Origin of the sequence: Paenibacillus sp. MABNR03 (assembly GCF_050455445.1) — a bacterium.
In the GTDB taxonomy this organism is placed as follows: Bacteria; Bacillota; Bacilli; order Paenibacillales; family Paenibacillaceae; genus Paenibacillus; species Paenibacillus xylanilyticus.
This window is the reverse complement of sequence record NZ_JBCIYR010000005.1, coordinates 114,147-171,817: the sequence shown is the minus strand read 5'-3', so window position 1 is coordinate 171,817 and position 57,671 is coordinate 114,147. Positions and strand designations below refer to the sequence as shown.

The 57,671-nt window shown below is 50.4% G+C and carries 44 protein-coding genes (1 of these 44 only partly in view); 34 read left to right on the top strand and 10 right to left on the bottom strand.

Translation table 11 applies throughout. From position 1 onward, the window contains the following. Window positions 1-219 precede the first annotated feature (219 nt). From AAIH57_RS23705 to dnaI, 4 genes are all read left to right on the top strand, one after another. Window positions 220-1,539, top strand: a complete 1,320-nt coding sequence (locus AAIH57_RS23705) for a glycoside hydrolase family 125 protein (protein WP_430023220.1) — start codon at window positions 220-222, stop codon at window positions 1,537-1,539. Then, window positions 1,536-4,709, top strand: a complete 3,174-nt coding sequence (locus AAIH57_RS23700; RefSeq protein ID WP_430023219.1) for a beta-galactosidase — start codon at window positions 1,536-1,538, stop codon at window positions 4,707-4,709. The genes AAIH57_RS23705 and AAIH57_RS23700 overlap by 4 nt, the downstream gene beginning before the upstream one ends. Window positions 4,710-4,713: 4 nt before the next feature. Further along, entirely contained in the window at window positions 4,714-7,524 is a 2,811-nt protein-coding gene (locus tag AAIH57_RS23695; RefSeq protein WP_430023218.1) for an alpha-mannosidase, read from the top strand. Window positions 7,525-7,753: 229 nt separating this feature from the next. Beyond that, entirely contained in the window at window positions 7,754-8,704 is a 951-nt protein-coding gene (dnaI, locus tag AAIH57_RS23690) for a primosomal protein DnaI (RefSeq protein ID WP_175399257.1), read from the top strand. A 92-nt stretch (window positions 8,705-8,796) separates the two neighbouring features. Here dnaI and AAIH57_RS23685 read toward each other — a convergent pair whose 3' ends face one another. Beyond that, window positions 8,797-8,952, bottom strand: a complete 156-nt coding sequence (locus tag AAIH57_RS23685; protein ID WP_175399258.1) for a YqzM family protein — start codon at window positions 8,950-8,952, stop codon at window positions 8,797-8,799. A 266-nt stretch (window positions 8,953-9,218) separates the two neighbouring features. Here AAIH57_RS23685 and trxA point away from each other — a divergent pair, with 266 nt between their 5' ends. Together trxA and uvrC are read left to right on the top strand one after the other, a co-directional pair. Beyond that, window positions 9,219-9,536 (top strand): thioredoxin, encoded by a 318-nt coding sequence (gene trxA, locus AAIH57_RS23680; RefSeq protein WP_095292059.1) that lies wholly within the window; start codon window positions 9,219-9,221, stop codon window positions 9,534-9,536. A 281-nt stretch (window positions 9,537-9,817) separates the two neighbouring features. Further along, complete coding sequence (gene uvrC, locus AAIH57_RS23675; protein WP_430023217.1) at window positions 9,818-11,914, top strand: excinuclease ABC subunit UvrC; 2,097 nt, start codon at window positions 9,818-9,820, stop codon at window positions 11,912-11,914. Here the strand turns inward: uvrC and AAIH57_RS23670 are convergent. Further along, a complete protein-coding gene (locus tag AAIH57_RS23670) occupies window positions 11,883-13,580 on the bottom strand; it encodes a CPBP family intramembrane glutamic endopeptidase (protein ID WP_430023216.1) in 1,698 nt (565 codons plus the stop codon). The two genes, uvrC and AAIH57_RS23670, sit on opposite strands and share 32 nt — an antisense overlap. A gap of 485 nt (window positions 13,581-14,065) precedes the next feature. Between AAIH57_RS23670 and AAIH57_RS23665 the strand changes: the two genes are divergently transcribed. Both AAIH57_RS23665 and AAIH57_RS23660 read left to right on the top strand, forming a co-directional pair. Continuing rightward, the gene (locus AAIH57_RS23665; RefSeq protein WP_217506625.1) at window positions 14,066-15,385 is read left to right on the top strand and encodes a TrkH family potassium uptake protein; all 1,320 of its coding nucleotides are present in this window, start codon (window positions 14,066-14,068) and stop codon (window positions 15,383-15,385) included. 16 nt (window positions 15,386-15,401) lie between these two features. Continuing rightward, window positions 15,402-16,073 (top strand): potassium channel family protein, encoded by a 672-nt coding sequence (locus AAIH57_RS23660; protein ID WP_175399262.1) that lies wholly within the window; start codon window positions 15,402-15,404, stop codon window positions 16,071-16,073. Between the two features lie 62 nt (window positions 16,074-16,135). On the opposite strand, the gene AAIH57_RS23655 is transcribed toward AAIH57_RS23660, so the two are convergent. Further along, window positions 16,136-17,059 (bottom strand): LysR family transcriptional regulator, encoded by a 924-nt coding sequence (locus AAIH57_RS23655; protein WP_175399263.1) that lies wholly within the window; start codon window positions 17,057-17,059, stop codon window positions 16,136-16,138. A 294-nt stretch (window positions 17,060-17,353) separates the two neighbouring features. Between AAIH57_RS23655 and AAIH57_RS23650 the strand changes: the two genes are divergently transcribed. The 6 genes from AAIH57_RS23650 (at window position 17,354) to AAIH57_RS23625 (ending at window position 23,598) form a co-directional block, all read left to right on the top strand. Further along, window positions 17,354-18,022, top strand: a complete 669-nt coding sequence (locus AAIH57_RS23650) for a succinate dehydrogenase cytochrome b558 subunit (RefSeq protein WP_175399264.1) — start codon at window positions 17,354-17,356, stop codon at window positions 18,020-18,022. A 41-nt stretch (window positions 18,023-18,063) separates the two neighbouring features. After that, entirely contained in the window at window positions 18,064-19,806 is a 1,743-nt protein-coding gene (sdhA, locus tag AAIH57_RS23645; protein WP_175399265.1) for a succinate dehydrogenase flavoprotein subunit, read from the top strand. A gap of 368 nt (window positions 19,807-20,174) precedes the next feature. Further along, window positions 20,175-20,939 carry a succinate dehydrogenase iron-sulfur subunit gene (gene sdhB / locus AAIH57_RS23640; RefSeq protein WP_175399266.1) on the top strand — a complete coding sequence of 255 codons (765 nt, stop codon included), beginning with the start codon at window positions 20,175-20,177 and terminating at the stop codon, window positions 20,937-20,939. Between the two features lie 176 nt (window positions 20,940-21,115). Next, a complete protein-coding gene (locus AAIH57_RS23635) occupies window positions 21,116-22,063 on the top strand; it encodes a metallophosphoesterase (RefSeq protein ID WP_175399267.1) in 948 nt (315 codons plus the stop codon). Between the two features lie 46 nt (window positions 22,064-22,109). Continuing rightward, window positions 22,110-22,856 (top strand): metallophosphoesterase family protein, encoded by a 747-nt coding sequence (locus AAIH57_RS23630; RefSeq protein WP_430023215.1) that lies wholly within the window; start codon window positions 22,110-22,112, stop codon window positions 22,854-22,856. Between the two features lie 130 nt (window positions 22,857-22,986). Next, window positions 22,987-23,598 (top strand): GNAT family N-acetyltransferase, encoded by a 612-nt coding sequence (locus AAIH57_RS23625; RefSeq protein ID WP_175399269.1) that lies wholly within the window; start codon window positions 22,987-22,989, stop codon window positions 23,596-23,598. A gap of 265 nt (window positions 23,599-23,863) precedes the next feature. Here the strand turns inward: AAIH57_RS23625 and AAIH57_RS23620 are convergent, their stop codons facing one another. Both AAIH57_RS23620 and AAIH57_RS23615 read right to left on the bottom strand, forming a co-directional pair. Further along, window positions 23,864-24,673 (bottom strand): histidinol-phosphatase, encoded by an 810-nt coding sequence (locus tag AAIH57_RS23620; RefSeq protein ID WP_430023214.1) that lies wholly within the window; start codon window positions 24,671-24,673, stop codon window positions 23,864-23,866. A 31-nt stretch (window positions 24,674-24,704) separates the two neighbouring features. Beyond that, window positions 24,705-25,607 carry a LysR family transcriptional regulator gene (locus AAIH57_RS23615; RefSeq protein WP_175399271.1) on the bottom strand — a complete coding sequence of 301 codons (903 nt, stop codon included), beginning with the start codon at window positions 25,605-25,607 and terminating at the stop codon, window positions 24,705-24,707. 460 nt (window positions 25,608-26,067) lie between these two features. Between AAIH57_RS23615 and AAIH57_RS23610 the strand changes: the two genes are divergently transcribed. The 5 genes from AAIH57_RS23610 (at window position 26,068) to AAIH57_RS23590 (ending at window position 30,941) form a co-directional block, all read left to right on the top strand. Then, entirely contained in the window at window positions 26,068-26,526 is a 459-nt protein-coding gene (locus AAIH57_RS23610) for a chemotaxis protein CheX (RefSeq protein WP_095292039.1), read from the top strand. A 54-nt stretch (window positions 26,527-26,580) separates the two neighbouring features. Beyond that, window positions 26,581-27,354, top strand: coding sequence for an SDR family NAD(P)-dependent oxidoreductase (locus AAIH57_RS23605; protein ID WP_430023213.1), 774 nt, complete (start codon window positions 26,581-26,583; stop codon window positions 27,352-27,354). A gap of 213 nt (window positions 27,355-27,567) precedes the next feature. Then, on the top strand, window positions 27,568-28,941 hold the full coding sequence (locus AAIH57_RS23600) for a DEAD/DEAH box helicase (RefSeq protein ID WP_413036781.1): 1,374 nt from the start codon (window positions 27,568-27,570) through the stop codon (window positions 28,939-28,941). Between the two features lie 27 nt (window positions 28,942-28,968). Next, window positions 28,969-29,721: an ABC transporter ATP-binding protein gene (locus AAIH57_RS23595; protein ID WP_175399274.1), complete on the top strand. Its 753-nt coding sequence runs from the start codon at window positions 28,969-28,971 to the stop codon at window positions 29,719-29,721. A gap of 2 nt (window positions 29,722-29,723) precedes the next feature. Next, on the top strand, window positions 29,724-30,941 hold the full coding sequence (locus AAIH57_RS23590) for an ABC transporter permease (RefSeq protein ID WP_430023212.1): 1,218 nt from the start codon (window positions 29,724-29,726) through the stop codon (window positions 30,939-30,941). Between the two features lie 171 nt (window positions 30,942-31,112). Here AAIH57_RS23590 and AAIH57_RS23585 read toward each other — a convergent pair whose 3' ends face one another. The 3 genes from AAIH57_RS23585 to AAIH57_RS23575 form a co-directional block, all read right to left on the bottom strand. Beyond that, window positions 31,113-31,238, bottom strand: coding sequence for a YjcZ family sporulation protein (locus tag AAIH57_RS23585; protein WP_206759599.1), 126 nt, complete (start codon window positions 31,236-31,238; stop codon window positions 31,113-31,115). Window positions 31,239-31,508: 270 nt separating this feature from the next. Next, a complete protein-coding gene (locus tag AAIH57_RS23580) occupies window positions 31,509-32,807 on the bottom strand; it encodes an aminotransferase class I/II-fold pyridoxal phosphate-dependent enzyme (RefSeq protein ID WP_430023211.1) in 1,299 nt (432 codons plus the stop codon). A gap of 177 nt (window positions 32,808-32,984) precedes the next feature. Then, window positions 32,985-33,602 (bottom strand): pyridoxamine 5'-phosphate oxidase family protein, encoded by a 618-nt coding sequence (locus tag AAIH57_RS23575; protein ID WP_175399277.1) that lies wholly within the window; start codon window positions 33,600-33,602, stop codon window positions 32,985-32,987. 213 nt (window positions 33,603-33,815) lie between these two features. Between AAIH57_RS23575 and AAIH57_RS23570 the strand changes: the two genes are divergently transcribed. Further along, complete coding sequence (locus AAIH57_RS23570; RefSeq protein ID WP_430023210.1) at window positions 33,816-35,267, top strand: PLP-dependent aminotransferase family protein; 1,452 nt, start codon at window positions 33,816-33,818, stop codon at window positions 35,265-35,267. Window positions 35,268-35,474: 207 nt separating this feature from the next. Then, window positions 35,475-36,260, top strand: a complete 786-nt coding sequence (locus AAIH57_RS23565) for a helix-turn-helix domain-containing protein (protein ID WP_175399279.1) — start codon at window positions 35,475-35,477, stop codon at window positions 36,258-36,260. 393 nt (window positions 36,261-36,653) lie between these two features. Here AAIH57_RS23565 and asd read toward each other — a convergent pair whose 3' ends face one another. After that, window positions 36,654-37,445 carry an archaetidylserine decarboxylase gene (gene asd, locus AAIH57_RS23560; RefSeq protein WP_430023209.1) on the bottom strand — a complete coding sequence of 264 codons (792 nt, stop codon included), beginning with the start codon at window positions 37,443-37,445 and terminating at the stop codon, window positions 36,654-36,656. An 85-nt stretch (window positions 37,446-37,530) separates the two neighbouring features. Then, window positions 37,531-38,661: a YheC/YheD family protein gene (locus AAIH57_RS23555; protein WP_175399281.1), complete on the bottom strand. Its 1,131-nt coding sequence runs from the start codon at window positions 38,659-38,661 to the stop codon at window positions 37,531-37,533. Window positions 38,662-39,096: 435 nt separating this feature from the next. Here AAIH57_RS23555 and AAIH57_RS23550 point away from each other — a divergent pair, with 435 nt between their 5' ends. The 13 genes from AAIH57_RS23550 to AAIH57_RS23490 form a co-directional block, all read left to right on the top strand. Then, window positions 39,097-44,319, top strand: a complete 5,223-nt coding sequence (locus AAIH57_RS23550) for a WIAG-tail domain (protein ID WP_430023208.1) — start codon at window positions 39,097-39,099, stop codon at window positions 44,317-44,319. Window positions 44,320-44,645: 326 nt separating this feature from the next. After that, window positions 44,646-45,533 carry a glycosyltransferase family 2 protein gene (locus AAIH57_RS23545; protein ID WP_430023207.1) on the top strand — a complete coding sequence of 296 codons (888 nt, stop codon included), beginning with the start codon at window positions 44,646-44,648 and terminating at the stop codon, window positions 45,531-45,533. A 127-nt stretch (window positions 45,534-45,660) separates the two neighbouring features. After that, window positions 45,661-46,749: a glycosyltransferase family A protein gene (locus AAIH57_RS23540; protein WP_430023206.1), complete on the top strand. Its 1,089-nt coding sequence runs from the start codon at window positions 45,661-45,663 to the stop codon at window positions 46,747-46,749. Further along, window positions 46,746-47,519, top strand: coding sequence for a glycosyltransferase family 2 protein (locus AAIH57_RS23535; RefSeq protein WP_430023205.1), 774 nt, complete (start codon window positions 46,746-46,748; stop codon window positions 47,517-47,519). The genes AAIH57_RS23540 and AAIH57_RS23535 overlap by 4 nt, the downstream gene beginning before the upstream one ends. Continuing rightward, window positions 47,516-48,247 (top strand): sugar phosphate nucleotidyltransferase, encoded by a 732-nt coding sequence (locus AAIH57_RS23530; protein WP_430023204.1) that lies wholly within the window; start codon window positions 47,516-47,518, stop codon window positions 48,245-48,247. The genes AAIH57_RS23535 and AAIH57_RS23530 overlap by 4 nt, the downstream gene beginning before the upstream one ends. 766 nt (window positions 48,248-49,013) lie before the next feature. Beyond that, complete coding sequence (locus AAIH57_RS23525; protein WP_430023203.1) at window positions 49,014-49,661, top strand: GT-D fold domain-containing glycosyltransferase; 648 nt, start codon at window positions 49,014-49,016, stop codon at window positions 49,659-49,661. 63 nt (window positions 49,662-49,724) lie between these two features. Beyond that, a complete protein-coding gene (locus AAIH57_RS23520; protein ID WP_430023202.1) occupies window positions 49,725-51,278 on the top strand; it encodes a glycosyltransferase family 2 protein in 1,554 nt (517 codons plus the stop codon). A gap of 195 nt (window positions 51,279-51,473) precedes the next feature. Beyond that, window positions 51,474-52,421, top strand: coding sequence for an aminoglycoside phosphotransferase family protein (locus AAIH57_RS23515; RefSeq protein ID WP_430023201.1), 948 nt, complete (start codon window positions 51,474-51,476; stop codon window positions 52,419-52,421). A gap of 196 nt (window positions 52,422-52,617) precedes the next feature. Continuing rightward, the gene (locus tag AAIH57_RS23510; protein WP_175395061.1) at window positions 52,618-52,896 is read left to right on the top strand and encodes a glutaredoxin family protein; all 279 of its coding nucleotides are present in this window, start codon (window positions 52,618-52,620) and stop codon (window positions 52,894-52,896) included. A 296-nt stretch (window positions 52,897-53,192) separates the two neighbouring features. Beyond that, window positions 53,193-54,530 (top strand): LLM class flavin-dependent oxidoreductase, encoded by a 1,338-nt coding sequence (locus AAIH57_RS23505; RefSeq protein WP_175395060.1) that lies wholly within the window; start codon window positions 53,193-53,195, stop codon window positions 54,528-54,530. Window positions 54,531-54,664: 134 nt separating this feature from the next. Then, the gene (locus AAIH57_RS23500) at window positions 54,665-56,305 is read left to right on the top strand and encodes an ABC transporter substrate-binding protein (RefSeq protein ID WP_430023199.1); all 1,641 of its coding nucleotides are present in this window, start codon (window positions 54,665-54,667) and stop codon (window positions 56,303-56,305) included. A gap of 42 nt (window positions 56,306-56,347) precedes the next feature. Next, window positions 56,348-57,280, top strand: a complete 933-nt coding sequence (locus AAIH57_RS23495; protein ID WP_430023198.1) for an ABC transporter permease — start codon at window positions 56,348-56,350, stop codon at window positions 57,278-57,280. A gap of 47 nt (window positions 57,281-57,327) precedes the next feature. Beyond that, window positions 57,328-57,671, top strand: the start of a protein-coding gene (locus tag AAIH57_RS23490) for an ABC transporter permease (protein WP_175395057.1). Its footprint extends 574 nt past the window's final position; the window shows 344 of its 918 coding nt (coding positions 1-344); the start codon lies at window positions 57,328-57,330; the stop codon falls past the right edge of the window.

The following is a 57,671-nucleotide window of genomic DNA, read 5'->3' as shown; positions in this document are numbered from 1 at the left end:
GTAAACGTATTTACACGATAACGGAGAGGCAGAAAGGATCCGAAGAAGCGAAGCGTTCGCCTTTATTCCTGGATTTTCCCTTTGAAGAAGGGAATCCAAAAAATCTGGGGATAACAGCGATCGGAGGATATTTCTGACCGCGCAGTGGTCCAGTGTAAAATTGATGTTTTTTCCTAAATAGCTACACTATTCAATACGTTTAAGGAGTTGCACTCATCCATGGAACAATTCAGATTACCCAAAATACCCATGCCGCCCGTTGCATTGCCGCAATCCATTCAGGCAGTGATCGCAGAAGCGGAACAGAAGCTGGCTCACAGACCGAAGCTGCTTCAGCTGTTCAAGAACTGTTTTCCCAATACAATCGAAACGACGACGAAGCTGATGGAGGATGGCACGACTTTTGTTATCACCGGGGATATTCCGGCTTCCTGGCTGCGCGATTCCGTGGAACAGGTTGTACATTACATTCCGTTTGCGAAGGAAGATGAGGACCTGCAGCGGATCATCGGCGGGCTGATCAAGCGCCATATCCAGTATGTTCATATTGATCCGTATGCCAATGCCTTCAATGAGACAGCCAATGACTGGCATTGGAACACCACGGATGAGACCGACATGTCGCCATGGGTGTGGGAACGCAAATTCGAGATTGATTCGCTCTGCTTTGTTATACGGTTGGCCTATTTATATTGGAAGGAAACCGAGCTGACCGACATTTTCGATTCAAGCTTCAAGGCAGCGATGCGCAAAATCGTGGACCTGTTCAAAGTGGAACAGCATCACATGGAACAATCTCCATATCGCTTCACGCGGAATAACGGCATTCCGACAGACTCTCTCCGTAATCACGGGAAGGGCATGCCGGTCAACTATACGGGCATGATCTGGTCCGGCTTCCGTTCCAGCGACGATGCATGCGATTTTCACTACAACATTCCAGGCAACATGTTTGCGGTTGTAGCTTTGCGCCAGATGCAGGAGTTCGCCGAGTGGGTGTTCCGGGATATGGCGCTGCTGCAGGAGCTTAAGGATCTGGAGCAGGACGTGGATCACGGCATTCAGCTGTACGGTATTTATCGTCATCCGGAATTCGGGCCCATCTATGCGTACGAGACGGATGGTTTCGGCAATTACTGTCTCATGGACGATGCCGGTACACCAGGACTGATGTCCATTCCGTACCTGGGTTACGTAACAGCAGATGATACGATCTACCAAAATACCCGCCGTTTTGCTCTGAGCAAAGAGAACCCGTTCTATTACGAGGGCAAGGTTGCGAAGGGGATCGGCAGCCCGCATACACCGCCGGATTATATCTGGCATATGGGTTTATCCATGCAGGGACTGACGGCACAGTCTGCCGAGGAGAAGCTGGAGATCATTCGCATGCTCGAAGCGACGGATGCGGATACAGGTTATATGCATGAAGGCTTTCACGCCGATGATCCGACGATTTTTACAAGAAAATGGTTTGCATGGTCCAACAGCCTGTTCTCCCAGTTGGTCTATAAATCCATGAAGGATGGCCTGTTATGAGCCGTGCACATGTGAATGACCAAAAGCTGATTGTTTTCTCCGATCCGGATTTTCCGGTGGAAGGCCAATTGCCATCCCGTCAGGCTCTGGATGCATGGCAAGGTGCTGAAGAGATTGTCGTTGCAGGTGCAGGCGAACTGGCTGAGGTGTTGAAAGCAGTTGCAGGCAAGGGCTGTCTGGTGAATCTGCATGCACCCTATTTCCCCAAATCCGCCTGGACGGAAATTGCAGCCTATCTGCATCAGGGAGGAAGCCTGATCAGTGTGGGTGGAGCTCCCTTCAAGCGTCCTGTCCGGGATGAGGATGGAGCTTGGGTTGTGGAGTCAGAGCAGACCGCGTATCACCAGGAACTTTATATTCATGAGACGCTGAACGTATCTTCAGCGAACGTACAAACCTACACGTCCTCTGTGCAGATCCCGCTGCTTGCTGGCAAAGAGGGACTGTTCGAGATTGCAGACACGTGGAATCTGGTCCCGCATACCACCAAATCCAGTGACCTTCCTCACCAGATGGGGTCGGCCGGGCCAATGAGCACGCAGATCTATCCGCTGCTTTGCGGAGTGAGCAAGGATGGACGCAGCATCGCTGCTCCGGTCGTCCTGTGGGAGAACTCCCGCAGTACGTTTGCCGGTTCACGATGGATGTTTGTGCATCTGCCGCTGACTGCTTCGTTCTGGGAGGAGAACGGTGCTGCCGAGCTTGTGAAGTGGGCACAATTCTGTGCCAAAGGGGTAACCGAACTGTCCCTGAAACCGAACTATGCCTCTTACGAACCAGGTGAACGGGCTGTGCTTACTCTTCAGGGCCAGATTCTACAGCGGGCAGGACACAGACGCACAGCGTCCGAGCGGTGGACATTTGACCTGACCGTTGAACGGGAGGATCGCACAAGTGGCACAGCTGAGAAGGTATGGAGCCATCGGCTGGAGATGGAACTTTCCGGAGAGCAGCAGTTTGCACGCCTCCCACTCCCGGTTTCAGTAGAGAGTGGGCTGTACCGGATCGTATGCCGTGCGGTAGCACCTGACGGAGAAGTCAGGATCTTGCGCCAAGGTTTCTGGGGTCAGGATACTGCATTGCTGGCAGAAGGGGAAGTCATTACCCACAGCAGAGACTATTTCGTAAAAGATGGACGACCCCTGCCTGTTGTGGGCATGACGTACATGACCTCCGATGTTGCCCGGAAATTTCTATTTCTACCGAATGCCGACGTATGGGATCGGGACATGGCACAGATGGCGAAAGCCGGGATTAACTGGATTCGGACCGGAATTTGGACGGCTTATCGTAATATGATGCAGGTGGATGGCCACATGGCAGAGGATGTGCTGCGTGCCATTGATGCATTCCTGTTAACGGCGAAACGCCACGGCCTGCAGGTAACGTTCACTTTCTTCTCCTTTACACCGGAAACGTGGGAAGGAACAAATCCATATTTGGACCCGCAAAGTGTCGATGCACAGAAGCGTTTCATCCGCAGCATCGTCAGTCGGCATACGCAAACCACGCATGTGGATTGGGATCTGATCAACGAGCCATCCATGTTCGACCCGGTGCGCATCTTCTCAGCTGGCCCGCGTTCGGCCAGGGATTCGCATGAACAGCAGGCTTTTATCAATTGGCTTCAGCAGCGGCATAAAACAATTGAAGCACTGCAGGAGGCATGGAACATGTCACCGAAGCAGCTTCCGAACTTTGCGGCCGCTGTCATCCCGGAGCCGGAAGAGATTAATTTTGATGTACAGGACATGCACAAGGCCAAAAAAGGAACCCGCTGGCTCGATTATTGTCTCTTTTCCATGGAGATGCACAATGTCTGGGCAAGAGAGCTCGTAGGAACAATCAAGGATCTGGTACCAGATCATTTGGTCACTGTGGGGCAGGACGAAGCCCTTGGTGCACAGCGTCCTTCACCGTTCTTCTATGAACGCGAAGTAGATTACACAACCGTACATTCCTGGTGGCTGAACGATGATCTGGTTTGGGACGGCATTTTCACCAAAACACCACACAAACCAAATCTCATCCAGGAAACGGGCATCATGTATGTGGAAACCCCGGATGGCCGGGCCAAACGCACGGAAGAAGAACTGCGCGGCATTCTGGAACGCAAATATGCCTATGCATTCTCAACTGGCGGTGCAGGAGCAGTGCAATGGATCTGGAATACCAACTTCTACATGGATAATGCCAATGAGTCTCATATCGGGGCGCTTCGTGCAGATGGTACAGAAAAGCCGGAGGCCGATGTGTCTTATGATTTTGGCCGGTTCATGCACAAGGTTCGTGACCTCTTCGAAGATCGTGAGCTGGAGGAAATTGCGGTGGTATTCCCATACTCCAATGACTTCTCCAACCGTTCCCTGGCCTATGATGCAACAACCAAGCTTACTCGTGTGATGTCCTATGATCTGAAACTGCCGTTCCGTGCCGTATCGGAATATCATCTGGAGGCGCTTGAGCAGCAGCCGCCGAAGCTGATTATCGTACCGAGTCCACACAATATGGATGACGACGCACTAAGCCAACTGCTCGCGTTCACGGAGAAGGAAGGAGCAACCCTGCTCATCACTGGACCACTGGGGCTGGACGCATACTGGAAGGCAAGTGACCGGGCAGATCATATCGTGGGTAAACGCAGTCTGGGTAACGTGCAGCGAGAAGAGCTGCTGAACATTAATGGAGTGAATCACCGTGTGACCTATGGACGGCGCCGTATTGCCGAAGTGGCGAAGGAGTCCTTGCTTCATGGGGATAATACTACACCAGATGAAGTAACCGTTCTGCCATGGGGAAAAGGGAAGTTAATATGGACCCCACTGCCGCTGGAGTTAAACGGACGGGATGAGCCACTTGCGGAATTATATCGTTATGCGACTGGAATTGCGGGTATTCAAAAGGAGCTGGAATGGAATGCCGGCGGTGACATTGCAGGAATCTACGGACGGAAGCTGAGTTTTCCAAAAGGACATTTGTATGTGTTTGTATCAGAGTCTGCCCTAACTCATGAGGTAAACGTCAGAGACCGTCGTACAGGTACCTCATATGCGTTCCGATTGGAGAGAAATCGTTCTGTGCTTTTCACCACAGATGCTTCAGGAAATCTGCAGACCGTGTATCGTCCGGATGAGGTTGAGATTGTACAACAAGCTGGAGAGGTGGGATAACGCAATGACCGAACAACAGAATAAAGCTGCTACCAAAACCAAAAGAGCCCATATCATTTCACATACCCACTGGGACCGGGAATGGTATTTGCCATATGAGAAGCACCATATGCGGCTGGTTCAACTGGTGGATTCACTATTAGATCAGCTCGATCAGGGATCGGATTACAAAAGCTTTTATTTAGATGGGCAAACGATCATCATCGATGATTATCTTCAGGTTCGTCCGGAGCAGAAGGAGCGGCTGGAGAAGCATATCCGCAATGGACGGATTGTGATTGGGCCATGGTATATTTTGCAGGATGCGTTTCTGACAAGTGGCGAAGCCAATGTCCGCAACATGCAGGTTGGACATAAGGATGCCAAGCGTTACGGTACACCCTCGAAGATCGGTTATTTTCCGGATACCTTTGGTCTGGTCGGACAGACTCCGCAGTTGATGCTGCAATCCGGCATTGATAACGTCTTTTTTGGACGAGGCGTGAAACCTACAGGCTTCAATAATACGGTTTCGGATGCGGGATATGAATCCAGCTTCTCGGAGCTGATGTGGGAAGGACCGGATGGATCGAAAGTGCTTGGTGTATTGTTTGCCAATTGGTATTCCAACGGTAACGAAATTCCGGTAGACGAGGCATCAGCTCGCAAGTTTTGGGAAACCAAGCTGGCAGACGCCGAGAAATATGCCTCGACCAATGAGCTGCTCTATATGAACGGTTGCGACCATCAGCCCATTCAACGCGATCTGCCGGAAGCGATTCGGATGGCTGAGCAGTTACATCCCGACATCGAGTTCGTTCACTCCAACTTTCCGGATTACCTGACTGCACTGAAAGAATCGGCTGAGCATGAGTTGTCCACCGTCAAAGGAGAGCTGCGCAGCCAGCGTACCGATGGCTGGGGAACCTTGGTGAATACGGCCTCGGCTCGTGTTTATTTGAAACAGATGAACCAATGGGGTCAAGCGATGCTGGAAAAAGTGGCTGAGCCGCTGGCCTCCTACGCGTATATGCTGGGGCATGCTTATCCGCATGATCAGCTGACGTATGCCTGGAAAACGCTGATGCAAAATCATCCGCATGACAGCATCTGTGGCTGCAGTGTGGATGAGGTTCACCGCGAGATGGTCACACGATTCGAGAAGAGCCGTCATGTCGCTGAAGCAATGATTGAAGAGAGCACAAGCCAGATTGCTGCCTCGGTGGATACCTCGATCTTTGCAAGTTATGGCGAGGATGCACGTCCACTGATCACCTTCAATACGACAGGTTGGGAGCGCAGTGGTGTTGTTCAGATAGAGTTGGATGCGGCTCGCTTATACTTCCGTGATGGTTTTTCACTGGAAGATATGGCTGCCCAAATGAACAAGCTTGACCTGTCTGGTCACATTCTGGTTGATGAAAAAGGGGCACATGTTCCGTGTACAGTAGAAGATCTGGGGTTGCAGTTTGGTTATGATTTGCCGGATGACCGATTCCGCCAGCCGTACAGCTGCCGCCGGGTCAGAATTACATTTGAAGCCGAAAATGTGCCTGCACTTGGCTTGAAATCATATGCCTGGGTTCGAAGTGAACTGCCGCAAGCCGAGAATGTTAAGGGAGACCTCAATCCGATGGGCTCAACATTGTTGCGTGGCGAACGGGGCATGGAAAATGAATATGTTGCCGTAAAGATCGCAGACAATGGTTCCTTTACACTGACGGATAAACGAACAGGCCGGACTTACAAGGATCTTGGCGTGTATGAGAATGTTGGCGATATTGGTAACGAGTACATGTTCAAGCAACCGGAGAACGAAGTGGCCCTGACGACGAGTGAGCTGCAAGCTGAAATCCAGATCCTTGAAGATACGCCGTACCGTGCTGCCTACGAAATCGTCCATCATTGGGAAATTCCGGTGTCAGCGGATGAGATGCTGGATCGTGAACAGCGGGAACTGATCTATTATCCGCATCGCAAGGCACAGCGGTCCAAACAAACCGTAACGCTTCGCATTCGCACGCTCTTGTCGTTAAGCCGCAGCGGAAAAGGAGTTCGTTTGGAAACCACGTTCAACAATCAGGCGAAGGATCATCGTGTGCGCGCTCTGTTCCCGACAGATTTGGAGACTGCTGTTCATCATGTGGATTCCATGTTCGAAATTGCTGCTCGTGATAATGTACCCGCACCAGAGTGGCAAAATCCAAGCAATACGCAGCATCAGCAAAGTTTTGTGGATGTGAGCGAAGAACAGGCTGGGTTAGTCGTTGCCAATCTGGGTCTGAATGAATATGAAGTCCTTCAGGATGGACGCAATACGATTGCCGTAACGCTGCTGCGCGCTGTGGGGGAACTCGGAGACTGGGGATTGTTCCCGACACCGGAAGCACAATGTCTGGGAGAGCATTCGTTCCAGATTGAGATCATTCCACATGATGGAAATGGCGCATCGTCAGGTGCATACATCGAGGCTTACCAGTTCCAGGTGCCGTGGACTTTGGTCCAAACCGATGTTCATTCAGGCATGCTGTCATCAGCTCATACACCATTTGCGTGGCAAGGAGAATGTATGGCATTCTCCTCACTGAAAGTAAATGAGGAATCAGGAGATCTGATGATGCGCTGGTACAACATGGTGCCGAGCATAACCCTGCTGCAACTTTCAACTGCTGAATTGAATACACAGCAATACGACGAGGCATACAAGAGCAACATTTTGGAGGAAAAGGGCGAGAAATTGGCTTCGTCCGATCATTCTGCTGGACCAGTTGGCGGCAAAGAATGGTCCATCCAGGCAGGCCCTTGCGAGATAGTTACCTTAGGTCTGCACCGTTAAGCCTCGACCCTAGGGGGGCGTCATGGTCATTATGTGATTTCACCGCGATGCGCTGCTTCATGAAGGAAGATCGTTTTTTCCAGCCGGAACATGTTGAGTTATGCCTCGAGTTTCTATAGAATGAACAATAGAATTGCAATCGATCGAAGGATACTCTGCCATCATCATGGTTATTGGTAAAATTCAGGTGGTTCATTCTATATCGAATACATTAAGGGGGCTTGAAGCCATGGAATCCTTGGGAGGACTGCTTCAGCAGCTGAATCCTTCCTTTCGTGAGCAGTCGCGGCGAATAGCGGCGGAATTGATGGAAGATCCGTACGTACGCGAATTCCGCGCAGGTCATCCGGAATTGAAAGATGCACAACTCATGACCGATCTGAGCAAGCTGTATCAGTATGCCCGAGATTCGAAGAACTGTGCGAATTGTCCGGGCCTGGACAACTGTCCTAACGATTTCCAGGGTCACTTTTGCAAACTGGAAGTAGAGCATTTTAACGGTAAACCCGAAATTATAGATAAAAAAGCTCCGTGTTCCAAGCACATTGCAAGGCAAAATGAGCATGTGATCAAGAAGAGAATCCGCAGCTTCTATGTGGACGAGCGTGCACTTAGTGCCGGATATAACGATGTGGAAATTATGGGCAAGGATCGGATGCGTGCTCCGGCAGTGAATCAGGTTCTGCGTTATATTAACGAGACCAAGGAAAATGGGTTGTCTCCGCAAGGACTTTTTCTTGAAGGATCATTTGGAACAGGCAAGACGTTTCTAATGTGTTATCTGCTGCACGAATTGGCCGTCGCGGGTTATACGGGTGTCATTATCTATATGCCTGATTTTGTGGAAGATTTGAAATCCATGATCACTGAAGGGCAGAAACTGAAGGAAACGACAGATATTCTCAAAAGCTGTGACCTGCTTATCTTCGATGATATTGGCGCAGAGAATCTGAATCCTTGGGTTCGGGATCATGTGATGGGCTCCATTTTGAACTACCGCATGAATCGCAAACCGACGTTCTATACGTCCAACTATAATCTGGATGGGCTTGAGAAGCATCTCAGCTTTACGAGCAGGGATGGCGAGGAGACGAACAAGGGTCAGCGTTTGATGGACCGCATTCGTCCATTTGTCGACGTGGTCTCTGTTCGGGGCGAGAATCAGCGTGGGAAGCGCTAATCTGTATTATGCACAAGTAGTCCACAAAAAAGCCTGGCTTTTCGCGGTAATCGCGGAAACCGGGCTTTTTTGGTCCTGCGCGGGCCTGAATCCTATTCGGTCAGGAATTTGAAGATGACCATACCGAAAAAGATCACGGTCATCAGGCCACCCATGCCGGCAACACCCGCAATAAGATCAAACAGATCGTTACGGGGCTCCTCGTTCACATGTTCACGCGGGTCGTTGATCCGCACATTTGCGTCCATGTTTATTGCCTCCTTATGAGGATCGACAGCTCGCCCTTCCAGGGAGCTGAAGCCCGGAGTAATTTTAGTATACTTGGAAAAGAAAGCGTTTGTAAAGATTTTGCAGCAATCGTGTCAAGTTTGCCAATTGTGAAGATTTGATGGTGGAGAGATGAACATTGACGCATGTATTTCACAACTTTAGATGACCTGTGTTATACTGGAAGTGTCGTTCACGACGTTACAGGTTAAAATAAACCGTAAGTATATATAAGGAGGACAATTTCATGGCTATTGTTAACGTATCCGATCAATCCTTTAACGCTGAAGTCGAAGGAGAAGGAACGGTTCTTGTTGATTTCTGGGCGCCTTGGTGCGGTCCTTGCAAAATGCTCGCTCCAATCCTGGAAGAGCTGTCCACCGAAGTTGGCGATGCAGTGAAAATTGCCAAAGTCAATGTTGACGAAAATCCGGAATCCGCTTCCCGCTTCGGCGTAATGAGCATTCCGACATTGATCTTCTTCAAAGACGGTCAACCCGTTGATAAAGTGGTTGGTTTGAATTCGAAAGAAGCACTCAAAGGAATCATTGAGAAGCACCAATAATTCACTAGGCTAACAGATACGCCTCCGGTTATGCGCCGGGGGCGTTTTGCGTCGAATATCTTTTTATAGGACAATATAAAGTAAGCATTATTTACACTTATAATGTAGAGTACAGAACCGATTCGAAGAAGCGAAGCGCTCGCATTTATCCCCGGATTTCCCCATGCAAATGGGATCAAAGAAATCCGGGGATAACGGCGATCGGAGGACGGTACTGTAATCGGAATGGCTGAGTGTAACCGTTGATTATACTTTTTTCGGAAGGGAGGACCCACCGAATTATGGATGAATTCATAAATGTCCTGCAAGAGCAGGAGCAGGCACTGGAGCAGATTCGGCATAAGCTGGCACTGCTGCCCGACATGCCAGGCTGTTATTTGATGAAAAACAGCGAAGGGACCATTATCTATGTAGGTAAGGCCAAAGTGCTGAAAAACCGCGTACGCTCTTATTTTATCGGCAGTCATAACGGAAAGACGCAGCGTCTGGTATCCGAAATCCGTGATTTCGAATACATTGTGACCGGCAGCAATATGGAAGCACTCATACTGGAGTGTAACCTGATCAAAAAACACATGCCGCGTTATAACGTCTTGCTCAAGGATGACAAAACCTTTCCCTATCTTAAAATTACGAATGAAAAGCATCCCCGGCTCGAAGTGACCCGGCGCGTGCTGAAAGATAAAGCCAAGTACTTCGGACCTTATCCGAATTCATACGCGGCACACCAAACCAAAAAGCTGCTCGACCGCATGTATCCGCTGCGCAAATGCGGCGTGATGCCAAAGGAAGTGTGCCTCTATTATCACATGGGACAGTGTCTTGCCCCTTGTGTGAAGGAAGTGGAGAAGGAGCAGTACGACCAGATTTCACAAGAGATTGGTTCATTTCTGAGCGGTGGTCACGAAGAGATTAAGAAAGATTTGCAGCGAAAGATGCAAGAGGCTGCGGAGGACCTTTATTTTGAACGTGCCAAGGAATTGCGCGATCAGGTGATCGCCATCGATGCGATGATGGAAAAACAGAAAATTACGATGGCGGATGCCAGAGACCGTGATGTGTTTGGTTTCGCCATTGATAAAGGCTGGATGTGTGTCCAGATTCTATATATGCGTCAAGGAAAAATGATCGAGCGCCATGTCTCGACATTCCCGTTTTATGGCGAAGCGTACAGTGACTTCATGTCCTACGTGACACAGTATTATAGCGATAACCCGGCATTGCCGCAGGAGATATTACTGCCGGAAGTTCCTAAAGAACTGGCTGCTGGGGAAGAAGGGGATACAGCTGATGCTGCCATTGCTGATGTGCCAGCTGCTGTGACATCGGAATCGGACCGTTTGTCATCAGCACCAGATGATGGTTCTGCTGATGAACCATTGGTTGCCGAGTCCCGTGCATCTTATGGGGAAACTCAGGCTCCTGAAGGAACTGAAGGAGCAGTGCAAACCGATATGACTCCAGATCTTTCCGATCAACAGGAGAGTGCTGTTGAAGAGACAAACCGACCTGGACTGGAAGATCCTTTCCAAGCGGCAGCCGCTCTGCAGGAGTGGCTGGAGATCAAGGTTCACATTCCCCAGCGCGGGTTGAAACGTCAAATGATTACGATGGCTGTGGATAACGCGCGTGTGGCACTGGAAGAGAAGTTCCGCCTGATTGAACGAAACGAAGAACGCACATCCAAAGCATCTGAAGGTCTCGGACGATGGATCGGGCTGGACCAGCTGCGCCGGATCGAAGCGTTTGATAACTCGAACATTCAGGGTACCAACCCGGTATCGGCGATGATTGTATTTACCGATGGCAAACCGGATAAGAAGGAATACCGTAAATATAAGGTCCGTTCGGTTGAAGGACCTGACGATTATGAAACGATGCGAGAAGTCATTCGCAGGCGATATGAGCGGGTGCTGAAAGAAAATCTCACCCAGCCTGACCTGATCGTTGTGGATGGCGGGAAAGGGCAGATTTCGGCAGCTGTGGACATATTGGAGAACGAATTGGGACTGTTTATTCCGGTATGTGGTCTCGTAAAAGATGCCAAACACAAAACGTCTCAGCTGATGATAGGCAATCCGCCGGAAGTCATCTCACTGCCGCGGGACAGCCAGGAGTTTTATCTGCTGCAGCGAATTCAGGAAGAGGTTCACCGCTTTGCAATCTCATTCCACCGGGAGCAGCGCGGAAAGTCCATGGTCACTTCGCGTCTCGATTCCATTCCAGGCATTGGCGAGAAGCGCCGCAAATTGCTCCTGAAGCATTTTGGCTCTTTGCGCAAAATAAAAGAGGCCAGCGTCGAAGACTTCCGGCCTCTATCGATTGGTGATAAGCTTGCCAAACAAATTATTGCAGCACTTCGGGATGAGGAGTCGTAACATACGACTTCTCTTTTTTTTGCGGATTCATTTTGTAGATGACATATCCAACGATAGCTGGGAGCACAATCCAGAAGATCCCTGCGGAGACATTCAGCACATCACCCATGAAGATCAGGCTGAGTCCCATCAGCAGGCTGTCGAAGATGACATGGCTGAAAACAACAGCGATAAAGCCGTGACGCAGCATAACCAGACTGAACAGCAACCCGATGACCATCAACTCAATAGGGCGTGTAATGACCGGATAGATTGGATACAAGGTATGTCCGAGTGCCCAGATCAGCGTTGGGATCAGACAGGCGATGAAGGTGTTTCGCACCATTTTCTGCATCATGCGAATTCCGAACAGACGGTATACCGCTTCCTCTCCAATTCCGGCCATCCAGGCCATGATGGGAAAGATCCAGGCGTACGACATATTGTATGTCGATTGATCTGCCGAAGTGGTAGACCAGCTTCCGATGCTTCGTTCCAGAATGAAGAATAGGATCGATTGAACTCCTAGCAGAATAAACGCCCATAGGTAACCCGCATACATACTATGAAGGACATATTTGCCGTATCCAGGCTCTTTCGCACGCGGCCAGGGATTCAGTCCGATTTTGCGCCACATGCCATCACCTGCAACGAGTGAGAGGTAGATGGTTGCACTCATGACCAGTGTGATTCCTGTCTGCATGATCATCAGAAAGGCGAGCATGAAACTGGACAGGCCCTGTGCCTCGAACAACGGAATCATGTTAAGCGTACCGATCACGGATGCAGCGAAGTATACCAGTGAGAGGATGATTCCGCGTTTGAATGTCGTGTGGGTCCGGGTGAGAATGCTGTAGATAATCGCCAGCACACCGAGTACAAACGTCAGGAATGCATACCCTCCATAGGTCATCCAGTTGGCCTGACGGGTTTGTTTTTGGACATAATCGATATGGGCGTCAGGGACCGAAAAGACGGATTCAAAGGAGCGGACCGCTCCGTTTTCAAAGGTAAAATTCAGTTCCAGCTTGGAATCGCCAATCTGCTTCTCAGCATCCGTGTAGGTTAGACCCCCTTCACCTTCGCGAGTCTCCAATTGAAGTTTAGGAACTTCATAGCCGAATTCGCCAAGAATTCCAGAAGCAAGCTGCTCTTTTTCGTTCAATGAAATATTGCCTTCAGCAAGCTGAATCGTCGCATTACGTTTGCTCTTATCCTGCTCGACTTCAGCTGAAGCATACAGGGAGGAAGGAACTTCCCGTTTAAAACCGACGACTTTTCCTGTTCTCATATGTACGTCCACATTCAAATAACCGCCGTTGTCCACATCGGGCAAACGAACGCGGAACACATCGTAGGGATACGTTGCTTCCCATTTTTGATTATACGTGTCAAGCTGTTTGGTTTTGGCCATGTATCCGTAGATATCGGAATGGGTTTGATAGGTGACCAGTGTCTTTCCGTTATCCGTAGGAAGTGTGTAATCGGCTATGGAAGCTGCAAAGGATCGTGCAGATTGTGCTGCCTGTTCCTTGCTTATAAAGGACGTGGACTGGATATCTGTGGTTTGTGATGAAGTAGCAGGAAAGATCTGAAAGACAAAAAACAAAATCAGGCCAATCGCCGCCAGCAACCCTAAACGCTTGAAATTAGCTTTGAGTACCAAAGGCTGCCCTAAGGGGTTCATGTAATGGTGTTCCTCCTTTATTAATTTGGATATTAAAGTAAAGATATCACAGGCCTAACCCTGAATGCCAATGATGAAACGAAAAGACGTGCAAATCCTTGAAAATGAATGAAAATGATCGAAAGAATCTGATCCATCCATCGATATATCTGAGTTTTTCCCTTTTTAGCGGAATTCGATGCTATTTACACAAAAATCGTTTTGTCTGTAAGAGTCATAGCGCTTATAATTTTTGAAGCAAATGTGCAATATTCCGCATGTCTTTAGCCTTGCAGGGGAACGAATAAAAGGATTCCAACCTTAATGCATATGTGGCTTTGACTCAAATCATACATGTTTACGCTCCGAAATGGGGCTTATCCAAAGTTCAGATCGCTGACGTGATGTCGGATGGATAAGTAATTCGGAGAAAGGCTCCACATCGTGGAGTCATTTTCTTTTTGGCAGAGGTGGATGATCGACAAGTGAAACTAAATGTTCAATGGATGAAGCTATCGCCTCCGCGGATTCTGGTATTGGGTTTTGCCGGAATCATCCTGCTGGGAACATTGCTCCTCATGCTTCCGGTTTCCAGCCGCAGCGGGGTCAGCCTTCCCTTTATTGATGCATTATTTACGGCCACGTCCGCGGTCTGTGTCACAGGCTTGGTTGTGGTAGATACAGGTACGCATTTCTCGGTGCTGGGTCAGGTGATCATTGCTATCCTGATTCAGATCGGCGGTCTTGGCTTTATGACCATGTCCACGCTGGTGGCAATTGCATTCAAACGGCGGATTTCCCTGCGGGAGCGATTGATTTTGCAGGAAGCGATGAACCAGAATACGATGGAGGGCATTGTGCGGCTGATCCGTAAGGTCGTGGCGTATTCTCTCATTTTGGAGGCTGTATGCGGCACGTTGTTTGCTATCCGCTGGTCATTCGATATGCCTTTCGGACAGGCGATCTATTATGGATACTGGCATGCGATCTCCATGTTTAATAATGCAGGCTTTGATATGTTTGGTGATTTCCGCAGTCTTACCGGGTATGTATACGATCCTCTTGTGAATTTTACGGCCATGTTTCTGATTGTGGCTGGAGGCATTGGTTTTATCGTGCTGTCCGATCTGGTGGATTATCCCAAAACGCGCAAACTGTCGCTGCACTCCAAGGTTGTACTATTAACAACGGGGTTGCTGATCGTATTCGGTGCGTTGGTCATTTTTGTGTTTGAGTTTACTAATCCCCGGACATTAGGGGGGCTGAACTGGGGCGGGAAACTGCTCGGATCATTCTTTCAATCGATTACGCCACGTACTGCAGGGGCCAATACGATTGATATTGCCGGTCTCAGGCAGGCAACGCAATTTTTCATCATTATGTTAATGTTTATCGGGGCTTCTCCAGGTTCCACCGGAGGCGGGATCAAAACGACAACCTTTATGATCATGATCGGAGCTGTGATCGCGATGATGCGCGGCAGGGAAGATATTGTATTTTTCAGATATCGGCTCGCCCAGGAACGTATTTTCAAGGCATTGACGATCACGCTCCTTGCGCTATTGCTGATCATCACCGTGACCATGGTGCTCACGATGACGGAAGACAGTGGTTTTCTTATGATTTTATTTGAGACGACATCGGCTTTTTCTACCGTTGGTTTATCTATGGGACTGACATTGAAGCTGACGGCGTTCGGGAAGCTCATGATCTGTTTCATGATGTTTGCGGGGCGGCTTGGACCCATTACGCTAGCGTATGCACTTGGGCAAAAAAAGGGTAAAGAACTATATAAGTATCCTGAAGGAAAAATGATTATTGGATAGGGGTTCGTGAGGAACAATGAAAAGACAGCAGTTTGCGGTGATTGGACTGGGGCGTTTCGGTTCGAGTCTGGCACAGGAATTGATGGAACTTGGCTATGAGGTGCTTGGCATCGATAAAAATGAAGAGGTCGTTGAAAATATGAGTGAATTGGTCACTCACGCTGTCGTGGCGGATGCCACAGATGAGGAAGTGCTGCGCTCGCTGGGGATCCGTAATTTCGACTGCGGCATTGTGGCGATCGGGGACGATATCCAGACCAGTGTCCTCACCGCAATCCTGTTAAAAGAGCTCGGCGTGAAAACGGTCGTTGCCAAGGCGATATCCGTTTTACACGGGCGGGCCCTGGATAAGCTGGGCATCGATCGCGTCGTTTATCCCGAACGGGACATGGGCATTCGGGTTGCCCATCAGCTCGTCACTCCAAATCTGCTGGACTACATTGAACTATCCAACGATTACAGTATCGTGGAGATGAAGGTTCCGGCTTGTCTGCACAATAAAACATTGTCCACGCTGAATGCACGTGTTCGTTTTGGCTGCAGTATTGTAGCGCTGCAGAAGGAGACTGGAGTCATCATCGCTCCGACTGCACTGGACTCGCTTCAGATGGGCGACATCATGGTCATTATCGGAATGAATGATGACATCGACCGGTTCGAACAAGAGGTGATCAGCCAGGAGAGTTGATCCAACCCTGGCATTTAGAAGAAGACAACATCCGCTCGCTAGGTGGCTCAATCACTGATCAATTAAGGCGTCGTAGTCCTCCTGGAGGGCAGCGGCGCCTTTGCTGTAAAGAGCGCAGCAGTTTCCTTGACCCACTGTCTGGACGTTTCGCTGAGGTCCTCCTTTTCCCCATAGATCATGCAGGTTGTTCGGCGGGTCTGCTGCAGCTGGGGCAGGTACACGGAGACCAGATCATTGTCCGCAAGCAGTTGAGGTCTTAGATAAGACTTTGGCAGCAGAGCAGCAGCCTTGCATGTAGGCAGAAGTCGCACGATGGCTTCGAATGAATCAATCTCCATGCGGATATCCGGCATGACGGCACAGCGCTGGAACAGATCGTCTGTAAGCTTGCGATACCAGGTACCTTTGGAAAAGGTGATCATGGGCAGATCTTGCAAATGTTCCATCCCGGCCTCTTTGCCGGACAAGGGATGCGTAAGCGGCACAACCAGTACCAAATGGTCATCAAAGAGCGGCACACAGTTCAGCCCAGCTTCGTTAATGGAAGAGGCAACAATGCCGACATCCGCCTTTTTGTCCCGTACAAAGGAGACAATCTCATGCGTTTTACCAGTCACGAGCTTGATCTCCGCGTTGGGGTGTTTTTCCATAAAGGCATTGACCAAAGGTGGCAAGGTGGTCTGAAGTGTCGTCAGGCTCGCTCCAAGCGTTATAGCACTTTGCTCCTCATCCTTGTACTGGGCAAGCATAGTCAGAAATTTCTGCTGCTGCTGCTTTTGTTCCACAGCGAACGTGTAGGCAAGCTGGCCGACACTGGTCAATTCAAGACGTTTGCCGCGGCGGTGAAAGAGGGCTACCCCCAGTTCATCCTCCAATTTGGCGATCTTGCGTGACAGGGCAGGCTGAGACAGATTCAGCAATTTGGATGCACGATTCAGGCTCGACTGCTCCACGACTGCCGCAAATGCATTTAACTCCTCGAACATATTCACTGACCTCTTTTCCATGGGTTGTGATTGTTGTCCTTGATAAATCGTTTTCAATGCGATATGCCTGCTTATCTGATGTTTCAGCTCTTATACCTATAGGTTATAACATTTAATAATTATATTGCAATTCCATTATAAGAAAAAAAGGAGTAACATGAATTGTGACACAAGTTGTTCACACCTGATGAAAACGGAACAATTTGTCGAACCTTTCCTCGGGAAAGGTTTGTGTCATGATATGCGAACGATTTTATGAAAACGTTGTATTTAGCGAAAGGGGAACGACATTTTATGAAAGGGTTTTACTCCAGAAAGCTGCACTCCTTGCTTGGCGTCATCCCGCTCAGTCTGTTTTTTTTAGAGCATCTGGTGACGAACTTCTCGGCAGTTGAAGGCGGCAAAGAAGCTTTTGACGGTGCTGTTGCATTCCTGAACAGTCTGCCTCTTGTTATTGTTTTGGAAACGCTTCTCATCTGGTTGCCGCTGTTCTATCACGGTGTATACGGTCTGTACATTGCCTACCAGGCCAAGCCTAATGTGGGACGATACGGCAATGAACGCAACTGGCGCTACACATTACAGCGGATCAGTGGTGTCATTACGTTTGTTTTCGTAATCTGGCATGTGTGGGAAACTCGCGTTCAGGTTGCATTGGGTAATGTAACGCACGAAGAACTTGGCGGTGTCATTCATGACGTCGTGATGAACCCGGTAACGTTTATTTTATATCTGATCAGTGTGGTTGCGGCCTCCTATCACTTTGCCAACGGCTTGTGGTCGTTCCTGGTCAGTTGGGGGATTACCGTCGGTCCGCGTGCACAGCGTGTATCCTCTTATGTGTGCATGAGCCTTTTCGGTATTGTGGCGATTATGTTCATCGCGTCATTGTTTGCTTTCCGGAGCATTGATTTCCAGACAGCGACAACAATGATTGATGTGGTTAAGACAGTTCTGATATAAGCATTTGTGATAAATGCTGACTTATAAGGGAGTGAACAGCAATGGCATCATCTAATGTAATTATTGTGGGCGGAGGTCTCGCGGGCTTGATGGCGGCGATCAAATCGGCTGAGGCCGGAGTCCATGTTCATTTATTTTCATTGGTTCCCGTTAAAAGATCCCACTCCGTATGTGCTCAAGGCGGCATTAACGGTGCGGTAAATACCAAGGGTGAGGGCGACTCCCCGTGGGTTCACTTTGACGATACCGTATACGGCGGTGACTTCCTCGCGAACCAGCCACCGGTTAAAGCGATGTGTGAAGCTGCACCTGGCATTATCCACCTGATGGACCGGATGGGCGTTATGTTCAACCGGACACCGGAAGGTTTGCTTGATTTCCGCCGTTTCGGGGGAACCAAGCATCACCGTACGGCATTCGCCGGAGCAACGACAGGACAACAATTGCTCTACGCATTAGACGAACAGGTTCGTCGCTGGGAAGCGGCAGGTCTGGTTACGAAATATGAGAACTGGGAGTTCCTGCAGGCGGTTGTGGACGATGAAGGTACCTGCCGCGGAATCGTAGCCCAGGATCTGAAAACGATGAAGGTGCAGACGTTCCCTGCAGAAGCAGTTATTCTTGCAAGCGGCGGCCCAGGTATCATTTTCGGTAAAACAACGAACTCGGTTATCAACACGGGTACAGCAGCAAGTGCGGTGTACCAACAAGGCGTCAATTACGCTAATGGTGAATTCATTCAGATTCACCCGACAGCTATTCCAGGTGATGACAAGCTTCGCCTAATGTCCGAATCGGCTCGTGGTGAAGGTGGCCGGATCTGGACGTACAAAGATGGCAAGCCTTGGTACTTCCTCGAAGAGAAGTATCCATCCTATGGTAACCTCGTTCCGCGTGATATCGCGACACGTGAAATCTTCAGCGTCTGCGTGGATATGGGACTTGGGGTCAACGGCGAAAACATGGTTTACCTTGATCTGTCTCACAAGGATCCGAAGGAGCTGGACGTGAAGCTCGGCGGTATCATTGAAATTTACGAGAAGTTCATGGGCGATGACCCGCGTAAAATCCCGATGAAAATCTTCCCGGCAGTCCACTATTCCATGGGCGGCATGTGGGTGGATTACAATCAAATGACCAACATTCCAGGTCTGTTTGCAGCGGGTGAATGTGAATATCAATACCATGGTGCGAACCGTCTGGGTGCAAACTCTCTGGTTTCGGCCATTTATGGTGGTATGGTGGCTGGTCCGAAAGCAGTTGAATATATCAAAGGGCTCAAAAAATCGTCCGCAGATATCAGTTCTTCTGTCTTCGATGGGTATACCAAACGTCAAACGGATAAATACGAAGGCATCCTAAAAATGCAGGGCAACGAAAATGCCTATGTCATTCATAAAGAGCTTGGTGAGTGGATGACGGCGAATATGACCGTTGTACGCTACAACGATAAACTTGAAGCCACGATCGGCAAAATCAAGGAATTGAAAGAGCGTTACGGCAAAATCAACATGTACGATACATCCGGCTGGAACAACCCGGGTGCGGCGTTTACCCGTCAGCTGTGGAACATGCTCGAACTGGCTGAAGCCATGACGCTTGGCGCATTGCTGCGTAACGAAAGCCGCGGAGCGCACTACAAACCGGAATTCACAGAGCGTAACGATGAAGAGTTCCTGAAAACGACCATCGCCAGCTGGTCGAAGGAAGGCCCGCAAATCTCGTACGAGCCTGTGGACGTTTCCCTGATCCCACCACGGATCCGGGACTATTCGAAGGACTAAGCAAAGATGATTTATTCCAATTTACAAGATTGAAAGTTAAGCATGTATAGGGATAGCGCAGCAAAATAACGAAGAAGCAAAGCATTCGCGAAGCTTCGGAATGTTGACTACCGCAATCCAGAATGAATTATTGCTACTTTCAGTAAAGTGACTTTTTAGGACGACGTAGCGGAGGAAGCGGAAATGTCCTGAAGAAGCGAAGCGTTCGCCTTTGACACCCTATTTTTATCCGATTAATAATTCATTCAGTAAAATGGGGGAGCAACAGCGGTCGGAAGGACATTCCGCTGACGGAGCGTCTACTGTGCACACAACGTCTCTTTACGCATCAGCAATCAATCATCGTCACCAAAGGAGGGGACAACGATATGGCGGAACCAGCTACAGCCAACAAAACCGTCAAGTTTATCATCACCCGTCAGGACAGTCCGGAGTCATCTTCGTACACCGAAGAGTTTGAACTTCCGTATCGTCCCGGCATGAACGTTATTAGTGCCCTGATGGAGATTCAGCGAAACCCTGTCAACAAAGAGGGCAAGTCCATTGCCCCGGTCTGCTGGGAATCGAACTGTCTCGAAGAAGTATGTGGAGCATGCTCCATGGTGATCAACGGTAAGCCGCGTCAAGCGTGTGCTGCCCTGATCGACAAGCTGGAACAGCCGGTTCGTATCGAACCGATGAAAACCTTCCCGGTTGTACGTGACCTGGTCATCGACCGTAACCGGATGTTTAATGCCCTGAAACGGGTAAAAGCCTGGATTCCGATCGACGGTACCTACGACCTCGGACCAGGTCCTCGGATGCCGGAGAAGAAGCGTCAGTGGGCATATGAGCTGTCCAAATGCATGACATGTGGTGTGTGTCTGGAAGCTTGCCCTAACGTCAATGAGAAAACAGACTTTATCGGCCCGGCAGCACTTTCCCAAGTCCGCCTGTTCAATGCTCACCCAACAGGAGAGATGAACGCCGAGGATCGTCTGGAAGCCCTCATGGAAGATGGAGGAATCGAGGGCTGCGGTAACTCGCAGAACTGTGTGCGCTCTTGTCCAAAAGGCATTCCGCTGACAACTTCCATTGCGGAAATGAACAAACAAACAACCAAGCATATGTTCAAACGCTGGTTGGGCGTGTAATCTCGTCATAATCATTGCAGAGGTGGAATCTGCAAATTTAGAAGAAGTCGTGATCCAAGGCAGCTTGCTGCCGGGGATCCCGGCTTCTTTTTCTCAAACAGCGAAGGAACCAGGCTCGTCATGCAGAATATGGTATACTGTAGAGATGCATGTAGAGCGGAGAAGGAGGGGAAGACATGGCAGAGACACCGCGTAAGGGCAGCTCCTGGCCACCGCCCCGGCGCTCAAACCATGAACCTGATGAAGAGTCCATTTTTCCCGGTGAGGAGAAGGATCATGATCCCTCCCGGCGCAGTTTTTTGCTGCGAATGGTCGTAATGACAGCGGGAGCAGCCCTATTCACAGGCGGATATGCTTGGCTCTGGGAGCCACGTCGTCTGGAAGTCAAGCAGGTGCAATTGAAACTGCCAGGATTTCCACAGGCATTTGAGGGGCTGCGTGTTGTCCAGTTCAGCGATGCACATCTCGGGTTTCATACCGGTTTGAAGGAGATGGAGAAGCTGGCTGGGACCATACAGGAGCAGCGGCCGGATCTGATTTGTTTTACCGGGGACATGGTGGAGCGAGAAGCCGAACCGATGCGGGAATGCATCCCCGTGCTGGCATCCATGCAGGCGAAGTATGGCAAGTTTGCCGTATTGGGGAATCATGATTACCGGGGCCGTCAGCAGAATGAAGTCGAAGCCATGTTCAAGCAAGCCGGCTTCACGCTGCTTCGCAACAGTCACGCTGTCATCAAACAAGGGAGCGAACATATCGCAGTGACAGGTCTGGATGATGCCCTTACAGGCCAGCCGAATCCTTTGGAAGCCATAAAAGGCCTGGATGCGGATGTGTGGAAATTATTGCTGATGCATGAACCGGATTTTGCCGATTTGGCAGCACCGTTTGGATTCGGGTTACAGCTGTCAGGTCATAGCCATGGAGGGCAGGTTCGTTTCCCTTGGATAGGAGCAGTCACGACGCCGCGAGGTTCACACAAGTATATTCAGGGGTTATATTATGCAGGCAAGGCGCGTATGCCCGTTTATGTGAATCGAGGCTTCGGCATGACCCAGCTGCCGATTCGTTTTTTGTGCAGGCCGGAATTAACCGTTTTTGAATTACAGGGAATACGAACATAGAGATTGTGCAAGATGAATTTAAGTATTACACGAGGAGGTTGGCCAGATGGAACGAATTGCGATTGTATCCGATATTCATGGCAACATGACAGCTTGGGAAGCTGTACTCAAAGATATTCGGAATCGCGGGCTGGAGCGTATCTTTTGTCTGGGCGACCTCGTAGGCAAAGGTCCGGATCCGGTGCAGGTGGTGGATCGGGTGAGAGAAACGTGCGAGCAAGTGATTCGGGGCAATTGGGATGAGCTGGTTGCGGTCAATCAGGATAATGAAAATTTCACCTGGCAGGCTGACCGACTGGGAGCGGAGCGGCTGGCATATTTGGGGAATCTCCCCTTTAGCCACCAATTTGAACTCAGTGGTCGGACCATTCGTCTGGTGCACGCCTCGCCGCAGAGTGTGTATCACCGCGTACAGCCGTGGGACGAGATCGAAAAAAGAACAGCCATGTTTGATCCTCCAGCGGATGATCCACATCTTGGTGAGGCGGATATCGTGGGATATGGAGATGTACATAACGCCTACTTGCAGCATTTTAATGGCAAAATGTTGTTTAATACCGGGAGTGTAGGCAATCCACTCGATATGACCCAAGCCTCTTACTGCATCGTTGAGGGAGAGAATGGCAGTGATCGAAACAAGGCGTTTAACCTTCAATTTGTACGGGTTCCCTACGATATCGAACGTGAAGTGCTGGCCGCACAGCAAGCGAAGGTACCTTCATTGGATTTCTACATCCGGGAGATACGTACAGGTATCTATCGTGGACTGCAGGAGAGCTCTACAGAGGAATAAAAAAAGGCAGTGAATCGACATACTAAAATTTGAAAGCCCGGAGTGTTATCCATCATTAATGGAGCCGGATCATCCCAGAGCTTGCTTGTCTTACCGGACCAGAACCCGATAGACAAAAGGAGCGATTGCCATGCTGACCCGAAAAATGCTGGGCCAAGGACTTCCTGTGTTATGGACAGAGAGATTGCTTCTTCGATCTTTGCGTCAGAGTGATTTCAACACATTATCGGAATTGTTCTCCGATCCGCAGGTTATTCAATATGTAAATAGGGGAGGCCAACCAACGCCAATCCGAGCCCGGCGATTATTGAATCAGATCCGGAGCAGCAGTGCGAAGCTGGATTCGCTGCACTACGGTATCTGTTGGAAAGGCAGGGAGCCGATCATCGGCATCACTTCTTTTCAGCACTGGAATGAGCAGAGCGGTACAGCCCAGATAGGCTATATATTGAATAAGTCCTGCTGGGGTATGGGGGTAGCGACCGAGGCTGTACAGCGTTTGCTGCATTTTGGTTTTACGGAGCTGGATCTCAGGAAAGTGGAAGCACGCTGCTACGAAGCCAATGTACCATCCGAACGGGTGCTTTGCAAAAGTGGAATGTCCTATGAACGCACCCTTCCCTCATTTGGTTTAGACCAGGAGGGCGGCCAAACACCTGATACACTGCTGGACGTCAAGGTCTATGCGCTATACCGTGAAGAGCACGTTCGATCCCGAGAGGGAAAAAGCCTGCAAACCTAGGTATCCGAGAAACGGAAGTCACATAGAATAAGATAACAAAACCAGTTGAAACAATCCTCAATCATTTGTTACACAATTGAAATATAGCTGCAATTGAACTCTAACAGACAGCGGGTAAACTTATCTCATGACCCCCTTTTTGATAAATAGATATGCTGTTGGGACCCGCCGCGAGCGGGTTCATTTTTTTTGTCCATGAGAAAAAACCTACTGCACGTATCATCACGCCAGGCAGTAGGGTTTCAAGCTTGTCATTCGATGTTCATTACAAGGGAACAATCTGCATCTGTTTCTGTTTAAAGTAGACCCATTCCTTAAAGCCAATTTCTTTCAGGCGTGTCCGTACTTCTTCCAGCTCGTCCGCTACACGCGATGGTTTGTGGGCATCTGATCCGAAGGTCACTTTCACCCCGTAATGGTTGGCTCGCTCCAAAATGGCATCAGACGGATACCAGCCGCCGCTTAGCTTCGTTTTGCCGGAAGTGTTGATTTCAATAGCTACGCCTGCCTCCGCAATCACCTGCAAGGTTTCATCAATGGCATGATCGGCAACAATATCGGAGAATGCAGGATAATTGCCTTTCATCGCATCAATGTGTCCAAGGATCTGGAACATGCCACTCCGTGCAGACTGTGAAATCAGGGAATAATAGCATTCCTTCACTTCAATTTTCCGTGCTTCACTCAGTCCCTTCCACCGGGTTTTATTGAATATGCTGACATCTTCCGTATGGTGCACCGAGCCAATAATATAGTCAAAAGGATGCTGTCCCAGCGTAGTGCGATACAACTCAGCATGGAGAGGGAAATAATCGGATTCAATGCCAAGCAGCACGTCAATTCTTCCTGCATATTCCTCTTTCAGTGCGAGCACCTCTTCGACATAACGGCGCAATTCCGACTTGGCCATCGCAATGCGGGGAAATGCTTGCTCTTCCTCACTGGCAAAATAAGGCGTATGATCAGAAATGCCAATGGCCTGAAGACCAGCCTGAATGCCAGCTTCGATGTAGTCCCGAATATTGCCATCCGCATGACCACAGCGGAAATGATGAGTATGAAGATCGAATTTCATAAATGATCCTTCCTTTCTCCTGCCTTGTTTGTCATTCCGAACTGATAAACTGGGTTTCCGGCATGCCTTTCAGATCGCTCAGGAATTGATGCATGGCCGAATTAAGATACCGACTGGCTTTGTAAATGACGCCGACAGGGTGACTGACCTCAAGTTCACTTAGTGGAATCATCCGAAGGGTGCCCTGACGCAGCTCATGAGCAACCGATTGCTTGGATATCACGGCCGCGCCGAGGTTAATCTCTACCATCCGCTTGACTTCCTCACTGCTTGATAATTCCATTACGATATTAGGTTCAATGCCGTGTTTTTTGAAAATGCCTTCCGTAAAGCGCCGCCCTACCGTATCTGGGGACAACATAATCAGAGGGGTGCTTCGCAGCACGTCCACCGCTGCATGCTTCTGCTTCGCAAGTGGATGGGCAGGAGACACGACAAGTTCGAAGGTGTCGTAATAGAGCACGGACGTATTCAGATTTGGATTACGCTCCGTGAGATAACCGATGCCCACATCGATCAACCCATTCTCAACCTGCGTATAGATCTGTGAGGAGGGCAGCGACTGGATACTGGTTTTGATCAATGGGAACTGATCCTGAAAGTAGGATAGCACCCGTGGTAAAATCTGAATCGCAATGGAGGTCGTCGTACCCAGTACGATATGTCCTTGAGGCGTTTCATCGAGATCTGACAACTTCTGTTTCAGCTCGTCTACGATATCTAGCATGCGCTCGGCATGCTCCAAAAACACCTGTCCGCGATCGGTTAATGTGACGGGTTGGTTGCGATCTACAAGAACGGTGCTGAATTCATCCTCCAGACTTTTAATCTGGGCCGAGACGGCAGGCTGGGTCAGGTTAAGAAGTTCTCCCGCTTTGCGGAAACTCATCGTTTTCGAGATCGTAATCAGCGTTTCCAGTTGGCTGATATTCATGTATGGCCTCCTTGCGGATAAGATGTCTTGTCATGGAGTGTTCCTGTATGGAATGGAATCCCGTAACTGTTTTTTTGTTTTGTTATCTTAAATTATAGGTGATTCGGGACAACAGGGCAATGAAGTAGACGCGTGCAGTTTGAGAAGAAAATCGGAGTGTGAATTAAACTTAATATCAAGATTTTAAAATATTTAACATTCATAAAAATTCAGTAAAAAAGTCCTAAATCTCAGCAGACACCTAACTGAATCAAAAGTCATCCTACAAAAGGAGTGCAAAGGTCTGTCATTTCGTCAAAAACAGCTATAAACAATTGCCCCGCGCCTGACGATAAATTATAGTACACATGTCTTACCGAATTCTTGGTGAATTCTTGTACGTGATAAAGTATAATAAAATTATTGAATATGGGACTTTTGGTATGTGACCAATAACCCAGTGTAAGGGGGACATTAGACAGTGAAAGCGGAAGTGATTAATCCTTTCCTGGAATCCGCACGGAACGTATTCGAACAACTCATCCAGGTTTCGCCTTCCACAGGGAGTCTTGGCGTGAAGAACGTAGAGTACATAGCAGACCATGTCTGGATCGTGATCGGAATGACCGGCCAACTGAGCGGAAACATTGTTTTCGGAATTCAGGAACAAGTTGCACTGCGAATTGTCTCTGCCATGATGGGCGGTTTTGTGATTACCGAAATGGATGAAATGAGTAAAAGCGCCATCTCGGAACTGGGCAACATGATTAGCGGTAATGCCAGCACGATCCTGTCCAACCAGGGTGTCGTTGTGGACATTACACCTCCGCAAGTGTTGAAGTCCGAACATTTGACCGAATTTAATGCAACGAAGGCACTGAGTATCCCATTGCTGATGGACGGAATCGGCGAGATGGATATTCAGGTAATGATCTCGTAGAATAGAGCCATAGCCTGAACAGGCGAGTGTGTTCAATACGGGAGGACTTCTTGTATGCTGAAAGATCAGGTTGTATTCATCACGGGTGCGTCGAGCGGAATTGGTGCGCTCTGTGCTCAGATGTTGATTGAAGAAGGAGCTATTCCCATTCTCGCTGCCCGTTCTCGGGACAAGCTTGAAGAAATAGGTGCTTCGCTAAAAGGGCCGCATGAGCTGCTTACACTGGATGTTACCAATGATGATCAGGTACAGACAGCTGTTAACATGATGCTGGAAAAGTATGGGCGAGTGGATGTTCTGTTGAATAATGCAGGGTACGGCAAATTCGCCACAATGACGGAAATGACGGTGCAGGAATTCGATGAAATGATGGACGTCAATTACATGGGAATTGTTCGCTGCACGAAGGCGGTTTTACCGCACATGCTGAAACGTGGTGTTGGTCAGATTGTGAATGTGGCTTCCATGGCCGGCAAGATCGGGACCGCAAAATCGGCTTCCTACACAGCGACCAAACATGCCGTACTTGGCTTCAGCAATGCCTTGCGTCAGGAACTGCGCAGGACCGGAGTGACGGTTACAACTATTAACCCGGGTCCCATTGATACGCCATTTTTTCATCGCGCAGATCCTTCCGGGAATTACGTGAATAATGTGCGCTGGATGATGCTGAAGCCAGAACAGGTTGCTGGGCATATGATCCGGGCGATGAAGAAACGCAAGGAAGAAGTGAATCTGCCAAGACTCGCTTCGGCTGGCATATGGCTGTATCAGCTGTTTCCGCGACTGGCTGACCGGCTCACGCATGGAGTCATGAATCAGAAGTAGAAATGCAGCAATCGAGGCATCATATTAGGGAATAAGAGAAAAGCTCCGCCGAGGGGCTTTTCTTTTTTTGCGACCAAGCCGCGTCTTACCGAATAAGATTTGGTCCACAGCCTTTTTTCGCATATAATGAAAGATAATGTGATGACAGGCTTATGCTCCAGAAGTACAAGCGGGAAATAGCATCGTAAGAATAAATTTAAAGGATGGACATACATGACGAATCAAACATTTGCTTCAATAGGTGTGGCACAGGACCTGGAAGAGCTCCTTGCTGCGCACGGGATTAACGAACCATCTCCGGTGCAGGCACAGACCATACCGATTATTTTGGAAGGCCGCGATGTGGTTGCCAAATCCCAGACAGGAACAGGTAAAACCCTTGCTTATCTTCTGCCACTGCTGCAATCCATCAAAAGTGATGTGAAAGGTACACAAAAGCTCATTATAGCCCCTACGCAAGAACTGGCGATGCAAATTGTACGCGAAGCACAGCGGTATGGAGAGGGACGCAGCATTGGCGTTCTTGGCCTCATTGGTGGAGCAGCCGTCAAACGCCAGATTGAGAAATTGCGGGAACACCCTGAACTGGTTGTGGGTACGCCGGGACGACTGAAGGAATTAATTACGCTGAAAAAGCTGAAAATGCATAATGTTTCCACGATTGTCATTGATGAGGCGGACCAGGTGTTCCAGCTGGGTGGCGTGAGTGATGTGGATTTTGTGCTGCGCAGTGCGCTTCGTGACCGTCAGCTGATCTTCCTGTCAGCAACCATTGATGAGCATACCTCCGGACTTGCCAAGCGTGAGATGAAGGAGCCTGTTCAGATCGGAATCGAACCGGACCGGGCAACGGCTGCGGGACTGGAGCATTATTACTTTGTGGAAGAAACACGCAACAAAATCGATATGCTGCGTCGTCTGGTTAGACAGTATAATCCTGATCGGGCCATCGTCTTTGTTAATGCTACAGAAGATATCGGTGAGGTTGAGGCCAAAATGAACCATTTGGGTCTTTCGGCAGCCGGGTTGTATGGAGATGCAGACAAGGTAACCCGGAGCAACGTTCTCGCTGCTTTTCGCAATGGCAAAATCAAACTGCTGATTGCCAGCGAAGTTGCGGCAAGAGGATTGGATATTGAAGGTCTGCCCATGGTCATCAATTATGACCCGGCTTTTGACTCGGAGCACTATGTTCACCGTGCGGGACGTACCGGACGAATGGGACGCAGTGGTATTGTGCTGTCCATCGTGGATGAAACGCAAATCTTCATCATGCGCAAATTTGCACGCGAACTCGGCATCGAACTGACGGAACGCGTATTGTTCGGAGGTAAAGTGCTGGAGGCTGATCCGCGTCCGGATACGCGACCTGAAGGTCATTCCTTTTCGAGAAAACCGGGACAGTCCCGTGATCGCAAGCCAGGCCAGGCAGGCCGTAACGGCGGTGCAAGAGCTGCAGTGTCGAATCAGCGTGGAACAGGCGGAAAGCCTGCAGGCGGCGGAGGTAGAACGGAGCGCGATCAGGATCGCAAAAACAAGGGAGCACCCAAATGGAGCAAGGGAAACACACCGCGTTCCGAAGAATAAAACCTGACGAAAGAGGTGCAGGGATTGATGGATAACGGACAATCGCCCGTGTTAAAAATCAGTGGGCTAAGCGGAGGATACAGTGCCAAACGGCCTGTTCTCCACGGAATCGATCTCGAAGTTGGACGCGGAGAGATGGTCGGACTGATCGGATTGAACGGTGCCGGCAAGAGTACCACCATGAAACATATTTTAGGATTGATGACTCCCCAGCAAGGGGACGTTCGGGTGATGGGCAAGAAACGAGACGAGGACGCGCAGATATATCAATCGGCGATGGCCTTTGTGCCGGAGTCACCCGAGTTGTATGACGAGATGACCGTGATGGAGCATCTGGAATTCACGGCCAGAGCGTATGGCGTATCGGAAGCGGATTTTAAACAGCGCACAGAGAAGCTGCTGGACTTGTTCCGCATGAGGGAGAAAAGTACAAGTCTGTCGACTCACCTGTCCAAAGGGATGCGGCAAAAGGTCATGATCATGTGTGCCTTTGTCGCAGGGCCGCCGCTGTACATTATCGATGAACCGTTTTTGGGCCTGGACCCGCTGGGGATTCGTTCCTTGCTTGATTTCATGCTGGAAATGAAGGCATCGGGATCATCGATTTTGTTAAGCTCGCATATTCTGTCCACCATTGAAAATTACTGCGACCGCTTTATTGTTTTGCATCGCGGAGAGGTAATTGCTCAAGGAACATTGACTGAACTGCGGGCCCAGTTCGGGGAATCGGATGCGACGCTGGAGCACATGTTCTATTCTCTCGTGCAGGGCAGGGATTAAGCATGGATCTCAAGCTGTTATGGAAGCAAAGACGCACGGGATTCTGGAACGGAATTCTTCCTTATCTGGGCTATGTCATACAGAGCGGCGTGGCCATGGTCTTTCTATTTCTCGTCATTGCATTCTCTGCCTGGTATACCTCATTTGTACAAAACATTCCGGCAGGATTTCCGATTCGCTGGATTGCATTACTGCTGTTGACACCGCTAGTCCTGTTCAGCAGTTATCGTACATATCTGCATCCTGCCGATATCGTATTTCTGAGACCCCAGGAATACCGGATGCAGGAGTATCTGAAGAATAGTTTTGCCCGGGGGATCATCTACAAAAGTCTGGGTATGCTGCTCGTATTTGTTACGCTGTGGCCTCTCTATGTTCGGGCAGACCAGGATGCACGGCCGTTTGGCTGGTTTATCGTGTTTCTGCTCCTGTGGAAAGGTCTGGCGAGCTACGGGGCCTGGCAAGAGCTTCGAATGGTGCAGATCGGGGCAGCCAGAGGCTATCGTTTGCTGCGCTGGGCACTGGCTGTACTGGCGATTGCGGCATGGCTGTGGCAGCCTCCGCAGCGTAGCGCATGGTTCCTCCTTTTGCTTGCGGTCGTCTACATGGCTGCACTGCGTATCCCGATGAAGCACCGGATTGCCTGGGAACGTCTGATTCAGGTAGAGCAGAGCCAAGCCGGCCGTGTTATGCGGACATTAGGCTGGTTCGTGGATGTACCGTCATCCGGTCAGAAAGTAAGTGCGCGCCGCTGGCTCAGTAAATGGGGGAGTGGACTGCCCTGGAATGCCGGGAAAGCCTATCGCTATCTCATTACCAAAACATTCATTCGGACCGAAGTGTTTTCCATCGTACTGCGCCTGATTGTACTCGGCATGCTGCTCAGCTGGTGGACAGCGGGAAGTTACTTTGGCGTGGGTGTCTATCTGTTCTTCCTTCTGCTGGTTGGTGTACAGCTCGGAGCATTGCGCCGCAGCCATGGTGAATCCTTCTGGATCATGATTTATCCAATTTCTGCAGAGAGCCGCCGTTCCCAGGTGCTCGGATTCATCTTCAATCTGCATGCGATCGCTGCTCTACTGATGTGGCTTCCAATGTGGGCTGCAGGAATGGGTGGAGTGAGCATTACAGGAATAGCGCTGGTACTCGGTCTGCTTGTGATCTATTTGATGAGACGTTCACAGGGGAACAAATGGTTAAAGGAAGAAGAGGACGAATAGCTTGACCTTAATTGATGCAAACATGTGACTGGATCAGGTGAACTGCAGCAAAGAGGACGTTTCTTCTATACTAAGATACCAAAAGACGGTTATTTCGGGCTTAGTCCCCAAATTAACCGTCTTTGTGCTGCGGTCAGACCTCGTGTCACTGCCGCATAGAGGAGGATGGAACTAACAGAGGAACGATTTAGTGATGATTACGAGCAAAATGAACAGAACGAGAATGGCACCTGTGTTTGTAAATCCTCCATAACCGCCGCATCCATAACCGCCTCTTGTATCTTCAACTCCAGACATGGTCATTCCCCTTTCGAGTGGTGTTTGGCACGCCCTTGCGTACATCGTATATTATGTGCCTTGGGTTTCCGCTGATTGGGCCACTGCCCTGGATCATTTAGAAAGATGAGGTGGGTGGGCTTTTGAGATTGAAAAAGAAACACCAAACAGCCCTCTATAGAAGGTGTACATCACCGTTATATAGAGGGCTGCTTATATTGCAGGACACGCACAGAAGCCTGAACTGTCCCGAATTATTCATTTTTTAAAGAGCGGTATTGCTGCACATTATCAGTTCGTCTGCAGATCCAAAATTCCACGGTAGATGGTATCAAACAGATCTTCCAATCCGGACTCTTCAATACAGGAGAAGGCGATGCGCAGATCAGCTTCACCCAGCGCAATGGTGCCTACACCGTACTTCTTCAGCAAGTGGGAACGAAGTGTTTCGGCATCAACCTCTTTTAACTTCAAACACATGAAGTAACCGGAGTTAAACGGATAGTAATCCCATACTTCTCCGTATTTGCCGCTATCGAGGATAGCTTTCACTTTATTCGCACGGCCTTTCATGATTTCGAACTTCTCCTGTTTCTGTGCTTCAAACTCCGGCGCTTTCAGTGCATCCAGGACAAATGTCTGCGAAGGATGCGGACCACTGGAGATGGTTGCCCGAATAATGCCGAGTGTTTTCTGTTCCAATGCATGCAGAACTGCAGCATCTTCATGAGCGTACGTGATGAAACCAACGCGGAAGCCCCATACGAATTCTTCCTTGGTCGCACCATCCACTTTGATCGTCAGTACGCGTGGATGAATGTTGGCTAGTTTGCCAAACAATGATTCGTGAATGGAATCCTCGAAGAACAGACCAAAGTAAGCATCATCTGTCACCGCAACCACGTCTACACCTGCTTCCGCAGCCTGACGAATCGTATCCACGATTGAATTGGCTTCTTCTCCTCCAGGCGTGTAGCCTGTTGGGTTATTCGGGAAATTCAGCAGAACGACGGCTTTGCCTTTGCCTTTTTGTGCAAGGAGTGCTTCAAGCAGTCCGGCACTATTAAAATTCAGTTGGTCATCGAACAGGGGATAATGAACCAGCTGGCCATGACGACGAATTCCGAAAGTCAGCTCGTAATTTTCCCAGTTTTTATCCGGATATATAACAGCGTCCCCTTCGTCAACGAAAAGGTCGGCTACGATACTGAGTCCATGAGTTAATGCATTGGTTACAATCGGGTTGCCAAAGGTTTTACCCTCAAGCGAAGGGGTCTCTTTCAGCATCTTGTCTCTCCATACCGTCCGCAGTTCAGGCTTGCCCGCAGGCGGAGCGTAAGGGTAGAGGTCCTTCGGTTGGAATGCAGACAGCTTCTCCTGAATAACCGGAAGATGCATCGGCACACCGCCCTCCAGAGCAATACCAATTGTAGCATTATAGGTCTTGGCCAGGCTTGCTGCTTCAGCAGACTGACTCAGGATACCTTCTTTTGGGAAATAGATTTCTTTACCGAGCTGCGACAGCATGGAGTAGACGTGACTGCTGCCTGCCTGAATACTTTCGTTCAACTGTTCAGCCAGTGGATTCATTCTTTTCATCCTTCCAGGTCTTTGGGATTCAACTGCCTAACATTATATCACCTTGACATCCCCCCGTCACGGAAATTACGCAATATGACAGTTATATCACTTCACCGCGTTGTTGCAGGGGGTTTGCAGGTGGAATTAGAGCATATTTCCCAATGATAAGACATGGATAATCAAAGCCTATTCCTGATGAAAAGGACAGTATTTCCGCATCATTTCGGCTGTTTCCGCATCCCTTCCCTCATTGCGCTGTTCCAACTGACCGCTGATATGATCGAAACGTTCGGTAGAGAGGTTTTGTCCGAATTTGAACTTGGCACTGATTTGCTCTGGTACAATTCGTACAACGGCTACCGCTTTTAATCTACCTGTATAACGGGAGTCGGCAGCATCAATGGGTACATATCCGCCTTGCGGCTGGAGCTTCTCCATAAATCGCTGCAGCACCCTGCCCTTGATTTCCAGATCCTGAACAGGCTCTGCCTGTCCGGAAGCCATGACACTTTTGAAAAAGGAGGTTGCCGGACAAGCTAACTCGGGATCACTGAAATAGGAGGGAATCAGGGAAAACTCTTCGGCCACCGTAAAGCTGACCGAGGAATCATGCTTGATCTGTTTCATCTTCTCCCCGGCAAGACTGCCATGGAAATAGAAGCATCCATCCATATATACAAAATTGAGCGGCGTTACCCGTGGATGTCCATCCGGACTGACGGTTCCCAGGAATCCGAAGGAGCACTGATCCAGAAACGCAGTAATTTCCTTTTCTTCGTCGACTGTAAATTCTTTGCGTCTCATATGTGTTTCCCCCTTGGTAATGATAGGTGATCGCTTTTGAATGAAAAGTTGTACCGTTGACCTAACGATAAAACATGCATTGACATAAAAATAGATCCAATTTACATTCATTTTTATAGTCCAATTTGTGAAAGGAACGGGTGATCAATCCAAGTGGATTGGAGCTAGAGGAATTTTAGCGGTATCTGAAAATAAAAAAAAGGAGCGAGCGCCTTGGAACTGTGGCTGCCCATGAATTCTTACGAGCATCAGCATCGCTATAAATACACGGCATTGTACCATGCCTTGCGTGATGCCATCCATGCGGGAACACTCGTTGGAGGGACAAGGCTCCCCTCTACGCGTGAGCTCGCACGCCAGTATGATATGTCACGCGGCTCTGTTGCACAGGTATATGACATGCTGCTTGCGGATGGTTACGTCGAGGCACATCGGGGAAGGGGAACCTTTGTTACGGGTTCGTTTACCACAGAGAAACAAGCAGAACAGGAAGCGGTCATTGACCTGTCCCCATGGGGAGAACGCGTGAGCAGACTGGATACTCAAAAAGTGGCTGAGTCTGTTCATGACCAGAATCAGGACGTCATCGATTTTCATGTCCATCGCATGCCTGCAGACCATTTTCCCGAAGCCGAATGGAAAAGTGCGCTTGCTGCCGTGCATCGGAGTGATTGGCGGGAACAAAGCGGTGCAGCAGGGGACCCCGAGCTGCGGGAGGCCATTGCTTCACATCTAAGATGGACACGGGGAATTCAGGCAGATGCATCTCAGATCGTACTGTTCAGCGGTTCGATGCAAGGCATTACATTACTCGCCCAGCTGCTTATCCGGGAAGGCTCATCAGCCATATTGGAAAATCCCGGATATCCGGGAATCGCTCATGCGGTGAACTCCTGTGGGGGCCGCATCGTCCCGACAAATGTGGATTCACAGGGCATCATCCCCCAAGACTGGGAAGCGCAGACGTTATTCGTCACCCCTACCCGGCAGTTCCCGACCGGTGCCGTGCTGGGGCTCGACAGACGCCAGGCATTGCTTGCCTGGGCCTCCAAGCACAATGCCGTCATTATTGAAGATGATTATGACAGCGAATTTCGCTGGGGCGGCAGACCGATCGAACCACTCAAAGTATTGGACCGTGAACAACGGGTAATCTACGTGGGTTCGTTCACGCAAACGATGATTGCTTCCTTCAGGCTGGGCTACGCCGTTCTGCCGCCAAGTCTGGTGCAGCCGCTGGTTGCAGCAAAGGCTCTATATGAACCTGTACCTCCTGCACTATTGGAACAGCGGGCACTGGCAAAATTCATGAGCAGAGGGGGATATCTGCGGCACTTGAGACGACTAACCCGTTTATACGGTGAACGACATGCCTTTTTTGTGCAGGAGATGCAGTGTCAATTACCGGAGGCATTCACCATGCAGCCCGGAGATGCAGGACTTCACATCTATGCCACCTGGAACGGCTGCCCGGACAGTTACATTAGCTTCAAAACGGTGGCGCTGGAAGAAGGCGTACGGTTCCGGGATGCCGTTCGTTATCAACTCATCCCCGGCCATCCGGCTGCCTGTTTCGGTTTTGCACATTTGGAGAAAGAGGAGATCACGGAGGGGATCCGAAGGCTGCGGCTGGCGTGGGAGAAGAGTACATTTTCGTTTCGCTGAAATCCGCTGTATAATGGACTAAGATATTTCGCTCCGACAAGAGCAGAAATCACATACAAGTGCATATTGCATCAAGTCCAAGAAGCGCAACCCTATTTAGAAATAGGTTGATCGAATAGTTGTGTTCGTATGCCTGTTTATCCATAAGCGATTGGAATCCAATGATGCAACATGCGGAGAGATTAACTTTCAAGGGGGAGTGGCGACATGCTGCAGGCATCGCCGTCATCTTTTGTTATTTTGCCCGCCGTCGCCAAAATTGTCTGCGAACCGGGATGGAAGTGGCAGAAGCGGGAAAAACCGATGCAGAACTATGATTTATTTTATGTATGGAGTGGTGAAGGGACCGTTGTGCTGAATGAGCAGTCGTATGAAGTTGGCAAGGGTAGTTGTTTTCTGTTCAGGCCAGGCGATCATCCTACCGCAACACATAACAAACAGAAACCGTTGGTACTTACGTATATTCATTTTGATGTAGATATACCCGTTAATGATGTTCCACAGTCCTATCGTGAGCTAGTGGAAACAGTGGAATTCGAGCACTTGCTGGCTCGGTATGTAAGACTGTTCCTGTCTGATGTATATGGGCGGGATGAAGAGAGCCGGCTGATTTTGAAACAGCTGATGATTCATTTGCTGCGTGCAGATACGGAAGCACCTGTGGAGAAAAAGGTCAGCAACCAGCTGTCGGATGTGATTCAGGAAGTTGCGAATTATGTACGCCAGCATCCGGGGATTACCCATCGGGTGGAGGATCTGGCTGCACGTGCGGGATTGTCACCCCGATACTTCTCCATCAAGTTTAAGGAATTGATCGGATCTTCTGTTCAATCCTATATCATCCGCATGCGTATTGAGCGTGCAGAGCATCTGTTGGTCCATACGGGCATGAATGTAACCGAGGTTGCAGATGCTCTCGGATACCGGGATATCTTTTTCTTCAGTCGTCAGTTCAAGCAGTATACCGGCAAAAGTCCTTCCGAAATTCGTTAGGTCCAGCCGGAGGTCAGAGCAACGTTTCAAGTCTGAAGGCCAAGGGTAAGTAAGTAGCATTCCAGACGAAACGAAAGGGGGAGCTTATGATGAACGGAAAACGGCGGATCCGCAACCGGGGATGCTCTACGAAGGGGTACAATATTTTCCGGAACCGTCTGCGTCGCTTAAAACCGGCGGAGGAATTGCAAAACGTATGGTTTTGAAGAAAAGTCAGAGGATCTATACATACGGAGCGATGTTTCGTATTGAATGTATATATGGAATCTCAACCGCAGTACTATAAAATGATATGTTTCAATCATAAAGAGGATGACACAAGACCTGATTACAGGTGCTTGCGTCATCCTCTTTATTGGTCTTGTGCCATCTTACTTATAGGTATCTGGATAATCAGTGAAGTGGCTTCAAGCGGCCAAGCAGTGTGCCCATTTTGACCGTATCACCAGGCTGCAGGCTGGGCTCAGGCTCGAAAGTACCGCTCTGGGTCAGCAGAACCACGGTGGAACCGAATTCAAAATAAGCCAGATCATCGCCTTGTGCCCAGCTGCTTGCAGCTGTATCCGCGTACTGAATACTGCTTACATTCATGGCACCGACTTTGACGACAGCCACTTCTCCATAAGCATGACCAATATACGTAATGAGACGCTCGTTTCGACTTAGCACGGACTTCATGTGAGTCAGACCAAAATCATTTACAGGGTAAACTTTGCCCTTGATATGCTCGCTCTCAATTCTGCGTCCGCTGACGGGTGAATGGATCCGGTGATAATCACGAGGGCTGAGGTACAGGACGAACCCATAACCGTGCTTGTACTTCTCCAGATGTGGAGAATGGTTTAATAGTTCAGCAAGTGTATAATTTTGTCCCTTAACATTCAGGAGTGTGCCTGAAGATACCGGCCCGGCTGCCGTAATTTTGGCATCTACGGGGCTGATGAGTGCATGTTCTGAAAGATCCAGCGGGCGCATGCCCGGCTTTAATTTGCGGGTGAAGAAATCATTCAGTGAACGATATTCCTTCCAGTCTTTCTCGGCTTCCTGAACAGGGATGTTGTAGGTCCGGACAAAATATGGGATAAATGCCTTGCTTCCCCGGCTCTTGGAGAAGGCTCCCACAGTCCGGGAGATCCATTTGCGCGAAGAAAGCTCGGTCATTAACCGCAACAGCGTTTTTGCCATGAATATCCCCCTTAGGGTTAGTGCGAACTTCAAGGCCGGCTGGACCGGCCGTTCTGCATAATATTGACACAGAATGCCAGCGAAATCAATACGGGTACCTATGGTAGGTTTGCGGCTGGCGTGGAATCTGTGAATTTTGTTCCATCAACAGGCGTCCATATGCCATTGGCTCGCGGTAGCTGGCTTTCCAATGTTCAGGCATTCCCGCCTTGCGAAAACCGTACCGCTGGTCCCGTCCATTGCATTCTATAAAATAAATCTGTCCGTTTCTGGCGATGCCAAGATCGAGACCAAGGTCGGCAAGGTGCGGCAGACTGGAAGCCAGCGTACGTGCGATTCGCAGTCCGACAGAACTGATTCTGGCTTCAATCTCCGGAATGCTGAGGCCAAGTTCGTCTTCATCAAAAGCATCTGCCATGGTCATGACCTTGCCTCCCTGGGCAATATTGGTGACAAAGGTGTGGGCAGGTGCTGCCTTGGCGAACATGCCCGTGATGCCCCATAGACCGTCCATTCCCCGCTGCACAGATACACGCAGATCCACGGGTCTTCCTTCGTAACGGACCAGCGGGATCCGCTCCTCAATGAGATACGCGTGGCGAAAAATACGTCTCAAGGTGGCCGAGGGCAGTTGTCCCCTGCTTAGCCTGAATGTTGCCCATCCTTTGCGGGAAGCCTTGGTCTGGCATGTCAATCTCCAGTCCCCATCCCGTTTATATAAGCGCATGATGCCGTGTCCAATACTGCCGCTGCACGGTTTGATAATCAGATCATTATAATGTTCCATCATATAAACCAGAGACTCCGGCGCAGCTTTGGCGGCATGAGGCAGATGTTTCTTCAATACAGGGTCCTGATGAAGCATGTCATGAATATGATCCTTGCGATACCGATTCCGAACATTATATACCTGAATGCCCTGCAAGAGCAGCTTGGTCACCTGATGCTGTTCAGTCCGGCGAAGCTGCAGAGCCCGGTTATGAATGACGGAAGGCAAGAGCATTTTTTGACGAACATAAACACCTTCCTTTTTGACATAAGCCAGACAGGTCTTCGTATCCGGATCCACATCTTCAAGCCGCAAAAAGCAAGGGATTAATCCATAAAAGGCCGCAGCCTGCTCATAATTCGCGAGTGATTCCTGACCGGTCCTTCCGGCCGGTATCCCCCGGTACATGCGTGAATCGAACATGATGCCGATCGTTTCTGGGGGCATGACCGTTCCTCCTTCAATATTATCGCGACATGGATCGTCCATTCATGAGATGCCGGCCTGTCAACGCATGATTGGACATCACGATAACGCAGACCGGAATCATGATGCATCTTCATGCACCAGCTATTCTTGTTTAATTTCCGCCTCCATTGAATCCAGGAAGAGGTTCAACTTGTGGTGCGGATAGGTAGTTATTTTACGGATTTGTACTAAATGCTTATATAGTATCGTATGACATTGCTGGATCGGGGGCGTGGACAGCCGCCTTTCATCTATAGCCGAGTACAGCCTATTTCCCATGGACAGGTACCTTGTTCGCATTTTGACTTGCACATCCATCCAACGTTATCGGCAAAAGTCGTGATTTGAAGTGGCAGATGCCCATATCGAAGCATATGATGCCGGAGACGAACGTTAGAGGAAGGAGCAAGCTGCATGAGTAAAAAAGGCAACAAGAAGGTTCCTACGCCGAAACTGCGGCATGTGAGCCCCAAGTTTAAAGAACTGGAACTGACCGAACGCCGTGCAGGCACATTGAACCCAGGTTCCACCCAGAATAGGGAAGAGCGCATAAATACCATAGCTAATCAGGCATCGGAAGAATTCCTATACGAATCAACGGAACTCCCTGCTTCCATGAACGAGCTGGAAGATCTGGATATCCCAGATGAAACGGTCGAACCCGAACCCGTAGAATCGGATAGCAAGGAAGCCCAGACGGACGATAGCTCGGAAAAGCAGATTCAGGTCAGCAGCGTGGCTTCTCTTGCTCTGGAAGAGCAGAGCATCAACAAGCAGGAGACCACAGGCAGGGACCGGTTGGAGGTCCTGAACCAGAACCAGATGCCGGGTCATACCGGACACTACATCTATACAGATGATCTGAGTGATTTTGCGGTGACGGAGAGCAAATTGGCTCCGTTCTCTGTGGATGAATCCAAGCTGAAACCGGGTGCGGTCGGCAGTGAAGCATTGCAGGATTACGCAGTGACCAGCATTCACATTGCAGATGGGGCAATTGTTTCCGCCAAACTGGCAGAAGCATCTGTATCCGATGAGCATCTCATTGACGGCTCTGTATCCGGAAATAAATTGCGCAATGCTTCCATTGCCGGCGAGAAAATCAGAGATGGCAGCATTACCTCGCAGAAGCTTGGCAACCAGGTAATCGATTCAGCCAAAATTGCCGACGGATCCATCGGTACAAGACATCTCAGCCGTATGCTGGTCACGGAAGATTTAATCAAGAATCATGCCGTAACCGGAGACAAAATTGCGATTAGCGGCGTGGATACACGGCATCTCACGGGAGGCGCTGTGCATACGTCCAAATTGGCCGACGATGCGGTGACTACATCCAAAATTCGTGAAGGTGCTGTTACGGGCAGCAAAATCGAAGAACAATCGATCGAGTCTCACCATATACAGGCAGGCGCTGTTAAACAGACTCATCTGGCAGAAGGGTCTGTCGGCCGTTCACAACTGTCCATTGGCAGTATCGGAAGTGACCAGATTGAGGATGGATCGATACAAACCAGACATTTAGCTGAGGGTTCACTCAGTGGAAAACACTTGCTGGATGGTTCCATCGGTTCGAACCAGATTCGCGCTCAGGCTGTGGGGAAAGAGCAGCTTGGCAAAGGCGAAGTGGGCAGTGAGCATTTGGCGGAGGGAGCTGTAACCAGCAGTAAACTCGCGGACCAGTCGGTTGGAACAGCAAAATTGCTGGAGCAGTCGATTACGGCTTCCAAGATTTCAGACCAAAGTGTCATTGCTTCCAAAATTGCAGATGAAGCTGTGCAGGGCAAACACCTTGCCAAAGGGTCCATTCGTGCGGAACATATCGTCAACCGGGGAATCACGCCGGTACATGTGGACAATTCCGCGATTCACTCCATTCATATTGCAAGTGGAAGCATCGAGGTAACTCATCTGTCCACCGGTAGTGTAACCGGAGAAGCGCTCGCAGATGGCGTGGTATCCGAGCGGCATCTGGCTGAGGCGGCGGTGGGTACATTTGAGTTACAGGATGCTGCAGTGACAGACGTCAAGCTCGCAGACGGAAGTGTGACAGCAGAAAAACTTGGAACGGCATCGGTTAGCAGCAGAGCGCTTGCTCCGGGAAGTGTTGCATCCTCGCATCTTGCGGGTGGTGGTGTCACGGGTTCACATCTGGCTCCGGGAAGCGTGGGGTCCGAGGCCCTGAGACCTTATGCCGTGAAATCGGAGCATCTGACGGAACATGCAGTAGGTGTTCCACACCTTCAACCGGGCAGTGTTGAAACAGAGGCCATTGCAAGGGCAGCTGTCACAACCGACAAATTAGCTCCCGGTAGTGTAACTTCGGCCCAGCTGGCTGGAGGGTCCGTTTTTCCACCTCATCTGACAGATCATTCGGTTACCTCACCAAAGCTCTCACCAGAGAGTGTTGCCACGGATAAACTGGCGGATTTTGCTGTCACGTCAGCCAAACTGGCCGACGGCAGTGTGACTTCTTCCAAGATTATGGCTGAAAGCATTATCGCCAAACATATTCCAGCAGGAACCATACGCGGCTATCACCTGAAACAGCATGCCGTATCCCTGGAACATTTGTCGGAGGAGATACGTTCACCGGAATTATTCGCCGATGGCAGTATTACAGGCAGCAAACTGCGGCATGGTTCGGTCACTGCCGACCATTTGACAGCTGACTCCGTATCAGGGACAGAGTTGCAAAAGGCAGCCATAAGCAGTGAGCACCTTCAGCCATCCATTGTGCAATCCGAGCATCTGGCCGACGGCAGTGTGAAGTCTGACCATCTGGGTGATCACGTTGTGAACTCACAGCATCTGAAGCCAGACATTATTCATGCGGAGCATATTGCCGAACAGGTCATTACATCGCATCACCTGGCTCCGGGATCTGTCGAAACAGACCACCTGGCACCGTTATCCATCACTGCAGCCCATCTTCAACCAGGCTTGATCAGTGGCCTGCATCTTCAGGCAGAGTCGACAAGTGCTGTTCACCTGCAGCAAGGAGCTGTACATTCCCGTCATATTCAAGATGGTGAGATTCTGCCCCATCATATCCAAGAACGCAGCATCGGAACGTCTCACCTGGAAGAAGAAGCGGTAAGTACGATTATATTGCAGGAAGGATCCGTAACACGTTCCAAATTGGCGAGTGGCAGTGTAGATGGCAGCAAATTAGCCGCAGGAACGGTGGATGCGATCCATATTGCAGACGAAAGTGTGCAGTCCCGTCATATCCAGGAGGGAGCCATCCATGCGGATCATATTCAAGAGAGCAGCATTGGCCCAACTCATCTGGAAGAGGAATCGGTAAGTGAGTTCCATTTGCAAAATGGATCTGTAACGAGTGCCAAGCTGGCGGACAGTAGTATAGACGGCAGCAAATTGCTCGAAGGTACGGTATCAGAGAGCCATATTGCACCCGCAAGTGTGCACTCCGGGCATATTCAGGAAGGTGCAGTCCATGCTGATCATATTCAGGAGCGGAGCATCGGCACATTCCATTTGGAAGAGGAAGCAGTAAGTGCAATTCATCTGCAAAATGGATCCGTAACAAGTGCCAAATTGGCTGACGACAGTGTAAATGGAAGCAAGTTGCTCGAAAATGCGGTATCGGGAATTCATATTGCATCCGAAAGTGTGCAGTCTCGCCATATCCAAGAAGGAGCCATCCTTGCTGACCATATTCAGGAGCGGAGCATCGGCACACCTCATCTGGAAGAGGAAGCAGTAAGTGCAATTCATCTGCAAAATGGGTCCGTAACAAGTGCCAAATTGGCTGACGACAGCGTAAATGGAAGCAAGCTGCTTGAAGGAGCGGTATCGGATATCCACATTGCAGAGGATAGTGTGCAATCCCGTCATATTCAGAAGGGAGCCATCCTTGCTAATCATATTCAAGAGCGCAGCATTGGCACTGCACATTTGGAAGAAGAGTCGGTAAGTGCAATCCATTTGCAAAATGGGGCTGTAACGAGTTCCAAATTGGCCGATGGCAGTATAAATGGCAGCAAGCTGCTCGAAGGTACGGTATCCGGGATTCATATCGCCGCGGAAAGTGTGCAATCCGAGCATATTCAGGCAGATGCCATCCATGCCGAGCATATTCAGGAGCGCAGCATTGGCACAGTCCATCTGGAAGAAGAGTCGGTAAGTGCAGTTCATCTGCAAAATGGGTCCGTAACGAGTGCCAAACTGGCCGATGGCAGCATAAACGGCAGCAAGCTGCTCGAAGATACCGTATCGGGAATTCATATTGCACCGGAAAGTGTGCAAAGCCGGCATATCCAGGAAGGCGCGATCCTTGCTGACCATATTCAGGAGAACAGTATCGGCACGTCTCATCTGGAGGAGGAAGCAATAAGTGCGGTTCATCTCCAAAATGGATCTGTAACGAGTGCCAAATTGGCCGATGGCAGCGTCAGCGGCAGCAAATTGCTTGAAAATGCGGTGTCAGATGTTCATATCGCAAATGGAAGTGTGCAATCCCGCCATATCCAAGAGAAAGCCATTCATGCGGACCATATTCAAGAGCGCAGCATCGGGATCTCTCACCTGAAAGCGGAATCGGTAAGTGCCATTCACCTGCACAATGGTTCCATAACGAGCGCGAAACTGGCTGATGGCAGTGTAAACGGCAGTAAATTGCTTGAAGGTACGGTATCGGCGATCCACTTGACAGACAAAAGTGTACATTCTCGACATATTCAGGATGGAACGATCCTTGCTGATCATATTCAGGAACGCAGTATTCGCACAATCCATTTGGAAGAGGAATTGGTAAGCGGAATTCATCTGCAGAATGGATCCGTAACGACTGCCAAACTAGCCGACGGCAGTGTAACCGGCAGCAAACTGAGTGACCAAAGCATTACCTCCAATCACTTGAATGCGGGAATTGTTGGTCCGGCCCATCTGAGCGAAGAGATCTGGAATGCGATTCGTCAGTTCAGTGGAGAAACGCTGGAACAGCTGGCAGCGATCAAAAGACAAGAGGCATTGCTTCAAGAAGGAAGTGAGGCTGCAGCGCCATCACAGCCGGCAGTTGTCGTGCAACCCCCAAGCGATGATCTGAACGAAACACAGACTCTCCAGACGTCGGTTCAGGACTTGGGGCAGCAACCAGATCAGCCATCGCAAGTTAACGAGCTTGAAGAATCATTGCCAGATTCATTAACTACAGCTGACACGGTCCAGCCACAGCTACAGCAGCCAGAGCCTGAATTTGCACAAGAGATCAGTGAAACTGCGGAGTTCAAGCTGAGTGAGCAATCGGTTAAGCAGGAGCATCTGAGCGATGGAATTGTCGGAAGCAGCCAATTGCAGCATGGAGCAGTGGAACCTGAACACCTGTCATTCCAGCCTGTTCGCAGTGTAAGCAGTCAGCCTGTTGTTCAGCAGTTCGGCATGGAGGCTTTTATTCTGCCTGAAAATGAAGAATGCGTTGAGGTGACCGTAGCATTTGAGCAATCATTTGCATCAGAACACTACGTAATTGTAGGAATGAGTAATGACCGGGGGTTCCAGGTGTCATTGCTGTCCCAGAGTGAAGATGAAGCGGTATTGGAAGTTTACCGGACCGCAGGTTGCAAGCACACCTATGGCTTGTTGTCCTGGATTGCAGCCGGACCTTCCATTTAATTAAGAAGAGCCAGAAAATAACCATTGTAGAGACAAGAAACACAAAATGATTGTCATGACTTTACGGACAAAGGCGGTTCCCGGTATGGTCCCGGGACACCGCTTTTGTTTCTGTATCGGCCTGATCCTTTTATAAGATGGAAGCCGGGTAGCGTATAAGCATTACAGAGGAATGATGCCTGAAAGACAGGGGTGAAGAATTATTTTTCCTGACAGAAGCTTGAGCAATTCAAGGACAAACGCCGTTTCCACTACTCCATGAATACATAGAATAACGTGTACTCCCTTGGCATGTTGTGTATTTTTTTGGGAGGGAGGTGACAGTTTTGCAACATCGTCGAAGTACCGTTCATTCAGCCGCCAAACCCGTGTCCCGAAAGAGGAAACCGTTGAACAAACGGCGTATCAAGTCGGTGATAAGAAATAGCAATAAGGCTCACAGATACGTCATTCCTACACCACAGGAGGAGACGAATCCATACATCCCTACACTCTCGGTCATTATTCCGGCGATGAATGAAGAAAAGACGATTGGCAGAGTCATCCGTCAGGCACTTCGAATCTGCAGGGATTCCGAAGTGATTGCTGTTGTTAACGGATCAACGGATGGCACAGCAGCAGCGGCACAGGCGGCAGGCGCGAGAGTGCTCTTGTACACCGAGGCGCTGGGCCATGATACAGGAAGACGAATGGGTGCAGCGGCAGCCCGCGGGAGGGTCCTGCTGTTCACGGATGCGGATATACCGATTCCCGCAGAACAGCTCGCTCCCTATGTGCAGGCTATATTGAAAGGGACGGATGTTGCGCTTAACGATTATGACGGTCCCGTTACACGTATCCCTGTGCATCCGGTCGTGGAGGCCAAGCATGTCCTGAACAGCATCCTGGCCAGACCGGACCTGCAGGGAGCTTCAATGACAGCCATTCCGCATGCATTAAGTCGCAGGGCACTTGATGCTGTCGGCATCCATTCGCTGGAGGTCCCTCCGCTTGCACTTGCCAAAGCAGTCTCAAGTGGATTGGAGGTACGTGCCGTTCATCATGTGCCTGTAGGTAAAATGAATGCGGTTCGCGTAAAACGGCGAAGCGGGCCGGATCCGCTGAGCCAAGTGGTGCTGAATGATCATCTGACAGCGATCAGGTGGATAACCGACAAGCTCGGTCCACGCGGAGGATATTCCGATCTGCAGCGTGTTCGCTGCCTGACGAGGTGAGTATTTTGCATCCCATCCAACAAGCGACTTCCAGGCGGCAGGATAAAAATATACCAGGGTTAATTCATCCCAACCTCTTGCCCGGGAGCGTCAGGATCGAATGATGCAAAATGCTGGAGGTGAGAAAATGAAGGGACGTACGAGGGCTGTCCGCCACCGTCGGACGATGAAAAGACAGCTGGCATCAAGACGGAAAAAGCCGGGGAGAAGACGGCCGAATGGTTCGGCAGCCAAAGGACCAGGGCTAAATCTGAATGCAATCTGGAAGTCGGGATATCAAGCCGGACTTGATGCGCCTGAAAATAGAGCGATGACTGCCGAGCATGCACGTCATTCCTGGCGTGAACACTGGCAGTCCATCTCGGGAAATACCGGAAGCTATGAAGCTGCCATGCAGGCAGGGAAAGCATATATGCAAGGTTACGTACATGCTGCAGGATATCCGGTGGATATCGTTCCGGTGCCCCTTCATCATTCGGCTGCTGCCGTTGTCTGTGCGTGCAATGAAGAACGGACACTCGGCAAAGTAATGGCACAGTTAAAACGCTTGCCGCTGAAGGATATCATTGTCGTGTTGAACGGAACAACAGATGACAGCCTGAATCTAGTACTGGCCGAGTCCGGTATAACCCTTGTGTATGAGCCGGATCGGGCAGGACATGATGTAGGCCGTGCACTTGGAGCCAAAATGACCGAAGCGGAAGCGATCCTCTTTGTGGACGGGGACATGGTGCTTCCGGCAGAACAGCTCGCCCCTTTCCTGTATGCAGTTGACCGGGGAAGCGATGTGGCCTTGAACAATCTGTCCTCACTGCTGCCGCCGTTTGCCCGGCAGGATGAAGTGAGCCGAATCAAGGCCTATCTCAACCGTACGTTGGGCAGGCCGGACCTGGAATCCAATTCCCTGACGGCCGTCCCGCATGCCCTGTCTCGCAAAATGATCCAGACCGTTAAGCCTGAATCACTTGCTGTACCGCCGAAGGCGCAGGCCATGGCGATCCGGCACGGTCTGAACGTAACGGCACCCTGCCAGGTGGATGTGATTCGCTCCAATCGCCTGCGTACAACTAATACAGGCAGCGGCAATGAAGTCGCCGGATTGATCATCGGGGACCATCTGGAGGCCATCGCAACCTGGATGGCGGGGGCAGGGCATGAGGCGGATTCGCGGACATTATCCCGAACCGAAGTGGCTTACAGGAGGAACGTCCGATGACACTGACAAGTATCATTATTCCGACGTATAACGGACTGGACCTGCTGAAGCCATGCATTGATGCGATCCGGGAGCATACCGGAGCCCTTACACCGTATGAGATTGTGGTTGTGGATAACGGTTCTGTCGATGGTACGGCTGCCTATTGTGCCAGGGAGCGAGTTCGTTTTGTCCGATTGCCGGAAAATCGTGGCTTCCCTGCAGCCTGTAACGCTGGGCTCCGTGCGGCATGCGGTGATGAGCTGCTGCTGCTGAACAACGATGTCACCGTGACCCCGCGGTGGCTCGAAAATCTTCGTACCGGACTGTACAGTGAAGCAAACATCGGTATCACGGGTCCTGTCACGAATTATGCAAGCGGTATTCAGCAAGTTGATCTGGATTTCGGGAGCATGGAAGAATTTCAGAAACTGGCGGAAGCCAACAATGTTTCTGATCCGAACAGGTGGAAGGAAGTCAGCCGCATCGTTGGACTGTGCATGTTGTTTCGGCGGGATGTCATGACGTCCATCGGCTTGCTTGACGAGGCTTATTCCCCGGGACATTATGAGGATGATGATTACTGTTACCGGGCTCGCATGCAAGGATATCGGCTGCTTGTATGCAGGGATGTGCTTGTGCATCATCAAGGCAGCGCGAGTTTCCAGAAGACGGATCCGGCTGCCTGGAAGCAGTTGCTTGAGCGCAATCGCTCGATTTTTATTCATAAATGGCATGTCGATCCTCTTGAATATATTGAGACATCCGATGAGGGAGGGAATGTGGAATGAAAGGTGTAATTCTTGCTGGCGGAACGGGAACGCGGCTCTATCCTCTGACGCGGCTGATTAACAAACATCTGCTTCCGGTCGGTAAACATCCGATGATTGTGTATGGCATCGACAGACTCCGTCAAGCGGGGATTGAAGATATTCTGATTGTGATGGGCAAACATTCGGCAGGGCTGTACACGGAATATCTGGGTGGCGGAGCCGACCTTGGTGTCCGGTTGACATACCGGATTCAGGAGCAGGCGGGAGGCATTGCCGAAGCACTGGATTTGGCAAAGTCTTTTATTCTTCCAGGGGAAAAGTTTGTGGTGCTGCTGGGTGACAATCTGTTCAGTGATGATCTCAAACCTTACGTTGATCGCTATGTGCAGCAGCCGTCAGGGACGGCACGTGTGCTGCTGAAAGAAGTGGATGATGCCAGACGTTACGGTGTGCCCGTGTTCGATGTGAAGCATCCGGAACGCATATCGTACATTGAGGAGAAACCAAGCGAGCCAAAAACCTCCTACTGTGTGACCGGAATTTATATGTACGATGATCATGTATTCAACCTGATTGGCGGCATCGCGCCGTCTGCACGCGGAGAGCTTGAAATTACGGATGTCAATAATATTTATGCCTCTGCTGGAGGCTTGGAGTACGACATTTTGCAAAAATACTGGAGCGATGCAGGGACCTTCGAATCGCTGCAGGAAGCTGCAGTCCGCATGAAGGGACAACTGCCATAACATCATGCGCCTGATGCAGCCGCTGTGAGGTGCCCATGGGACCCGAAATCCCCTGCGCCGGAGCTGGAAGGAGGCTCCGGCGCTTTGTGCAGCGGCGCTCCTCGTGCATGCCAAGGGAGGGAATGCCATGAGAGTAGCGAAACGGACCGGGCACTCGGAAGCCAAGGTGACAGGTAAGCCCAGGGGTACTCACCCGGCAGCGTTTCAAGGCCAAGGCGTTCTGATGGTTACGGGAACCACCGGAACCAAGCGTGCAGCCGCCAAGCCAGCCAATCGCACTGCACGGGCCCGGGCGGGTACCGGTGCTGGCGTGCCGCACAAGCCTGCCGGCAGGAAGGCCGCGGCGCGCCGCCGCAGCGCTGCTAGGCGCGGGCTTGCAGCTGCACCCGGCCGCCGCCGCGCAGCAGCCGGCCGCGCTGCCGCTGCCCGCCGCAGGCTGCGCCCGGCTGCGCGCCGTGCGCCTGCACCAGCACCGCTCCAGGCGACACGCCACCCGCACGCTGGTGGTGTCGCCCCCGCGGGGCAGGATGGCGCTGCCGCCGCACATGCGGGCAGCGCAGGGGCTCTGCCGCCTGCGGAGCCGGCAGGCGCACCCGGCAGCTACGCCGAGGGCTACCGCGACGGCGTATTCGCGGGCGGGGAGGCGCTGGTGGCGCAGCACATTCCGCCGGACCATATTCTGCCTGCCGTAGCGGCGGCAGATCTGATTGCGGCGGGTTTTCGCCAGTACGCGCCCAGCCTCACCCGTTTGGCCAGCCCCCACGAGGTGGCTGACCAGATCCGGGGAGCGCTGGATGCACAGCGCCCCCTGTCGGTCGTTCGCCTCGGGGATGGCGAACTGCTGACGCTTGCAGCCGACACGGTGCTGCCCGGCGAGCAGGTGCAGGAGCTCGCCCCGTTCCTGCCTTACGCAGGGGTGCCGCGCTCCGTTCCCGAGATTCGGGTTGCGCTAGCCGAAGCAATTCAGGGGGCGGATTGGGTCGGGGTGCCCATCTCGCGAGCGCCCACGTTTCAGGGCTTGCTATTCCCGGTCATGCGCCACTTCGGGATTGACTGGTCCCGGTTGAAGCTGACCAGTTCCACGATCAACTACAGTCTGCATCAGTCGGGACTGCTGCTGCCTGTACTGCATGGCCGCCGCGTACTGCTGATCGGCAGCCGGGCGAGCGAACTGGGTGCACTCCTTCTCAGCCGCGGGGTCCAGGTGGCAGGGATCATTGGTGCTGTCGCCGGTTTCATGGACATTCCCAGAGTGATGCAGGAAACAGCAGCGCATGACTTCGACATTACTTTGGTAGCCGCAGGTATTCCGGCCGTGGTTCTGTGCACGCGCATTGCCGGGGAACTTGGAAGGATCGCTCTGGATTTTGGACATTTGGCTGACAAATTGGTTACAGGAGAGCTTCATCTCTAATGGATAGTCTGGCGGGTGGTTTTTACGTAACACATCCGGATGAGGGGAAATGGAGGAAGCAGCGTGAGCAAACCAGGTAAATTACCCAGACAACGGCATGTTTCTGGACCCGCCGAAGTTGTTCTGCATACCGCTGGACAGAGCTCTGTGCGGAAGTCGGGACGCAGAGGGAAAGGCAAGCGGGGGGACAGAGCTGCCAAACTGTACAAACAAGGTTACAGCAGGGGATACGATGAAGGAGTACGGCAGGGGCAGAGTTCATTTGGACTGGTATTTGAAGGAGTCAGCATCATTATTCCGACCTATAATCAGCGGGAGTATGTCCTCAAGTGTGTATCCAGTATCGAGAAACATACGCCCGCTCCCTACGAAATTATCGTTGTGGATAACGCCTCCAAGGACGGTACAGCTGAAGCGATGCTGCGCAAGGGCGGCATGGTGAGGGTGGCTGCACTGGACGTCAATCGCGGATTCGCCGGAGGTGTCAACCAGGGCCTGATGATGGCAAGAGGCAGACATATCGTGGTGCTGAATAACGATACGCTGGTCACGCCAGGCTGGCTTGATAACATGATGGCCTGTCTTGACAGTGATCCGGAGATTGGTCTGGTCGGTCCGGTCACCAACTATATTGGCGGTGATCAGCAGATTGACGTTCCCTATTCTGAGGTACAGGATATGTGGTCTTTTGCCAGGAGACACAATCGGCCTGACCCTGATAAGCATCGGATGACCGAACGGCTCGTCGGATTTTGCTGGCTATTCTCACGAGAGCTGCTGGAGCGGGTGGGATATCTGGATGAAGGGTATGCGGTAGGCAACTTTGAAGATGATGACTGGATGATTCGGGTGAAGCTGGCAGGATACAAGCTTGCGGTTGCAGGCGATGCATTTATTCATCACTTTGGAAGTGTCAGCATGAAGGCGCTGGGCGAACAGGATTTTGCGACAGTGAACAAGGGGAACGAACAGTTTCATTCCCGAAAATGGGGAGACCCGCACGCGCTGGTCGCAAAAACATTGCAGATCGCGCAGCATATGGCACAGGCGAATTCGACTGTACCGCCCGATTCCATAAATCCGGGCAAGACCGACCCGCGGCAGCGAATTGCCACCCAGGGGAGTCACGACGGGGCGATGAAGCCAAGACGCAGCAGCGACTTTTATCCGGAAGGCAGCTTCGTATCAGATGTCAAAGGCGATGTATATCGTCTGATCGGAGGATTGAAACGCAAGTTAAATATTCCCGTACCGCGCGGAATATCTCCTGTTCAGGTAGCCAAACCGGATCTGCTCGGCATTCCTGCCGGAGATGCTGTAGTATCCGCAGGCGAAATTCAGGGGTGGCCGATTGACGTCCGACATGTGCATATCTCATCGATTCATGATTCGGCCAACGGCTGGTCGGAGGGGTGTATCGTTGCTGCAGCTGATGCGCCGGAAATCCGGTATCAGATCAGCGCAGGCAAACGCAGGAGGTTCGTAACAGTCTACGCAGCAGAAAGGTGGGGAGTCCATTCAGGTCATGTGCTGACCGTATCACCGGAACAGCTGCATGTGATTGAAGAAGGCTTGCCGATCATCGCCCCGCCGCAGCTCTTGAACGAAGATTTGTAATGTGGAGGCTTGCTGTGAACCGGATCGGCATGATGCGAGATGTAATGTGCAGCGTATTGCACCATTTCATTTCGCATCCGGGCTTTACATATAAGAATTTTATCCATGACGATTGAAACGTAAGCGGTTTCATCTTACACTATGACCAATTGAATCTTCGCAGAGCTAACTTAGGATGCGAACTAGGGATGGTGCATGATGAAGAATAAAGTTGTATTACTAGCCGAACGAATTACCCATGATTTTCTGCATGATCCAGTGAAATCATCCCATCAGATCATTGGAAAAGGTTTCGTCAATCAGGTTTGCCTCGTTGAGACGGAACAACATAAAGTGGTTGTTCGCATGAATGACAAAGACAATTATCCCACTTTTATGAAGGAAAAATGGTGCATTGAGCAAGCTGCGGCAGCGGGTATTCCTGGCCCAGAGACGTTATCCGTCGGAATCACGGACGAAACGGCATATATGATTCAAACATTTGTCGAAGGAGATAACGGATTGGACACAACCGTAGACACGACCGATATCTGGAGAAAACTTGGTGAATATGCGAAATGTATTCATTCCATCCCAGTGGATGGTTTTGGGGAACAGATGGACCCTGTCCAGGGCAGGTTTTATTCCCCTCCGCATCCGGGATCAGACGGCAGTTGGCAGGGTTATGTGCAGTACAATATCCAGAGCTTAACGGAGCATGACCCCCTGATTGCGTTTGGCGTAATCACGAAAACGGAATCGGGAATGGTACGACATTGGTTTGAAAATGTGAAAATGGAAGAGTTCCGTTTCGGCCTGTGCCATGGTGACCTCTCATTGAAGAACACGATGGTTTCCCAGACAGGACAAGTTACACTGCTGGATTGGGGAAATGCAGAAGTCACTGTTGTACCTTATGGCGATATCATACATATGATATGCTGCCAGATCCACGGGGAAGGCCCTGAACCTGAACAATTGAACGCTTTTTTGGACAGTTACGGGCTGAATGAAAAGGAGCTTGATCTGCTAAGACATGTATTGCTGCTCAAGACCTTTGATAATCTCAGATGGGCTATCGATCAAAGTCCGGATCAGGTTCATTTTTATGTTGAGATGGCCCAAAAAGTCTTTCACATGGTCAAGGAGGCAAGCAAAAAATAAGGGCTGCTTCTGCCGTTCTAAAAAAATTAAATTTAATCTTTCTATGTGGTTATAGGTTTATTCTATTAGCAGCTCCATTGACGCTTGAAGGCACGAGGAGTACATTTATAGCCATAATTCTTATTTAACAGGTAGGAATTAAAGGTCTGAGGACTTGCCTCGATCTTAATCTTGAATTCAATCAGGAGGGTTGTCGATGTCTTCATCATCCAAAAAAGTAGTGCTATGGAGCAAAACAGGCTGTCATTTCTGCGGTGAGGTCAAAGCGTTTTTGACGTCACGGAATCAGCCTTTTGTGAACATTGAAGTAGAAGGCAATGACGTGCTCAGGGATGTACTTGAAGCGAAATATGGCATTCGCCATGTTCCTGTCATTGAAGTGGGAGGGGAAGGCAAGTTTGAGGCTTTGCTGGAACCAGATCTGGAGAAGCTTGCCGCGCTTCTCGCGCAGCCGGGCGAAGCGGCAGCTGTCTGATCGGCCCTTGCAGGATAGATGAATTTCGTTGCTTCCGGCTGCGGAAAACTGCACAGGGAGTGGACTACAGGCGGGAGCGACGGAATAATGGCTCTTATTCAAAACCCTTATTTCCATATAGAAAAGTTCTATTAGTCACACGGTTGACCCTTTCACAGGGCAGTGATAAGATTTGTGAAATTATAAAACTGACCAAACTCATAGGAATAGTTAACTTTTGAGTTTTGGGGATGTGAACCTTGTGACTTGGACCTTGTTGTATCAACCTAATCCAATATAGGGAAGGCGGAATGTATATGACAGCAAAACGCAGTTTGAAATTTGGAGCCATTGTTCACGGTGTCGGAGGCAGCATGACCACATGGAGACACCCGGAGATTCAGGCGGATGCAAGTGTGAATTTTGAGTTCTACAAACGCCAGACGCTGAAAGCGGAAGAAGGCAAGTTCGATCTCGTTTTTATTGCCGACGGTCTGTATATTACCGAAAAATCCATTCCCCACTTCCTGAACCGGTTCGAACCGATTAGTCTGTTGTCCGCCTTGGCCGCAGTTACATCGCGGATCGGTCTGGTTGGAACCCTCTCCACGTCCTATAGCGATCCGTTCACTGTTGCCAGACAGTTTGGTTCGCTGGATCTGATCAGCGACGGTCGTGCAGGCTGGAACGTGGTTACCTCCCCGCTTGAAGGATCAGCCAAGAACTACAGTAGAAGCAACCACCCTACCCATCCGGAACGATATCGCATTGCAACAGAATATTTACAGGTGACCAAAGGCCTTTGGGATTCGTGGGAAGATGATGCATTTGTCAGAGACAAGGAGAGCGGTGTCTTCTTCGATCCATCCAAACTGCACACACTCAACCACGAAGGAGAGTTCTTCTCGGTACAGGGACCACTGAACATTGCCCGTTCACGACAAGGTCAGCCGGTTATTTTCCAGGCAGGTTCCTCTGATGATGGCAAAACCCTTGCTGCAAAAGAAGCCGATGCGGTGTTTACCGGACATGATACGATCGAAGATGCACAAGCCTTTTACAAGGATGTCAAGACGCGTGCTGCTTCCTATGGACGCTCTTCTGGGGATATCGTCATTCTGCCAGGCATCAGCCCGATTGTAGGACGGACGGAAGAAGAAGCCGAGCGTAAATACGAGGAGATTGCCAGTCTCGTTACAATTGACAAAGCACTGGATTATCTGGGGCGTTTCTTCGAGCATCATGACTTCTCCCAATATCCGCTGGATGAACCGTTCCCTGAACTGAACGGCATTGGCAGCAACAGCTTCCGCAGCGGCACGGACAAAATCAAGAAGGACGCCAAAGAGCAGGGATTGACACTGCGCGAAGTGGCATTGCGAGCAGCTACACCGAAGAGCAAATTCCTCGGCACACCGGAACAGGTAGCTGACAAAATCCAGGAGTGGTTTGAAGCAGAGGCAGCCGATGGCTTCATTATTCACTCGGAATTGCCAAGTGGCTTGTCCGATTTCGTGGAACTGGTCGTTCCGATTCTGCAGGAGCGGGGCATTTACCGTACAGAGTATGAGCATGATACACTCCGTGGCAATCTCGGAGTGCAGATTCCGGTGAATCGTTATACGGCAGCCCGGGAGCAAGTACAGCAGGCATAACAGTCATGACCGTCGGGGAAATGAACAGCAAGTTGTAATACTTAAATAAAGCTTTCTTGCGCATTAAAACCGACTTATCTCATAGGTTATATCAAAATAAAAATGACACCTGTATACACAGAGGGGGAAACGATATGAACAGGTCTATCGCGTGGATGAAAGTTATGGCATTGGCAGCAGTATTGGTAATGGTATTGTCCGGTTGCGGAGCGGGCGTCAGCTCCAGTGGTTCGGCTCAAGCATCTGGTGGTGAACAGGCCAGCCAAGCGGAGGGCGGGAACCTGACCTTCGCTCTCGCCACATCACCGGATACACTGGACCCTCATCGGAGCGGGCTTGCCGTGACGGTACGTGCCATCCGGACCATCTACGACAATCTGGTGGTGCAGCTGCCTGACGGTTCCATCAAGCCGTGGCTCGCCACGGAATGGAGCGTATCGGAGGATGGCAAGAGTTATACGTTCAAGCTGCGTGAGGACGTGAAGTTCCACGACGGCACACCGTTTAATGCTGAAGCCGTGAAATACAATCTGGATCGCGTCATCGATCCGGCCACCAAAGCTGCCAATTCCCTTGCGCTGATCAGACCCTATCAATCTTCCGAGGTCATTGATGAATACACCATCAAGGTGAATCTGGCGTCACCTTCACAGGCCTTCCTGGGCAACTTAAGCCAGGCCCTTCTGGGTATCGTGTCACCTACAGCTGCCAAGAAATATGGCGATCAACTGGGCAAAAACCCGGTGGGCAGCGGACCGTACACCTTCGTGAAATGGGATGAAAATGCGGATATCGTCGTCGCCAAAAACAAGGATTACAACTGGGGCCCAGAGACAGTCGAAAACAAAGCTGCACCTCATCTGGATACAATTACGTTCAAAATTGTTCCGGAAGAAGCGACTCGCATCGGTAGTGTACAGAGCGGTCAGGTGCTCGCTGCAGAGACCGTTCCTCCGCAAAATGTTGCCGCACTGAAGAATGATCCGAACCAGCAATTGCTGCAGGCCAATACGGTAGGACTGCCATATACACTCTTTTTCAATCTGCGCAAGGCGCCTTGGGATGATGTGAAAGTCAGACAGGCAGTGCAATCGGCCGTAGACGTGGAATCCATTGTCAAAACATTGTATCTGGGCAACTACGAACGAGCGTGGTCTGCACTGTCTCCTGGAATTCTGGGTTACGATGCCTCGCTGGAAGGAAGCATCAATCCGGATATCAACAAAGCCAATCAGCTGCTGGATGAGCAGGGCTGGATCAAGGGCGCGGATGGCATACGTGAAAAAGATGGCCAGAAGCTGACGCTGCGTTATGTGGATGGTTCCCCTAACCGGGAGAAGCGCAATGATATTGCGGCAATCATTCAGCAGCAGCTGAAACAGGTCGGTATCGCCGTCGAAGTTGAAATTACGAAAGACATTGCCACTGTCATTTATCAGAATTGGGACTATGATCTGTATGGAAACAGCCAGGTCAATTCCGATCCGAATGCTCTGTACGCCTTCTATCATACCAGCGCGGAAGGTGAACGTCGGACATTGTCCGGGTTGTCCGATCCGAAGATCGATCAATTGCTGGAGCAGGGGGCAGTGGAGACAGATCCGGAGAAACGCGTGGAGATCTATAACGAGATTCAGCAAGTTCTGATTGATCAGGCTGTGATTTTACCGATCTATGTATTCCCTTATACGGTCGCTGCATCGAAATCCGTGCAGGGCGTCAAATTCGATTCGCTTGGTTACCCCTTGTTCAACGACGTACGAATCCAGCCATAACATGAACAGCCCATCACGCATTCAGGAAGGAGACGACCCGGTATGGTTCAAACGATACTGACTCGGCTTGCAACATCACTATTTGTAATTTTCGGAGCTTCGGTGCTGGTGTACTGCATCATGTATCTTCTGCCGGGTGATCCGGTCCTGCTCATGCTGGATCCGTCCTCGGCTACGCCGGAGATGATCGAGAACCTGCGGGCTCAGCTTGGTCTGGATCAGCCGTTTTACATTCAGTTTGCGAACTATTTCGGCGACATGCTGCGCGGGGATTTTGGCAAGTCCATGATCAACTCCGATCCGGTGCTTCCGAAAATTCTGGAGCATTTCCCGGCCACCCTGGCTCTGACGGCACTAAGTTCCATCATTGCGATTACTGTCGGCATCACGCTAGGCGTCCTGTCGGCCATCCATCGGAATGGCGTAATTGATTTTATTGCCCGGCTTGTTGGACTATTCGGCATCTCGATGCCAACATTCTGGACCGGCATTCTGTTGATCCTGCTGTTCTCGGTGCAGCTTGGCTGGTTTCCGGCCATGGGTTCGGACGGCTTTGGTTCATTGGTGCTTCCGGCAGCCACCCTGGGGCTGGTCGGTGCAGGTTTCATCGTTCGGATGGTGCGCAACAGTATGCTCGAAGTCGTTAATGAACCCTTTATCGTGGCATTGCGTGCCAAAGGACTTACGGAGCACACGATCATGTACGTTCACGCACTCCGCAATGCCTTGATTCCTGCCGTAACCGTCATTGGCATGTTGATTGGAGATCTGCTTGCGGGAACCGTTGTGGTAGAGACCGTCTTCTCCAGACAGGGGATCGGCCGGATTATTGCGGATGCCTTGATGGCCAAAGACCTGCCTGTTGTACAGGGCGTTGTCTTTTTTACAGCGATCATCTATGTCGTGCTGAATTTGCTGGTGGATATATCGTATGCGTACATCGATCCAAGAGTCAGACGTGCAGTCCGCACATGATTGCAAGGAACCGTCTGAACACTTGCGGATAAGGAAGGAGGATTCTCATGAGCATGAAACCATTGGTGGGTGACAAAAAAGCATGGACCGGCAGCACGGGGCGTTTACGCCTCTGGAATCGCCGTTCCGGACGTTACCGCATCTCGTTTGCGGTTTCCCGATTATTCTTTTATGCAGCGCTGCTGGTCGTTTTATTCACCCTCACCTGTGCCATTGTACCGGGCTGGATTGCTCCTTATGATCCAACTCAGATGATGACGGATGCCATACTGCAGGCACCTTCTGCGGCGCATTGGTTCGGTACCGATTATTTCGGAAGGGATATCTTCAGCGTCGTCGTGCATGGCAGCAGGGATTCGCTGCTGATTGGATTCGCTTCGGTCCTTGTCGG

Excerpts from the sequence above, each read along its gene's own strand:
- AAIH57_RS23585 (WP_206759599.1), bottom strand. The coding sequence starts at position 31,238 with ATGTCTGGAGTTGAAGATACAAGAGGCGGTTATGGATGCGGCGGTTAT.
- AAIH57_RS23655 (WP_175399263.1), bottom strand. The coding sequence starts at position 17,059 with ATGTTCGAGGAGTTAAATGCATTTGCGGCAGTCGTGGAGCAGTCGAGC.
- AAIH57_RS23695 (WP_430023218.1), top strand. The coding sequence starts at position 4,714 with ATGACCGAACAACAGAATAAAGCTGCTACCAAAACCAAAAGAGCCCAT.
- asd (WP_430023209.1), bottom strand. The coding sequence starts at position 37,445 with ATGGCAAAAACGCTGTTGCGGTTAATGACCGAGCTTTCTTCGCGCAAA.
- AAIH57_RS23650 (WP_175399264.1), top strand. The coding sequence starts at position 17,354 with ATGAAAGGGTTTTACTCCAGAAAGCTGCACTCCTTGCTTGGCGTCATC.
- AAIH57_RS23550 (WP_430023208.1), top strand. The coding sequence starts at position 39,097 with ATGAGTAAAAAAGGCAACAAGAAGGTTCCTACGCCGAAACTGCGGCAT.
- AAIH57_RS23540 (WP_430023206.1), top strand. The coding sequence starts at position 45,661 with ATGAAGGGACGTACGAGGGCTGTCCGCCACCGTCGGACGATGAAAAGA.
- AAIH57_RS23600 (WP_413036781.1), top strand. The coding sequence starts at position 27,568 with ATGACGAATCAAACATTTGCTTCAATAGGTGTGGCACAGGACCTGGAA.
- AAIH57_RS23575 (WP_175399277.1), bottom strand. The coding sequence starts at position 33,602 with ATGAGACGCAAAGAATTTACAGTCGACGAAGAAAAGGAAATTACTGCG.
- AAIH57_RS23505 (WP_175395060.1), top strand. The coding sequence starts at position 53,193 with ATGACAGCAAAACGCAGTTTGAAATTTGGAGCCATTGTTCACGGTGTC.
- AAIH57_RS23565 (WP_175399279.1), top strand. The coding sequence starts at position 35,475 with ATGCTGCAGGCATCGCCGTCATCTTTTGTTATTTTGCCCGCCGTCGCC.
- AAIH57_RS23705 (WP_430023220.1), top strand. The coding sequence starts at position 220 with ATGGAACAATTCAGATTACCCAAAATACCCATGCCGCCCGTTGCATTG.
- AAIH57_RS23630 (WP_430023215.1), top strand. The coding sequence starts at position 22,110 with ATGGAACGAATTGCGATTGTATCCGATATTCATGGCAACATGACAGCT.
- AAIH57_RS23620 (WP_430023214.1), bottom strand. The coding sequence starts at position 24,673 with ATGAAATTCGATCTTCATACTCATCATTTCCGCTGTGGTCATGCGGAT.
- AAIH57_RS23535 (WP_430023205.1), top strand. The coding sequence starts at position 46,746 with ATGACACTGACAAGTATCATTATTCCGACGTATAACGGACTGGACCTG.
- AAIH57_RS23625 (WP_175399269.1), top strand. The coding sequence starts at position 22,987 with ATGCTGACCCGAAAAATGCTGGGCCAAGGACTTCCTGTGTTATGGACA.
- AAIH57_RS23670 (WP_430023216.1), bottom strand. The coding sequence starts at position 13,580 with ATGAACCCCTTAGGGCAGCCTTTGGTACTCAAAGCTAATTTCAAGCGT.
- uvrC (WP_430023217.1), top strand. The coding sequence starts at position 9,818 with ATGGATGAATTCATAAATGTCCTGCAAGAGCAGGAGCAGGCACTGGAG.
- AAIH57_RS23615 (WP_175399271.1), bottom strand. The coding sequence starts at position 25,607 with ATGAATATCAGCCAACTGGAAACGCTGATTACGATCTCGAAAACGATG.
- sdhB (WP_175399266.1), top strand. The coding sequence starts at position 20,175 with ATGGCGGAACCAGCTACAGCCAACAAAACCGTCAAGTTTATCATCACC.
- AAIH57_RS23495 (WP_430023198.1), top strand. The coding sequence starts at position 56,348 with ATGGTTCAAACGATACTGACTCGGCTTGCAACATCACTATTTGTAATT.
- AAIH57_RS23530 (WP_430023204.1), top strand. The coding sequence starts at position 47,516 with ATGAAAGGTGTAATTCTTGCTGGCGGAACGGGAACGCGGCTCTATCCT.
- AAIH57_RS23660 (WP_175399262.1), top strand. The coding sequence starts at position 15,402 with ATGAAAAGACAGCAGTTTGCGGTGATTGGACTGGGGCGTTTCGGTTCG.
- dnaI (WP_175399257.1), top strand. The coding sequence starts at position 7,754 with ATGGAATCCTTGGGAGGACTGCTTCAGCAGCTGAATCCTTCCTTTCGT.
- AAIH57_RS23595 (WP_175399274.1), top strand. The coding sequence starts at position 28,969 with ATGGATAACGGACAATCGCCCGTGTTAAAAATCAGTGGGCTAAGCGGA.
- sdhA (WP_175399265.1), top strand. The coding sequence starts at position 18,064 with ATGGCATCATCTAATGTAATTATTGTGGGCGGAGGTCTCGCGGGCTTG.
- AAIH57_RS23500 (WP_430023199.1), top strand. The coding sequence starts at position 54,665 with ATGAACAGGTCTATCGCGTGGATGAAAGTTATGGCATTGGCAGCAGTA.
- AAIH57_RS23510 (WP_175395061.1), top strand. The coding sequence starts at position 52,618 with ATGTCTTCATCATCCAAAAAAGTAGTGCTATGGAGCAAAACAGGCTGT.
- AAIH57_RS23700 (WP_430023219.1), top strand. The coding sequence starts at position 1,536 with ATGAGCCGTGCACATGTGAATGACCAAAAGCTGATTGTTTTCTCCGAT.
- trxA (WP_095292059.1), top strand. The coding sequence starts at position 9,219 with ATGGCTATTGTTAACGTATCCGATCAATCCTTTAACGCTGAAGTCGAA.
- AAIH57_RS23580 (WP_430023211.1), bottom strand. The coding sequence starts at position 32,807 with ATGAATCCACTGGCTGAACAGTTGAACGAAAGTATTCAGGCAGGCAGC.
- AAIH57_RS23555 (WP_175399281.1), bottom strand. The coding sequence starts at position 38,661 with ATGCCCCCAGAAACGATCGGCATCATGTTCGATTCACGCATGTACCGG.
- AAIH57_RS23685 (WP_175399258.1), bottom strand. The coding sequence starts at position 8,952 with ATGGACGCAAATGTGCGGATCAACGACCCGCGTGAACATGTGAACGAG.
- AAIH57_RS23605 (WP_430023213.1), top strand. The coding sequence starts at position 26,581 with ATGCTGAAAGATCAGGTTGTATTCATCACGGGTGCGTCGAGCGGAATT.
- AAIH57_RS23515 (WP_430023201.1), top strand. The coding sequence starts at position 51,474 with ATGATGAAGAATAAAGTTGTATTACTAGCCGAACGAATTACCCATGAT.
- AAIH57_RS23635 (WP_175399267.1), top strand. The coding sequence starts at position 21,116 with ATGGCAGAGACACCGCGTAAGGGCAGCTCCTGGCCACCGCCCCGGCGC.
- AAIH57_RS23590 (WP_430023212.1), top strand. The coding sequence starts at position 29,724 with ATGGATCTCAAGCTGTTATGGAAGCAAAGACGCACGGGATTCTGGAAC.
- AAIH57_RS23665 (WP_217506625.1), top strand. The coding sequence starts at position 14,066 with ATGAAGCTATCGCCTCCGCGGATTCTGGTATTGGGTTTTGCCGGAATC.